Below are 57,671 nucleotides of genomic sequence, written 5' to 3'. Positions count from 1 at the left end.
CCGTCGAGGTCGCTCGGACCGATCTCCGACTTGCCGCCGACGACGTGCAGGACCTGCCAGCCGGCACCGACGATCGTCGCCGCCGAACGGTTCACCGTCCGGTTGATGCTCCGCGCCCCCGAGGACCCGCCGGTGACGAGCAGGACCGGACGATCCGGGTCGAGGCCGAACTCGGCGAGGCCCTCGGCACGACTCGCGCGGCGGTCGAGCGACTCGATCTCGCGGCGGAGCGGCATGCCCACGACCCGCCCGTGGCGCAGCCGGGTGTTCGAGAAGGTCACGCCGACGTGGTCGGTGAGGAAGGCCGCGAGCCGGTTCGCGAGGCCCGGCTTGGCGTTCTGCTCGTGCACGACGATCGGCGTGCCGGTGCGCTTCGCGGCGATGTAGGCCGGCGCGGCCGCGTACCCGCCGACACCGAGGACGACCTCGATCTCGTGCTCGCGGATGAGCTGCTCGGTGCGCTTGACGGCGCGCCAGAAGGCACCAGGGAACCGGAGCGCGGCCGCGTTCGGCTTGCGCGGGAAGGGCAGGCGAGGGATGGTCAGCAGCTCGTAGCCGCGCATCGGGACGAGCCGCGACTCCAGGCCCTCCGCGGTGCCGAGGACGAGGACCTGGGCGTCGGGTTCGCGCTCGGTCAGCCGGTCGGCGACCGCGAGCAGGGGGTTGACGTGGCCGGCGGTGCCGCCGCCGGCGAAGAGGTACGTGCTCACCGGAGTGTTCCGTTCAGGGTGGTGCGGCCGGTCAGGCCGTCCTTGCCGGGCAGTTCCCGCGCGAAGGAGAGCACGACGCCGATCGCGACGAGGGTCATGATGAGCGCGGAGCCACCGGCCGAGATCAGTGGGAGGGGGACGCCGAGGACCGGCAGGAGGCCGAGGACCACGGCGATGTTGACGAGCGCCTGACCGATGATCCAGGCGAGGACGCCGCCGGTGACGGTCTTCACGAAGGGGTCGTTCGACTGCCGGATGATCTTGATCATCCCGACGGCGAGCACCACGAAGAGGGCGAGCACGACGACGGCGCCCACGAGACCGAGCTCCTCGCCGATGATCGCGAAGATGTAGTCGTTGTCGGCCTCGGGCAGCCAGGACCACTTCGCCTTCGAGTTCCCGAGCCCGACGCCGAACACCCCGCCCGACGCCAGCGCCCACATGCCGTGGACGGGCTGCCAGCAGAGGTCCTGGTACTGGCTGGTGTCCGTGCAGCCGGACAGCCAGGCACTGATGCGGGACGAGCGGGAGCTCGACGACGCCGTGACGATGGGCACGATGACCAGCAGCGCGAGCAGTCCGACGCCGAGGTGACGGAGCCGAGCGCCGCCGACGAACAGCGCACCGAGCGTCAGCAGGATCATGATGAGCGCGGTGCCGAGGTCCTTGCCGACGAGCACGAGCCCGATCGAGCCGCCGGCCGCGATGCCGACGGGGACGAAGACCTCTTTCCAGTCGTCGAGCTTGTCGCGCTTGACGTACATGATCGCGCCGATGCCGAGCACGAGCGCGAGCTTGAGGATCTCGGACGGCTGCGCGGTGAAGGACCCGATGCGGATCCAGTTCCGGTTGCCCTGGATCGAGTAGCCGAGCGGGGTCAGGACGACGAGCGCCTGCACGACGAGGCCGACGCCCACGATCCACATCGCCCACTTGCGCCAGAATCGGGCGGGCAGGCGGGACGCGATGAGCATCAGCGGGACGCCGAGCACGGCGTAGAGACCCTGGCGGGACGCGGCCCCGAAGAAGTCGTGGGTCGCGGCGTACTGCTCGACGCTCGACGACGACAGCACCATCACGACGCCGAAGACGACGAGGAAGAGGGTGACGCCGAGGATCGTGTAGAAGGTGCTCGACTCGGCGACGAAGACGTTCTTGACCGCGACGACCGCGCCGTTCGGTCGACGGCCGGTGCGGGTGCCGCTGCTGGCGCCCTGCTGCCGCGCGGGCGCCGAACCGCCGCTACGGCTGTTCGTCGGGAAGTCCGTCGGTGTCGCCATCGGCGTTGCCTCCCAGGTGCTCGTGGACCGCCGCCGCGAATCGACGCCCCCGGTCCGCGTAGGAGCCGAACTGGTCGAACGACGCCGCGGCCGGGGCGAGGAGGACCGTGTCGCCCGGCCTCGCGACCGATGCGGCATGCCGGACCGCCTCGGGCATGACCAGATCAGTGTCCGCTGCTTCGACCTGCAGGACGGGCACCCCGGGCGCGTGTCGCGCGAATGCCTCGAGCACGGGGCCGCGATCGGTGCCGATCACCACGACCCCGCGGACGTCCGGGCCGAAGCGCTCGACGAGTCCGTCGATGTCGACGCCCTTGAACAGGCCCCCGACGATCCACACGACCTTGTCGAACGACGCCAGGGACGCCGTCGCCGCGTGCGGGTTCGTCGCCTTGGAGTCGTCGACCCAGGTGATGCCCTCGGCGGTGGCGACGAGCTCGGTGCGGTGGTGGTCCGCGCGGAACCCCTGCACGGCGGAGCGGATCGCGCTCGGCTGCACCGACGCAGCTCGGGCGAGGGCCGCGGCGGCGAGGACGTTCATCGTCATGTGCGGGCTGGCGAGACCGGCCGCCTCGAGGTCGGCGACGGTCGCGAGCTCGAGCGCACTGTTCCGCCGGTCGTCGGTGAAGGCGCGGTCGCAGAGGACGTCCTCGACGACGCCGACGTCACCGGGTGCCGGGACGCCGGGCGTGAACCCGACCGCGCGGCAGCCCTCGACGACGTCCGCTTCCTCGACCATGCGCCGGGTCACGTCGTCCGTCGTGTTGTAGACGCACGCCATCACGGTGCGCTCGTACACCTTGGCCTTCGCCGCGCGGTACGCCTCGGCGGAGCCGTGCCACTCGAGGTGGTCGTCGGCGATGTTGAGGCACGCGCTGGCGAGCGGCACCACGGCACCGTCGCCGGTCGTCGGCATGTAGTGCAGCTGGTGGCTGGAGAGCTCGACGACGAGCACGTCGAAGCCGTCCGGGTCGCGCACGACGTCGAGCACGGGGACACCGATGTTGCCGCAGGCCACAGCGCGCAGGCCGCCGGCCTCGAACATCGCGGTGGTGAGCTGCGTCGTCGTGGTCTTGCCGTTCGTGCCGGTGATGGTCACCCACGGGGCGGCGATCGGTCCGCGCACGACCTTGTCGCGCACGCGCCAGGCGAGCTCGATGTCCCCCCAGACGGCGCTGTGCTCGACCGACCACGCGACGGTCGCGTTGTGCGGCGGCAGGCCGGGCGACACGATCACGACGTCGGGCGCCTGGTCGACCAGAGCCGAGGGCACCGCGTCGAGGGGGGTCTGCACGAACCGGGCGCCGATGACGTCGAGCAGCTCGACGCTGTCGGACGGGGCGTCGGTCGAGTAGACCGTCACCGCGCTGCCGAGCTCGACGAGCGTGTCCGCGACCGAGAACCCGGTGGCCCCCAGGCCGAGGACGGCGACGTTCAGGCCCTTCCAGCCTTCCGAGTACCAGCTGTCCAGACCTGCGAGCCGGTCCGCAGCCGAGGGGGCGTCAGCCGACACGCGCGATCCATTCCAGGTAGAAGAGTCCGACACCGGCGGCGACGCAGAGTCCCGCGATGATCCAGAACCGGACGACGACGGTCACCTCGGCCCACCCCTTCAGCTCGAAGTGGTGGTGCAGCGGACTCATCCGGAAGATGCGCTTGCCGTGCGTGATCTTGAAGTACGCCCGCTGCAGGATGACCGAGCCGGTGACGATGAAGAACAGGCCGCCGATGAGGACGAGCAGCAGCTCGGTGCGGCTGAGGATCGCGAGACCGGCCAGGGCACCGCCGAGGCCGAGCGAACCGGTGTCGCCGAGGAAGATCTGCGCCGGCGAGGTGTTGTACCAGAGGAAGCCGATCAGGCCGCCGCAGACCGCGGCCGCGACGACCGCGAGGTCGAGTGGGTTCGTCACCGTGTAGCAGGCGTGCTCGGTGCTGGCGTCGAGCCGGGCGCTCCCGCACAGCTGGTTCGACTGCCAGAACCCGATGATCACGTACGAGCCGATCGCGAGGACGCTCGACCCCGTGGCGAGGCCGTCGAGCCCGTCCGCCACGTTCACGCCGTTCGACGTCGACACCGTCAGCAGGACGATCCACGCCAGGAACAGGATCGTGCCGATCACGGTGCCGAGCGCCATGAAGTCGAGCCACGGGATGTCCCGGATCGCCGAGACCATGGTCGACGCCGGCGGCTTGCCGTTCGCGGTCGGGACGACGAGCGCCACGGTCGCGAAGATCACACCGACGATGACCTGCCCGAGGACCTTCGCCCAACCGCCGAGCCCGAGGCTGCGCTGGCGCCGGACCTTGAGGAAGTCGTCGATGAACCCGACGAACCCGAGTCCGACCATGAGGAACAGCACGAGCAGGCCGGACAGCGTGATCGAGTCACGGCCGACGAGGTGCCCGACGAAGTAGCCGAGCACCGCGCCGATGATGAGGACGATGCCGCCCATCGTCGCCGTGCCGCGCTTGGTGTGGTGCGACTGCGGACCGTCGTCACGGATGAACTGACCCCAGCCGAGGCGGTGGAACAGCTTGATGAACAGCGGCGTGAGCAGCAGTGTGAACACCAGCGACACGGCGCCGGCGATCAGGAGGGCGATCATTCGGTGACACCTCCGAGGCGGTCGCCGAGGAATCGCAGTTCGGCGGACTTCGAGGACTTGACGAGGACCACGTCGCCGGGGCGGAGCATGTCCTGCAGGGAGTGGACGGCGTCGTCGACGTCCTCGATGAACACTGACTCGCCGTCCCACGATCCCTCGAGGGTGGCGGCCTGGTGGATCGGCAGGGCGCCGCGGCCGACGACCACGAGCTGCCCGATGCCGAGACGGACGACGAGCCGGCCGATGCGGTCGTGCTCCTCCGTCGAGAACTCCCCGAGCTCGGCCATCTCGCCGAGCACGGCGACGGTCCGCTCCCCCGGACGCACGATCTGCGCCAGGGTCCGCAGCGCGGCCGCGGTGGAGTCGGGGGACGCGTTGTACGCGTCGTTGATCACGGTGACGCCCTCCGGGCCGCCCTGGAGGAGCTCCATGCGCCAGCGCTCGGCCCGCGTCATCGACGCGAGCGCCTCGGCGCCGGCGGCGAGCGGGACGCCCCACAGGTGGGCCACCGTGAGCGCGGCGGACGCGTTCATGGCGTGGTGCTCGCCCAGGATCGCGAGGCGGACGTCGACGGTCTCGGGGAGGTGATCCGTGCCTCCAGGCTGGCTGTCGCCACCACGGACGGGAGGCGCGGTGAGGGTGAAGCGGGTGCCGCTGCGGTCCGTCTCGATCCCGGTGATGCGGTAGTCGGCGTCCGCCGACGTCCCGAAGCCGACCACGTGGGCCGCCGTCAGCTCGCGCATGGACGCGACGCGGTCGTCGTCGACGTTGAGGAGCGCCGTCGCGGTGGCCGGGAGGTCGGTGACCATCTCCGACTTGGCGCGCTGTGTCGCCTCGATGCCGCCGAACTCGCCGGCGTGCGCGAGGCCGACCTTGAGGACGACGCCGACGTCCGGCTCGGCGATCGAGACGAGCTTGGCGATGTGACCGACGCCGCTCGCGCCCATCTCGACGACCAGGTACCGCGTGTCGTGGGTGATCCGCAGCATCGAGATCGGTGCGCCGACGTGGTTGTTGAACGATCCCTGGGGCGCGACGGTCTCGCCGTGCTGCTCGAGGATCGTCCGGAGCATGTTCTTCGTGCTCGTCTTGCCGTTCGAGCCGGTGATGCCGACGACCCGGAGCGGCGCCGGGCGGCCCGCGGCGTCGACGCGGTCGGCGCTCGACGTCCGGACGCGCGCGACGACCTCGTGGGCGAGCGCGGCGAGGGCCTCGTAGCCGTCCTGGACGACGATCTGCGGCGCGGTGGTCTCGACCCGCTCGGGTGTGATGACGAGCGCTGCTCCGGCCTCGGTCGCGGCACCCACGAAGCGTCGGCCGTCGGTGACCTCGCCCGGGAGCGCGAAGAAGACGCTGCCGGGGCGGACCAGGCGGGAGTCCGTCTCGACGGAGCCGTCGACGACCTCGGTGCCATCCGTCGCCTGCGCACCGGCGATCAGCTCGCCGCTGACCGCGGTGGCGATCTCGGCGAGGGTCAGGGCGATCATCGGGTTTCCTCGGCGGGACCCGAGTTCGGTTCCCAACCGGCCTCGCGCAGGGCCTGGCGGGCCTCGTCGCGTGCCGAGTACGGGGTGCGGACGCCCTGGATGTCGCGGTAGTCCTGGTGCCCGGGACCGGCCCAGAGGATCGAGTCGCCGTCGCCGAGCAGGCTCACGGCCTTGCGGATCGCGGCCTCGGGCGGGCTGACCTCGTAGAGCTCGTGCTCGGGGAACGCCTCGCGCGCAGCGTCGACCAGGGTCTTCCGGATCGATGCGGCGTCCTCGAAGCGGGGGTGGTGGTCGGTGATCACGAGGATGTCCGAGCCCGCAGCGGCCACGCGCGCCATGTCGCCGCGCTTGGTCTTGTCGCGGTCGCCGTCGGCGCCGAAGAGCATCAGGACCTTGCCGGGGGTGAACTGCCGGACGGCGGCGAGGGTGTTCTCGAACGCATCGGCACTGTGGCCGAAGTCGACGTAGACGCTCGGGCCGCGGTCGCCCGAGACGCGCTCGGTGCGGCCGGGCAGGTAGCACTCGATGGCGGACACGCGCTGCGTCTCCCCGTCGTGCTCGTGCTCGTCGGCGTAGTCGCGGTGGTTGCTCTCGAGCGCGTGCGCGATCGCGCCGAGCTCGAACCCGCCCTCGACGAGCATGACGATCGCGAGCGCGGCGTTCGCGGCCATGTGCCAGCCGATGAGGGGCACACGGGTGGTGAGCTCGCGACCCTCGGGCCCGCTCAGGCGGAACTCGGTGTACGCGGCGTGCGCCTCGACGATGTCGACGTGCCACTCGGCCTCGACGTCCGGGTGCACCGTGATGGTCGTCACCGGGATGCGGGAGTCCTGCACGACGCGGTGGCCCCAGTCCGTGTCCAACGAGACGACACCACGGCGGGCGTGCTCGGGCTCGAACAGCGGGAGCTTCGCGTGGTAGTACTCCTCCATGTCGGCGTAGTCGTCGAGGTGGTCGTGCGACAGGTTCGTGAAGCCCGCGACGTCGAAGACGATGCCGTCGACCCGGTGGCGGCTGAGGGCCTGCGCGCTCACCTCCACGGCGACCGCGCGCACCTCGCTCTCGCGCATCCGGGCGAGGAGGGCGTGCATCTCGCTCGCCTCGGGCGTGGTGAGCCGACTCGTGACGCTGAGCGCGCCGATGTGCCGCTCGGCGGTGGAGCTGAGCCCCGTGACGAGGCCGAGCTGCTTGAGGATCCCCTCGAGGATGTACGACGTGCTCGTCTTGCCGTTCGTGCCGGTGACGGCGAACAGCTGCGGCAGGTCGGTGGCCTCGTCCGGGTGGGTGCGGTACACCCACGCCGAGACGTCGCCCAGGGCGGCACGGGGGTCGTCCACGACGAGCACCGGCAGCCCGGAGGCGCTGGCGGTCTCCGCACCGGCGTCGTCGGTCAGGACGGCGACGGCTCCGCGCTCGGCGGCCTCGGCCGAGAACTCCGCGCCGTGCCGGTTCGCACCGTGCACGCCGACGAAGAGGTCACCCGGCTGTACCTCGGCGGCGCTCAGCGTGACGCCGGTCGTCTCGACGGCGTCGACCGAGCCGACGACGCGCAGACCGAACGCGTTCGCGAGTTCGGCCACGGCCCTCGGGGTCGGGTGTTCGGGTCGGAGGACCGGGGGGATCCGTGCGGACAAGTGCTCCTTCTTCCTCACCACGTGGACGGGTAGGTCTTCGCCTGCGTCGTGGAGGGGGCTACTCGGTACTTCTCGAGCACCTGGGACATGAGAGTGCGGAACGCCGGAGCCGCTCCACTGGACCACTTGTTGGCCTGCGGCTTCGTGAACGTCACCGTGACAACATACTGGGGGTCCTCGGCGGGTGCCATTCCGGCCACCGACGTGATGCGCTGCGAGCCGTAGCCCTTCGAGCCCTCGGCCACCTCGGCCGTTCCGGTCTTCGCGGCGATGTTGTAGCCGGAGATCGGCTTCATGCCGACCAGCGTGCCACCCGTGACCACGCTCTGCAGCATGTCGGTGACCTGCGTCGCGGCGCTCGCGGACACGACCCGCGTCCCCTGCACGTCGGGCGCGTCGATCGTCTTGCCGTCGGCCGTCTCGCACCCCTTGACGAAGTGCAGCGGGATCCGGACACCGTCGTTCGCAAGGGTCTGGTAGATGCTCGCGATCTGGATCGCGGTCGTCGAGATGCCCTGGCCGAACATCGAGTTGATGTTCGTCTGCTGGTCCCAGTTCGGGCTCGAGCCGTAGTCCATCGACGGCTGACCCGGGTAGTCGATCGCCGACTCGGGCTCGAACAGACCGAACTTCTGCATGTAGTCGTACCGCTGCTGCGCGGTCAGCCGGGAGCCGAGCTCCGTGATGCCGACGTTCGACGAGTCGCGGAGGATGCCGGTCAGCGTGAGGTTCTCGGTGTCGTGGAACTCCGAGTCGTGGATCGTGCCGCCCCAGGGGAAGCTCCGCGAGTACGGCACGACCGCCTGGTCGGTGGGGCTCGACTTCCCCTGGTCGATCAGGGCGGCGGCGATCGCTGCCTTGATCGTCGACCCGGGCTCGTACGTGGCGGTCAGCGCCCGGGACCCGAAGGCGCCCTTGTCCGTGGTCGCGTCGACGTCGTTCGGGTCCACGGTCGGGTAGTCAGCCACGGCGAGGAGCTCGCCCGTCTTGACGCTCGTGACCGTCGCGGTCGCCGACTCGGCCTGCAGGTCCTTCGCGGCCGACGCGAGCGTCTGCTGCGCCATGTACTGGAGGTCGCTGTCGATCGTGGTCTCGAGCGTCCCGCCGTCCTTGGCTTCCTTCGTCGTCACGGTGCTGCCGGGGAGTTGCACCCCGTCGGACCCGCGTTCGTACGTCTCGGACCCGTTGGAGCCCGCCAGGCACTTGTCGTAGGCGTACTCCAGGCCGGCCTGCGCGCCGTCCGTGCCCATGAACCCGGTGATGTTCCCCGTGGTCGCGCCGGTCGGGTACACGCGCGACGCCTGCTGCTCCTTGTAGATCCACGGGATGCCGAGCGCCGCCACCGCCTCGTAGTGCTTCACGTCGAGCCCCTTCACCAGGTAGGCGAAGTCGGACTTCGGGTTCGCCGCGATGCTCTTCTTCATCGTCGCGACGTCTCCGCCGGAGGCCTTCGCCAGTGCCGTCAGCGCCTGGTCGACCGTGACGTCCTTCACGCGCGTCCCGCCGAGCTTGCCCTCGAACTCCTTGACGAGGCGCGGGGCCGTCGTGATGTTGTACCGGTTCACGCTGTCGGCGAGCTCGGTCCCGTTGCGGTCCACGATCGACCCGCGCGTCCCGTAGATCGTCACCGGGATGCTGCGCTTCTCCTTCGACAGCTCGTTGAGCGAGGCGGCCTGCACGACCTGGATGTCGACGAGGCGGATCACGAACACCGCCACGAGGGCGATCACGGCGATCATCACGACGCTGTAGCGCAGTCGTCGGTTGCGGATCGTCTTCGTCACGCGGTGCGGTCCTTCCCGGGTGGTGCGTCAGGGGTGTCCCGACCCGCAGGTCACCGGGTGGAGGGGGCCTGGAGCTGGTTCGGGTCGGACTCTACGTCGGCCTTCGAGGAAGCCCCGTCCGACGCGCTGGCGCCTGTGGTCTTCCCAGCGTCGGTCTTCGCGTCGGTCTTCGCGTCGGTCTTCGCGTCGCTTCCCGTCGTCGACCCGCTCTCCTTGCTGGTCGAGGTGTCCCCCTGCTTCGCGGCGAGCGGCACGTCGTCCAGCAGCGAGTTCGGCACCTGGTTCTCGGTGCTCGCGGTGGCCTGGTCAGCCACCGCCGGGGTCGGCGTGCCGTACACGCGACCGGTCTTCGGGTCGAGGTACACCGGCGTGGAGTTCGCGATCATCCCGAGCGCCTGGGCGTTGCGCGCCAGGTTCTGCGGCGAGTCGAGCACCCGGAGGTCCTCGGACAGCGACTGCTGGGTCCGGGCAAGGTTCGTCTGCTCCGCGCTCAGCGAGTTCAGCGTGTAGGCCCCCTGGCTCAGCACCATGCTGATGCCGAGCTGCGCGAGGAGCAGGATGCCGAGCGCCGCCACCGCGACCACCGCGTAGGCGATGCGGGGGCGTGCACGGCGCTGCGCCCTGGACGGCGTGACCTCGACGAGTTCCGGTCGGTCGCGCCGGGCCGGGCGCGGAGCACGGGACGGGACGACGGCAGGGTCGACGAGTGCGAGGTTCGTGCTCATGTCACTTCCGGATCCGCTCGGCCGCGCGCAGGCGCACGGGGGTTGCTCGTGGGTTGGCGGCGCGTTCGGCCTCGTCGGCCAGTTCCGCGCCCTTGACGATCAGGGAGAAGGTGGGGGCGTGCTCCGGCAGCTCCACCGGGAGGCCGGCGGGGGCGCTCGACTTCGTCCGCGCGGTCAGCGCCCGCTTGACGATGCGGTCCTCGAGCGACTGGTACGACTCGACGACGATCCGGCCGCCGACCGCGATCGCGTCGAGTGCCGCCGGGATCGCCCGTTCCAGGACGCTCAGCTCGGCGTTCACCTCGATGCGGAGCGCCTGGAACACCCGCTTGGCGGGGTGTCCCTGCCGCTGGATCGCGACCGGGGTGGCGTCGTGCAGCACCTGGACGAGGTCGCCGGACATCTCGAACGGGGCCGTGGCGCGGCGCTCGACGATCGCTCGGGCGTAGCGGCCCGCGAGCCGCTCCTCGCCGTAGCGCTGGAAGATGCGGCGCAGTTCGCCCTCGTCGTACGTGGCGAGGACGTCGGCGGCGGTCTGTCCCTCGGTCCGGTCCATGCGCATGTCGAGCGGGGCGTCCTGGCTGTACGCGAAGCCGCGCTCGGCGCGGTCGAGCTGCAGCGAGCTCACACCGAGGTCGAACAGCACGCCGTCGACGGTCTCGAAGCCCTCGCCCTCGATCGCCTCGGCGATGCCGTCGTACACGGTGTGGACGAGTCGGACGCGGTCGCCGAAGCGTGCCAGCCGCTCCCCCGCGATGCCGAGCGCGTCGGTGTCGCGGTCGAGGCCGATGAGGGTCAGCTCCGGGAATCGCTCGAGCAGGCCCTCGGAGTGGCCGCCCATGCCGAGCGTCGCGTCGACGACGACCTTGCCGGGGCCCTCGAGCGTCGGCGTGAAGAGGTCGACGATGCGCTCGAGCATCACCGGTGTGTGCGGGAACTTCGGAGTCTCGTCCTCGGCCATGTGCAGCCCCTCGTCTCCTGGGCCGCGGGTCCGGATCCCCATCCATGCGACCTGACACCGGGGAAGGTGTGTCAGGGCGGACGGCTGGGAGTCCCGATCCACGGATCAGAAGATCCCCGGGATCACCTCCTCGTCGTTGTCGGCGAAGCCCTCTTCGACCTCGGCGTAGTAGGCCTCCCACGCGGGGGTCGACCAGATCTCGGCACGGTCACCGCTGCCGATGACCGTCAGGTCCCGCTCGAGCCCCGCGTACTCGCGGAGGTTCTGCGGGATCGTGACGCGGTTCTGCTTGTCGGGCTGCTCCGCGCTCGCTCCGGAGAGGAACAGGCGCATGTAGTCACGGGTGCGCTTCGAGGTCATCGGAGCGGTGCGGATGCGCTCGTGCAACTGCTCGAACGTGTCCGCGCTGAAGACGACCACGCAGCGCTCCTGGCCGCGGGTCATCACGAGTCCCCCGGACAGTTCGTCCCGGAACTTGGCGGGGAGGATCACGCGACCCTTCTCGTCGAGCTTCGGGGCATGGGTACCGAGCAGCACGTCGGGCCTCCCCTCCGCTCCACCGGACCGTTGTGTGCACCACTTTACTCCACTCCCCTCCCCCCGCCCAGGAAATCGCTCCCCGAATCACCCTCGTGACCCGTTTTGGGGCCGAGGTGTACTCAAGAACGCCCGTTGAACGCCCGCAGATCCGCGCAACGACGGGCCCGTGGAGGGAAATGGAGAACGTGGAGGAAAGTGGAGGACTTCCACAGCCCCGCGCCGCCCGTGGTGCGCCGAGTGGGCGGAATCTGTCGCCCGGCGGCGCCGAACGGGACAGTTCGTGGCCACTCGCCGATCAGCTCGCGGCGTGTTGCACCCACTCGGGGCCGCGGGCGCACGAAAACGGGGCCGGTCCCGAAGGACCGACCCCGTGGAGGAGTGTGGAGAGCCGCTTAGCTCTGGTCGTTCCGCTTGTCCCAGCGGTCGTTCATGCGGTCCATGAAGGACCCGCCGCCCGTGCTGGGCCGTGCCGCTCCGCCGGTCGACGACTTACCGGCCCGAGGCGCCTTCGCCCTGGGCGCTCGCATGCCGGGACGCAGCGCGAAGAGGACCCCACCGAGCATCACGACGAAACCGAGGATCCCGATCACGGGCGCCTTGAACACCAACCCGAGGATCACGACAGCGACGCCGACGAGGGCGATGAGCACCCCGAGCGTGATCGCCGTGTACGTCGGACGGCCCTGGCGGCGTGTGACGCGCGCCACGAAGTCGGAGTCGTTCTGGTAGAGGCTCCGCTCCATCTCTTCGAGGAGGCGCTGCTCTTGCTCCGAGAGTGGCATCTTTGTTCCCTCTGTTCCTGGGATCGACGCGTGGTTGAGGTGCACCGAGTCTACGACTCGACGGCTCCACTAGGGTAGGGAGTGTGGCTGAGAGTACGCGATTAGTGGACCTCGTGTCCGCGCGCATCGATCGAGCGCTGGACGACCAACGTGAACGGCTCGCCGCGATCAGTGCCGACCTGGCTCCCTTCGACGCGTACGCCCGCGACCTGCTGTCCGGCGGGAAGCGCTTCCGGGCGCTGTTCTGCTACTGGGGATGGCAGTCCGTGGCGGGTCGCTCGGGCTCGTTCGACCCGCTGGCCGAAGGGTCCCGGCAGACCACTGCGGAAGCCGTCGTCACGGTCGCTGCGGCACTCGAGATCTTCCACGCCGCGGCCCTCGTGCACGACGACATCATGGACCGCTCCGACACCCGTCGCGGGCGTCCGGCAGCGCACCGCCGCTTCGAGTCACTCCACGAGCAGTCCGGGTGGGTCGGCGACCGTGCGCTCTACGGCACGAACTCCGCGCTGCTGCTCGGCGACCTCCTGCTCTCCCTGAGCGACGCCGTGTTCGACGAGGGCCTCGCGCTCCTCGACCCCGCCCGCGGCCGGGTCGTCCGTCAGGAGTTCCACACCATGCGCCTCGACGTCACGGCGGGGCAGTACCTCGACGTGCACGAGGAGACCGCCTGGCCGTCGATCGACGAGGCCGAGCACCTCGTCCGCGCCCAGCGCGTCATCGTCTTCAAGTCGGCGAAGTACTCGATCGAGGCCCCCCTCGTCATCGGGGCCCTCGTGGCGGGCGCCTCGGACGCTCAGCTTGAGGGGCTCCGTTCGTTCGGGCTCCCCCTCGGCGTGGCGTACCAGCTCCGCGACGACCTGCTCGGCGTGTTCGGCGACCCCGAGGTCACCGGCAAGCCCGCGGGCGACGACCTCCGCGAGGGCAAGCGCACCGTCCTCATCGCCTCGGCGCGCAAGGCACTCCCGAGCGGCCCCCGGCAGCTCCTCGACGAGCTCCTCGGCGACCCGGACCTCGACGAGGCGCAGGTGCAGATGCTCCGCGCCACCCTCACCGAGTCCGGGGCGGTCGCCGCGGTGGAGCGGTCGATCGACCGGCACGTGCAGCGCGCGAAGGCGGCGCTCGAGGCGGCGCCGCTGACGCCGTCGGCGCGCGAGCAGCTCGTGTCGCTGGCCGACACGGTCAGCCGTCGCGTCGCGTAGACGCGACCCCCTGACGGACTGGGCCCACGCCGCCGGTTCCGGACCGACGCGCCAGCGGCGGGCCGGCCGTGCCGGTGGGGAGAGGCGCGGTGCCGGCTGGCACCGCGCCTCCAGTCCGTCAGGCGGGGGCGTCTAGAGCAGCGATTGGGCGATGCGACGCACCTCGGCCTTGCGGCCGGCGCGCAGCGCGGCGATCGGCGTCGTGCCGATGGCGTCGTCGACGGAGAGCATCCAGCGCACTGCCTCGTCGTCGGAGAAGCCGTTGTCGGAGAGGACGATGAGGGTCCCGCGCAGCTCCGGCAGCGGCTCGGTGCCGTCGAGGAACTCGCTCGGCACACGGAGGACACCGCCGACGCGTGCGGGAAGCAGCGTCTTCTGCTCGAACAGGCGGTGGATGCGGCCAGGGGTCACCCCGAACAGGTCCACGAGGTCGGGGACGGTCAGCCATCGCTCGGAAAGGGTCGTGTCGTCGATGGGTGCAGCACTCACAGGCCCCATGTTGCCAGAGTGACGGACGGCCTCACACCGACTCGTTCGTCACATCGGTCACACACGCAACATCTGACTCTCTGGTTGACTTGGGAATCGCGCCATGCCAGCGTGGACGCACCTGTGAGTGCGCACGCACGCGCACGGCTCACCGCAAGGACAGGAGAAACCCGTGGACAACGCTGCAGACGAAGTCGCCCGGCGCGCACGATCCGCCAGGTTCGCCACCATGCCCATCGTCCTCGCGGGGACGATCGCGGTGACCGCCGGACTCACCGGACCGGTCGCCCACGCCGAACCGCGCCACGAGGACGACAACGCGAACAAGCGGCACGTCGACCAGGACCGCAACGTCGGGGACCGCCCGGTCTTCGGCACCGCGGTCGCCCGTCCGTCGCAGACCACCGTCACCACGGTCGCCGCCACCACGACGGCCCCCACCACCTACACCGTGCGCCAGGGCGACACCGTGTCGGGCATCGCCGCCCGCTACGGCCTCTCCGCGCAGGAGGTCCTCGTCCGCAACGGCCTCGGCTGGAACACGATCATCCACCCCGGGCAGACCCTGCACCTCGCGTCCACGCCGGCCGTCACCGCCGCGTCGATCACCTCCACCGGGTCGTCGAGCACGGGCAGCTACCACGTGAAGCAGGGCGACACCGTCTCGGGCATCGCGTCCCGCGTGGGCGTGTCGACCACGGCACTCCTCAGCGCCAACAAGCTGTCCCAGCGCTCCGTGATCTACCCCGGGCAGACGCTGCGCGTGCCGTCGGCGGGGTCCACCGCGGCGCCGGTCGCCGTCGTCTCGTCGGGCGCCTCGGCGTCGTCTTCCGGCGCGTCGTCCGGTTCCTCCGCGCGCGCCGGCAGCGTGAAGATCGGGACGGGCGACACCATCGCCTCCATCGCCGCCGCCCACGGGGTGTCGGTGTCCGCGCTCCTGTCGGCGAACGGGCTCACCTACACGAGCACGATCTACGCGGGCAAGACGCTCGTCCTGCCCGCCTCCGGGCCGTCGCTCTCCGCGGAACAGCGTGGCAACGCCGCGACGATCGTGGCCGTCGGTCGCTCCCTCGGGGTGTCCGACCACGGCATCGTCATCGCCCTCGCCGCGGCCATGCAGGAGTCCAGCCTGCGCAACCTGTCGCACGGCGACCGCGACTCCGTCGGGCTGTTCCAGCAGCGGCCGAGCCAGGGCTGGGGTTCCCCGGCAGCGCTGCAGGACCCGGCGACGGCAGCGAAGCTGTTCTTCACGGGCAACCCCGGACACACGCGGGGGCTGCTGGACATCCCCGGCTGGTCGTCCATGAACGTCACCACAGCGGCGCAGGCGGTGCAGGTGTCGGCGTACCCGAAGGCGTACGCGCAGTGGGAGAAGACCGCACAGAGCCTGCTGGCGTCGCTCTGAACCTGGCCGCTCGGCGGAACCGAGTCATCCGCAAGATCGAGATTCGGTCACGACCGGTGCGTCAGTGCGGGTCCGTGCAGTCCCGATTCGTAGAATGCCGCCGATGACCACGAACGCCGCCACGGACCCGATGATCGGTCGCATGATCGATCACCGGTACCGCGTACGCTCGCGCATCGCGCGCGGGGGCATGGCGACCGTGTACCTCGCGACCGACGTGCGTCTCGAGCGACGCGTCGCGATCAAGATCATGCACGGACACCTGGCCGACGACCAGGCGTTCCGGGAGCGCTTCATCCAAGAGGCCCGTTCCGCCGCCCGGCTCTCCCACCCGAACCTCGTCGGCGTCTACGACCAGGGTGCCGAGGACGACACCGCGTACATCGTCATGGAGTACATCCCGGGCATCACCCTCCGGGACCTCCTGCAGGAGCACCACGCGCTGACGGCGGAACAGGCGACGGACATCCTCCGCGCCGTGCTCGCCGGCCTCGCCTCGGCCCACCGCGCCGGCATCGTGCACCGCGACCTCAAGCCCGAGAACGTCCTGCTCGCGGACGACGGTCGCATCAAGCTCGGCGACTTCGGCCTGGCACGAGCGACGACGGCGAACACCGCCACCGGGGCGGCACTGCTCGGTACCATCGCGTACCTCTCCCCCGAGCTCGTCACCCGCGGTGCCGCCGACTCCCGCAGTGACATCTACGCGCTCGGCATCATGCTCTACGAGATGCTCACCGGCGAGCAGCCCTACAAGGGCGAGCAGCCGATGCAGATCGCCTACCAGCACGCGAACGACACCGTGCCCGCGCCGAGCGCCGCGGTGGCCGGGGTCCCGCCGGAACTCGACGACCTCGTCGCCTGGGCCACCGCACGCAACCCGGACGACCGTCCGCGCGATGCCCGCGAGATGCTCGACCACATGGCGGGCAACCAGCAGCGTGCCACCGGCCAGTACCGCACGGCCGTGTTGCGACCCGAGAACGCGACCGCGATCCTCCCGGCCGGCGGGACCTCGCCGACCTCCGCGGACTCCGGTGACGCCACCACCATCCTCGAACCCGCCGGACAGCAGTCGTCCCGGCAGCAGCCCGCCGGCCGCGGGAGCCGGAACGCCCCGGGGCCACGACGGACGGGCGCGCAGCCCGGAGCGCTCTCCCCCGCCGGACAACGCCTGGCGGACAAGTCGGCGAAGCGCCGGAAGCGCGGGTGGATCGTCCTCGTCGTCGTCCTCGTCCTGATGGCCATCGGTGGGAGCATCGGCTGGGCGCTCGGGCCCGGGCCATGGGGCAACGTCCGCATCCCCGAGGTCGCCGGCAAGTCCGTCTCGCAGGCGCGTCAGCTGATCGAGGCCCAGGGGCTCCACACGGCCTCGTCGACCGCGAGCCGCTTCGACGCCGTCATCGCGAAGGGTCAGGTCTCCGCCACGAAGCCCGCCGCGAAGCACGAGGTCCGCAAGGGCACCTCGGTGCAGATCGTCGTGTCGAACGGTCCGAAGATGATCGCCCTGCCCGCCATCGTCGGCCAGCCGATCTCCACCGTGACCGCCGCACTCGACGACGACTTCGAGCTGCAGGACGACCAGTACCAGTTCTCCGCCGACGCCGCGAAGGACACCGTCATCGCCGCCACGGGCCTCGGCACCGACGGCAAGTCCGTCGACCTCACCACCGTGAAGACCTACGGCGAACGCGGCCCGGTGACCCTCACGGTGTCGCTCGGCCCGGTGCCCGACGTCGTCGGCAAGACCGTGGACGAGGCGAAGGCGACCTACGACGGTGTCGGTCTGACGATCGGCGCGCAGGACGGGCAGTTCAGCGACGACGTCCCCGAGGGGCAGATCATCTCCGCCGATCCGCAGGACGACCCCGTGGTCAAGGGCACCGCGATCGACCTCGTGGTGTCGAAGGGCCCGGCGCCGATCACGCTGCCGGACGTCCACGGCAAGACGATCAACGAGGCGACCTCGACCCTCGAGGCACTCGGGCTCAAGGTCTCCGTCCCGGACTGCACGAACATCCTGTGCGGCTTCTACGACTGGAAGTCCTCGCTCCCCGTGTCCGCGACGGACCCGGCGGCGGGCAGCACGGTGCACCGCGGCGACACCGTGACGCTGGCCTACAAGCAGTAGGGCGCCTGCGGCGGCGCACGGCCGCGGGTGCCGACCCGTGCGCGAAAGCGACAGTCACCTGCCACCCGCGCGGGTCCCTCCCGCGAGAGCGACACTCTGACGCTGGTATGCGGCGGCAGACTGTCGCTTTCGCGAGTGGGCGGGGGCGACGCGCGCCACGGCGGACGGGAGGCGCGGGACGGCGGTGATGCGCGCCTCCAGGCCGGCGCTGGGTCGCGTCCGGTGCGCCGAAGCGACAGATCTCCGGCGCTCGGCGCCGTCCCTCCCGCGAAAGCGACAGAATCCCGCGGGACATCCGCGGGATTCTGTCGCTTTGGCGAAGGGGGCGCTACGCGCGCACGTGCGGGTGCGCGCTCAGCTCCTCGGCGACCAGGAACGCCAGTTCGAGCGACTGCATGTGGTTCAGCCGCGGGTCGCACAGGGACTCGTAGCGGGTCGCGAGGGTCGCCTCGTCGATCTGCTCCGAACCGCCCAGGCACTCCGTGACGTCATCGCCGGTGAGCTCGACGTGCATGCCGCCCGGGTAGGTCCCGACCTCACGGTGGGCCTCGAAGAAGCCGAGGACCTCGTCCACGACGTCGTCGAACCGGCGCGTCTTGTAGCCGGTCGGGGTGGTCAGGCCGTTGCCGTGCATGGGGTCGGTCACCCACAGCGGGTTGGCGTCCATGCCCTTGATCGCCTCGAGCAGCTTGGGGAGCTCGTCGCGGATCTTGCCGGCGCCCATGCGGGTGATGAACGTCAGGCGGCCGGGCTCGCGGTCCGGGTCGAGCTTGTCGACCAGGGCCTTCATGTCGTCGACCGAGGTCGTCGGGCCGAGCTTGACGCCGATCGGGTTGCGGACGCGGGACAGGAAGTCGACGTGGGCGCCGTCGATGTCACGGGTGCGCTCACCGATCCAGATGAAGTGCCCGGAGGTGTCGTACGCCAGTCCGGAGCGCGAGTCGATGCGGGTCATCGGGCGCTCGTAGTCCATCAGCAGGCCCTCGTGCGAGGCGTAGAACTCGACGTGCTTCAGCTCGTCGAAGTCCGCTCCGCAGGCGTCCATGAACCGGATGGCGCGGTCGATCTCCTTCGCGAGGTGCTCGTACCGGGCGTTCGCCGGGTTCGACGCGAAGCCCTTGTTCCACGAGTGCACCTGACGCAGGTCGGCGAAGCCACCCTGCGTGAAGGCGCGGACGAGGTTCAGGGTCGAAGCAGCGGTGTGGTACCCCTGCACCAGGCGACGAGGGTCGGCCTGGCGGCTCTCCGGCGTGAAGTCGTAGCCGTTCACGATGTCGCCGCGGTAGGCCGGCAGCGTGACGTCGCCGCGGGTCTCGAAGTCGCTCGAGCGCGGCTTGGCGAACTGCCCCGCCATCCGACCCATCTTGATGACGGGCATCGACGCGCCGTAGGTCAGGACGACGGCCATCTGCAGGATGGTCTTCACGCGGTCGCGGATCGAGTCCGCGGTGGCACCGGCGAAGGTCTCGGCGCAGTCGCCGCCCTGGAGCAGGAACGCCTTGCCCTGGGCCGCGCTCGCGAGTCGTTCGCGCAGCTTGTCGACCTCGCCCGCGAAGACGAGCGGCGGCAGCGTGGCGATCTCGGCTGAGGCCGACTCGGCCGCGGCGGCGTCCGGCCACGTGGGCTGCTGCTTGATCGGGAGCGTCCGCCAATAGTCGAGCCCCTCGATCACGTCCGGATCCTGCAGGGCGACGAAGTCGGTCGACTCGAACAAGGTTGGTACCTCTCGAAGGGGTGGCCGTCCCGGGCGGTTGCCCGAACCATCGAATCCTAACGTGCCGAGGTGCCCCGCCCGTTCCGCGTGACCTTGCCGCGGAGGACCTGCTCGCGCGCCGTCGTCGCACGCTCCTTGACACTCGTCGCGTACACGTCGACGTACTCCTGGCGGCTCAGCCCGGCGAGCTCGTGCATGACCTCGTCGGTCACGCTGCGCAGGATGAAGCGGTCGGTCTCGAAGCCCTCGAAGCGCGAGAAGTCGAGCGGCTTGCCGAAGACGACCCCGACGCGCTTGAACTTCGGGATGCGCTGCCCGATCTGCTGCACCTCGCGCGTGCCGACCATCGCCACGGGGACGACGGTGACGCGGCCCTCGAGGATCATCCGGGCGATGCCGGTGCGACCGCGGTAGAGCTTGCCGTCCGGGCTGCGCGTGCCCTCGGGGTAGATGCCGAGCTGCTCGCCGCGCGCCAGCACCTGCAGGCCGGCACGGAGCGACGCCTCGGACGCCTTGCCGCCGGAGCGGTCGATCGGCAACTGGCCGATGGCGTTGAAGAACGTCTTCGTCGCCCAGCCCTTGAGACCGCGGCCGGTGAAGTAGTCGCTCTTCGCCAGGAACGACACCCGGCGGTCGAGCACCGCCGGCAGGATCACGGAGTCGATGAACGAGATGTGGTTCGACGCGAAGATCACCGGCCCCTTGGCGGGCACGTGCTCGCGCCCGACCACCCACGGCCGGAAGAGCGTGAGGATGAGCGGGCCGAGCAGGAAGTTCTTCAGCAGCCAGTAGGTCATCGACGACTCCGAGACGGTGGGTGCCCGACCCTACGCCGTGCGGGCGTGGATCCGAGCCAGGTCGGCAGCGCCGACGACGCCGGCGTCGTTGACGAGTTCGGCGATCACGAAGTCGGGCTCCGGGTGGTACCCGCGGGCCGGCAGGTTGTTGAGATACGCCTGCTTGATCGGGTCGAGCAACCGGTCCCCCGCACTCGCCACGCCGCCACCGAAGACGAACAGCTGCGGGTCGAGCACGGCCGACAGGGAGGCGCACGCCTCACCGAGGTGCCGCCCGAGCCGCCGCAGGGCCGCGAGCGCGCCCGGGTCGTCGGCGAGGATGAGGTCGCCGACGATGTGGCCGTCCAGCTCGCCGCCGTTCGCCTCACGCGCGTCCGCGAGGGCCTGGCCGATGCCGCCGGCGTCCGCGACGTCGTTCGCCATGCGCTGCAGGGCACGGCCGGATCCGTACTGCTCGATGCAGCCACGGGCGCCGCACCCGCAGGGCAGGCCGTTCGGGACGATGCGGAGGTGGCCGATCTCGCCGCCGGTGCCGAAGCCCCCGCGGAAGAGGCGGTCCTCGGTGACGATCGCGCCGCCGACACCGGTGCCGATCGTGAGCATGGTCATGTCGGACACGAGCCGGCCGGCGCCGAAGCGGAACTCCGCCCAGCCCGCCGCGTTGGCGTCGTTGTCGACCGTGATGTGCAGGTCGCCGATGCGCTGCTGCAGCTTCTGGCGCAGCGGCTCGTTCCGCCAGCGGATGTTCGGCGTGTAGTAGACGATCGACTGCGAGGCGTCGATGAAGCCGGGCGCGGCCACCCCGACGGCGCTGACCTCGTTCGAGGCGCGCAGTCGCGCGACCATCGCGACGACGTCGTCGAGCATGGCGTCCGGGTCCGCAGCGTTGGTGGCCACCCGGTCCTCGGCGACGATCTCGCCCAGTTCCGTGACGACCGCACCCGCGATCTTGGTGCCCCCGATGTCGATTCCGATGGCGTGCACGAGGAACGAGCCTACCGGCTCGACGCGTCACCACGGAACGCGGACGCGCTCCGGCTCGACGCGTGACCACGGAACGCGGACGCGCTCCGGCTCGGATCTCACGGAACGCTCGGCGATCCGTCCTATGCTGACGGTGCCGCCTCGACGATGAGGCGCACTCGAATCGAACCGGCCGACAAGGGAGTCACCGTGAACGATCAGCGGCACCCAACCCCGATCACCGCACCCGACCACGGCTCAGCCGCGCGCCTGCTCTCCGAGCGGGCCCGGAAGACGCCCGACCGCCCGATCCTGGCCGAGCGCCACGGCGACACCTGGACGCCGATCACCGCCTCCGAGACGCTGGCCCGGGTCCGCGGCATCGCGAAGGGCTTCGTCGCCGCCGGCCTCGCACCCGGGGCGCACGTGGCGATCCTGTCCCGCACCCGCCTCGAGTGGACGCTCGTGGACTTCGCGGTGTGGACCGCCGGGCTCGTGTCGATCCCCGTCTACGAGACGAGCTCGCCCGACCAGGTGCGCTGGATCCTGTCGGACTCCGAGGCGGTCGCGATCGTGGTCGAGCAGGAGGAGCACGCGCGGCGCGTCGCCTCCATCGCGCCGGACCTGCCGCACCTCGGCCAGCACTGGACCATCGACGGCGGCGGGCTCGACGACCTCACCCGGCTCGGCGAGGACGTCACCGACGCCGAGCTCGACGCGCGCACCGCCGACGTGCACGGACACGACGACGCGACGATCATCTACACCTCGGGCACCACCGGTCGGCCGAAGGGCTGCGTGCTCCGGCACGACAACTTCACCGCCACGGTCGAGGGCGCCTCCGAGGCCATGCCCGAGGTCGTGGCCGACGACGCCTCCACGCTGCTGTTCATCCCGCTGGCCCACGTGTTCGCCCGCTTCATCGCCGCGATGAGCATCTCCGCCGGTGTCCTCGTCGGCCACGAGCCGGACACGAAGGACCTCATGCACGCGGTGTCGACGTTCAAGCCGTCGTTCCTGCTCGCGGTCCCCCGGGTGTTCGAGAAGATCTACAACTCGGCCGAGCAGAAGGCGGAGCTCGGCGGCCGCGGGAAGGTCTTCCGCGCGGCCGCCCGCACCGCCGTCGCCCACTCCGAGGCGCTCGCGGCGGGCAAGGTCCCGCTCGGGCTCGCGCTGCGCTTCAAGCTCTTCGACCGGCTCGTCTACGCCAAGCTCCGCGACGCCATGGGCGGGCGCGTCCGCTACGCCGTCAGCGGCTCCGCGCCGCTGTCACCGCGCCTGTCGCACTTCTTCCGGTCCGTCGGGGTGCTCATCCTCGAGGGCTACGGCCTCACCGAGACCACCGCGCCGGCGACGGTGAACCGCGCCGCGGAGCTCCGCATCGGCAGCGTCGGCCGGGCGCTCCCCGGCGTGGAGATCCGCATCGCGGACGACGACGAGATCCTCATCCGCGGAGTCGACGTCTTCGACCGCTACTGGCGGAACGACGAGGCGACCGCCGCGGCGAAGCCCGACGGCTGGTTCCACACCGGCGACCTCGGACGGCTCGACCCCGACGGCATCCTCACCGTGACCGGTCGCGCGAAGGAGCTGATCGTCACCGCGAGCGGCAAGAACGTCGCGCCGGCACCGCTCGAGGACGGCATCCGCGAGCACCCGCTCGTCGGGCAGGTCGTCGTCGTGGGCGAGGGCAAGCCGTTCGTCGCCGCCCTCGTCACACTCGACCGCGAGATGCTCGGCGGCTGGTGCGAGACCCGCGGGATCACGCCGGCGCTGTCCGCGCACGAGGCGGCCTACGACGAGCGCGTCCACCAGGCGGTCCAGGAGGCCATCGACGCCGCCAACCAGCGCGTCTCCCGCGCGGAGTCGGTGCGGTCGTTCACGATCCTCGACACCGAGCTCACGGAGGCGTCGGGACACCTCACGCCGAAGCTGACGATCAAGCGGCCGGTGATCCTCAAGGACTTCGCCGCCGACGTGGAGCACATCTACTCCGGGTCGAAGGTGCAGACGACCGCGACGCCGGTCGTCGAGCCGGAGCGACGGAAGAACCGCGCCTCCAGTCGGTTGCGGCTGCGCGCGGGGCGCGACCCGCTGTCGGGTCAGTCCTCCTGCGTCTGCTGCGCGTCCGACGCGTCGAGGACAGCGGTCGAAGCGGTCGTGGCGGGGACGTCGGGACGGAAGTTGGTGCGGGTGCGGTGCGAGCTGAGCTCGTCGTTCTGAGGGGTCATGCTGGGTGTCCTGGGAGTGTGGGAAACGGTGCCGGTTGGGTGACCGACGCCGATACGGTACCTCTTCGTCAGGACAAAGCGACAATCCCGCGTTGGGGTGTCATCCGAACCGGGCCCTCAGTGGAACCAGTCCTGCGAGCGGATGTCCCGGAGCGCCTGTCGCCGGACCTCCGGGTCGAGCGTCATGACGTACACGGTGCCGCCGAGGTGGTCCACCTCGTGCTGCAGCGCCTCGGCCATGAGCCCGGTGCCCTCGAGGACGACCTCGGCGCCGTCGACGTCGACGCCGCGGACCTTCGCGTACGGGTACCGCCTGGTCGGGTACGAGAGCCCCGGGACCGAGAGGCAGCCCTCGTCCATGAGCTCCGGCTCCCCCGAGACCTCGACGATCTCGGGGTTGAGGACGTACCCGACCTCACCGTCGACGTTGTACGAGAAGGCGCGCAGCCCGACGCCGATCTGCGGCGCGGCCACACCGGCACGGCCCGGCTCCTTCACGGTGTCGACGAGGTCCTGCACGAGGTCGCGGATGCCGGGGCTCCCGAGCGCATCGGGACGGACGGGATCGGCCGGCGAACGGAGCACGGGGTCGCCGAACAGGCGGATGGGACGGACGGTCACGTTACTGCAGCACCACCAGGAGGTCGCCGGCGTCCACCTGCTGGGTCGCCGGGATCGCGAGACGGCCGACGGTGCCCGCGACGGGCGCCGTGATGGCCGCTTCCATCTTCATCGCCTCGATGCTCGCCACGGCCTGCCCGGCCTCGACGACGTCACCGACGGCGACCTTGAGCGTCACGACGCCGGAGAACGGCGCCGCGACGTGCTTCGGGTCGGACTTGTCCGCCTTCTCGGCGGCCTTCGTCTCCACCTCGATCGAGCGGTCGCGGACGTAGACCGGGCGGAGCTGCCCGTTCATCGTCGCCATGACCGTGCGGATGCCGCGCTCGTCGGCCTCGCCGATCGCCTCGAGCCCGACGAACAGGTTGACGCCCTTCCCGAGCGGCACGATGTGCTCCTGCCCGGGGCGCAGGCCGTAGAGGTAGTCGACGGTCGGCACGACGGACAGGTCGCCGTACTGCTCGCGGACGCTCTCGAACTGTCGCGTCGGCTGCGCGAACAGCAGCCGGTTCAGCGCGTTCCGCCGCTCGGGACCGTTCTTGGTCAGGTGCTCGCGCTCGGCTTCGGGCACGGGCGTGATCGTCGGCGTGACGTCACGGCCCGCGAGCACCTTCGACCGGAAGGGTTCCGGCCAGCCGCCGGGCAGGTCGCCGAGCTCGCCCGCCATGAAGCCGACGACGGAGTCCGGGATGTCGTACTTCTGCGGGTTCTGCTCGAAGTCGACGGGGTCGGCGTCGACCGCTGCGAGCTGCAGGGCGAGGTCGCCGACGACCTTCGAGGACGGCGTGACCTTCGTCGGGCGGCCGAGGATCCGGTTCGCCTCGGCGTACCAGTCCTCCACCTGCTCGAACCGGTCGCCGAGGCCGAGCGCGATGGCCTGCTGGCGGAGGTTCGACAGCTGCCCGCCCGGGATCTCGTGCTTGTACACGCGACCTGTCGGCCCCGGCAGCCCGGACTCGAACGGCGCGTACGCACGTCGGACGGCCTCCCAGTAGGGCTCGAGGTCGCCGACGGCGCTCAGCGAGAGGCCGGTGTCGCGCTCGGTGTGCGCCAGGGCGGCGACGAGCGCGGACATGCTCGGCTGGCTCGTCGTGCCGGCCATCGGTGCCGCCGCGACGTCGACCGCGTCCGCGCCGGCCCGGGCCGCCGCGAGGAGCGTCGCGAGCTGACCGCCGGCGGTGTCGTGGGTGTGCACGTGCACGGGCTGGTCGAAGCGCTCCCGCAGCGCGGTCACGAGCTTCTCGGCCGCTCCGGCGCGGAGGAGCCCGGCCATGTCCTTGATGCCGATGACGTGCGCGCCGGCCTCGACCATCTGCTCCGCGAGGCGGAGGTAGTAGTCCAGCGTGTAGAGGTCCTCCGACGGATCGAGGAGGTCGGCCGTGTAGCAGAGCGCCGCCTCGGCGACGGCCGTGTCGGTCGCGAGCACCGCCTCCAGGGCCGGACGCAGCTGGCTGACGTCGTTGAGCGCGTCGAACACGCGGAAGACGTCGACGCCCGTGGCGGCGGCCTCGGCGACGAACGCGTCCGTCACCTCGGTCGGGTACGGCGTGTAGCCGACCGTGTTGCGGCCGCGCAGCAGCATCTGGATCGGGATGTTCGGCATCGCCTCGCGCAGCGACGCCAGGCGCTCCCACGGGTCCTCGCCGAGGAACCGGAGCGCGACGTCGTACGTGGCACCGCCCCAGGCCTCCATGCTGAGCAGCTGCGGGGTGAGCCGGGCGACGTGCGGAGCGACGGCGACGAGGTCCTTCGTGCGGACGCGGGTGGCGAGCAGCGACTGGTGGGCGTCGCGCATCGTCGTCTCGGTGACGGCGAGCTCGGTCTGCTCACGGAGGGCCTTCGCCCACTCGGCCGGACCGATCTCGCGCAGCCGGTCGCGCTGACCGAACGGCAGCGGGCCGCTGAGGTCGACCGCCGGGAGCTTGTCGCTCGGCTCGACCGTCTGCGGCCGCCGCTCGCCGTTCGGCTTGTTCACCGTGACGTCGGCGAGCCAGTTGAGCACCTTCGTGCCGCGGTCCTTCGAGACGTGGCCGCCGAACAGCTGCGGACGCTCCTCGATGAACTTCGTCGAGATGTCGCCGCGGTCGAAGTCCGGGTCCTCGAGCACCGCCTGCAGGAACGGGATGTTCGTGCTCACACCGCGGATGCGGAACTCCGCGAGAGCGCGCTTGGCACGGGCGACCGCTGCCGGGAAGTCCCGCCCGCGGCAGGTCATCTTCGCGAGCATCGAGTCGAAGTGCGGGCTGATCTGCGCGCCCGTGGCCACGGTGCCGCCGTCGAGGCGCACGCCCGCGCCACCGGGGCTGCGGTAGGTCGTGATGCGGCCGGTGTCCGGACGGAAGCCCTGCGTCGGGTCCTCGGTCGTGATGCGGGTCTGCAGTGCGGCGCCGTGGACGCTCACGGTGTCCTGCGTCAGCCCGAGGTCGCCGAGGGTCTGCCCGGCGGCGATGCGCATCTGCGACTGGACGAGGTCGACGTCCGTGACCTCTTCGGTGACCGTGTGCTCGACCTGGATGCGCGGGTTCATCTCGATGAAGACGTGCTGGCCCTTGCGCTCCCCCTCGGTGTCGAGCAGGAACTCCACCGTGCCGGCGTTCACGTACCCGATCGAACGGGCGAAGGCCACGGCGTCCCGGTGGAGCGCCGCCGCGATGGCCGGGTCGAGGTTCGGCGCCGGGGCGATCTCGACGACCTTCTGGTTCCGTCGCTGCACCGAGCAGTCGCGCTCGAACAGGTGGATCGTTCCCTCATCCGTGCCCGTGGCGTCGGCGAGGATCTGCACCTCGATGTGCCGCGGACGGATGACCGCCTGCTCGAGGAACATCGTCGGGTCCCCGAAGGCGCTGTCGGCCTCACGCATCGCCTCTTCGAGGGCGGCGCGCAGCTCGGGCTTCGTCTCCACCCGGCGCATGCCACGACCGCCACCACCGGCGACGGCCTTCGCGAACACCGGGAAGCCGATCGCGTCGGCGCCGGCGAGGAGTTCCTCGATGTCCCGGCTCGCCGGGGTGCTCGCGAGGACCGGGACACCGGCCGCGATCGCGTGCTCCTTCGCGGTGACCTTGTTGCCCGCCATCTCCAGCACGTGCTCGCCGGGGCCGATGAAGGTGATCCCGGCAGCGGCGGCAGCGGCGGCCAGCTCCGGGTTCTCGGACAGGAAGCCGTACCCCGGGTAGATCGCGTCCGCGCCGGACTCCTGCGCCACGCGGACGATCTCCGACACGTCGAGGTACGCGCGGACCGGGTGCCCGCGTTCCCCGATCAGGTAGGCCTCGTCCGCTTTCAGACGGTGCAGGGAGTTGCGGTCCTCGTACGGGTAGACGGCGACGGTCTTCGCCCCCAGCTCGTACGCAGCACGGAATGCACGGATGGCGATCTCGCCACGATTGGCGACCAGGATCTTGCTGAACACGAGGTCCCTTTCAGCCCGGGTTGAGGTGAGACAACCCTACTGGCGGTAACGTTGCTCACCGTGCATGTACTCAGCGTGAGCTCCCTCAAGGGTGGTGTCGGCAAGACGACGGTGACGCTCGGCCTGACTTCGGCCGCGTTCGCCAAGGGACTGCGCACGCTGGTGGTGGATCTCGACCCGCAGTCCGACGTGTCGACCGGGCTCGACATCAACATCTCCGGACACCTCAACGTCGCCGACGTGCTCGAGAACCCGAAGGAGAAGATCGTCCGCCAGGCGATCGCCCCGTCCGGCTGGACGAAGGGCTCGCAGGGCAAGATCGACGTCATGGTCGGCTCGCCCTCGGCCATCAACTTCGACGGGCCGCACCCGTCCATCCGCGACATCTGGAAGCTCGAAGAGGCCCTGGCCAACGTCGAGCAGGACTACGAGCTCGTCCTGATCGACTGCGCTCCGTCGCTCAACGCCCTCACCCGCACCGCCTGGGCCGCGTCCGACCGGGTGACCGTCGTCACCGAGCCGGGGCTGTTCTCCGTGGCCGCCGCCGACCGTGCCCTCCGTGCGATCGAGGAGATCCGCCGAGGCCTCTCCCCCCGTCTGCAGCCGCTCGGCATCATCGTGAACCGGGCTCGCGTGCAGTCGCTGGAGCACCAGTTCCGCATCAAGGAGCTCCGGGACATGTTCGGCCCGCTCGTGCTGTCCCCGCAGCTGCCCGAGCGCACGTCGCTGCAGCAGGCGCAGGGTGCCGCGAAGCCCCTGCACGTGTGGCCCGGGGAGTCGGCGCAGGAGATGGCGCGGAACTTCGACCAGCTGCTCGAGCGGATCATGCGCACGGGCAAGATCGGCCCGTACGCCGAGGGCGGCGCCGCGTAGCGCACCGGCTGGTCACGACACCCCGCTCAGGTTCGCCGAGCGGTCACGTTCGGTCGGGTCGCGGCGCTCGGGCCGACAGTTCGTGACCGCGCGGCGGCCCGCCTGCGGCATGTCCTGACCGCTCGTGAGTGGACCCACACCGGGCGCAGGTGAGCTTGACGCACCCCGGCGTGTGGCACGCCCGCCGGACGCTCGCGCCTCACGCGGACGGGAGGCGCGGCTCGACACCGCCCCGCCGGTGACCCCCGCGCCACTGGTCACGACACCCCGCTCAGGTTCGCCGGGCGGTCACGTTCGGTCGGCTCCCGGCGCTCGGGCCGACAGTTCGTGACCGGTCCGCGGCCCGCCTGCGGCATGTCGTGACCGCTCGAGGGAGCGCAGGACGCGCCGGCGACTGAGCGTGGGACGCGCCGGCGTCAGGACGCGCGGGAAGCGCGGCGCGCGGCGAGCTCGTCGGAAGGGTCGGCCGCCGGCGTCGCGTCGAGTTCGACCAGGGAGCTCTCGACCTCGCGCAGGACCTTGCCCACGGCGATGCCGAACACACCCTGCCCGCGGGAGACCAGGTCGATGACCTCGTCGTCGGAGGTGCACAGGTACACCGAGGCGCCGTCCGACATCAGCGTCGTCTGCGCCAGGTCCGACACGCCCGACTCGCGGAGCTGGTTCACGGCCGTGCGGATCTGCTGCAGGGAGATGCCCGTGTCGAGCAGTCGCTTCACGAGCTTGAGCACGAGGATGTCGCGGAACCCGTACAGCCGCTGCGACCCGGAGCCCGCGGCCCCGCGGATCGTCGGCTCGACGAGTTCGGTACGGGCCCAGTAGTCGAGCTGCCGGTAGGAGATGCCGGCCGCACGAGCGGCGACGGTGCCGCGGTACCCGTTCTGCTCGTCGTGCTCGGGCAGGCCGTCGGTGAAGAGCAACCCGAGGTCGTACCGGGTCATCTCCGACTCGGTGCCGGGGGTGTCGTTCCCACTCATCAGGCTGCCTTCCACGACGATCGAGCTCTCATCCGAACATTCAACAATGGGTTGAGAGTTGTTCCGAGGTCCACGGTAGCGACTCGAACCGCTCCGGCGCGGGACATCCGACTCGGCGCGTCCGGCGTGTCGAGGATACGCCCCACCGACCGACACGCACCAGCACTGGAGGCCGGATGAGCCAGGACGCGCGTCATGCGTCGAGACGCCCGATCGCCGTGCGGATGAGGTTCGACCGGATCACCTCGAGGTGGCCGGCGATCTCCCGCGCGAGCTCGGTCGCCTTCGCCCGGGACGTGGCGTCACCGCGCCGTGAGACCGGCATGAGCGCCGACTCGATGAGCCCGACCTCTCGCTCGGCGACGCTGCGCATGGTGCGGAGGTGCCGTGGCTCGATGCCGGTGCGCTGCAGTTCGACGAGCGCCCTGAGCACCACCACGGCGTCCTCGCCGTAGGTGTCGGCGGCCGGCAGCAACGATGCGGAGACGGCGTCGGCGAGGAGCATCGGCGTCGCTCCGGCGGCACGCACGGTCTCGTCGCGGGTGTAGCGGCGCTCGCGCCCGAGGATCGAGGGCTTCGGCGCGTCCCCACCACCGGGGAGCACCGGGTCGCGCCCGGCGTCGAGGTCGGCCAGGTAGTCCTTGATGACCTTGAGCGGCAGGTAGTGGTCGCGCTGCAGCCCGAGGATCACGCGGAGCCGCTCGACGTCCGCCGCCGAGAACTTCCGGTACCCGCTGGCGGTGCGGATCGGGGTCACGAGCTCGCGTTCCTCGAGGAAGCGCAGCTTCGAACTCGACAGGTCCGGGAAGTCGGGCTTCAGGCGTGCGAGGACCTGCCCGATCGTGAGCAGGTCCGGTACCGCGGACCCCGCCCGGGCCGCGGCGGACCGTGCGGCCACTACGCGTTCGCCAGGCGCGCCAGGTCGACCCGGGAGGCGTAGAAGGTCAGGCGGAACTTGCCGACCTGCACCTCGGACCCGTCGGTGAGGAGAGCTTCGTCGATGCGGACGCCGTCGAAGTACGTGCCGTTGAGCGACCCGTTGTCCTTCACGCTGAAGCTCGTGCCGTGGCGGAGGAACTCGGCGTGCTTGCGCGACACCGTGACGTCGTCCAGGAAGATGTCCGCGTCGGGGTGACGCCCCGCCGTGGTGACGTCGGAGTCGAGCAGGAACCGAGCACCGACGTTCGGACCGCGACGGACCACGAGCAGCGCGGAACCGGAGGGCAGGGCGTTGATCGCCTCGCGCTCTTCGGCGGACACACCGGACTCGGCCGTCAGCGCCGCACCCATGTCCATGCTGAAGGTCAGCGTGGTGTCGACCAGCCGCTGCTCAGGGGTCTTCTGACCGTCCGGCTGCGGGACCACTGGTTCTGGCATCGTGGACCTCCTCCTCTTGGCGCACCAGCGTATCGGAAACGAGTGACTCCGCGGGAGCCCCGAACGGGGCTGTGGAGAACTTGTCGGAACGCGCACAGCGAACGTACCCAAAACGCGGGGGAAACGGACCGGAGGCGCAGTGCCAGCTGGCACCGCGCCTCCAGGCAGGAACGATCGCGACTCAGGACGACGGGGTCGCGTCAGCCGTCGGCGCGTCCTTGCCGGACTCGACGTCCTCGAGGATCTGCTTGATCTCGGAGTCCTTGAGCTTCACCCAGGGCGAGCCATCCGGATCGCTGGTGGAGGCCTCCGGGCTCTCGCCGGTGTTCCACCACTTCGACTGGTACGGGATCCCGTCGAACAGGACGCGCGCGCCCGTGTCGTACTGCTTCGTGCCGGACCAGGCGTCGTAGGTCCCGGCCGGGAGCGTGACCTGCTTCACCGGCTTCTCGCCCTTCAGCACCGGTCCGACGAGCTGCCACGGCGTCTCGTACGCGCTCAGCACCGGGTCGTCGGGCAGGTCACCGGACGTCCACCACTTCGCCTCGTAGACGTTCCGGTGCCAGACGATCTTCGTGCCCTCGAGGTACGAGGCGTCCGAGCTCCACACCGGGTACGGGCTGGTCGAGGGGTCGTCCGTCGGCTGCACGGTGGCGGAGGGCTCCGCCTTCGTGACGTCCGAAGCGGCTGCGACGATCCCGCCGGTGAAGCCCTTGCCGAGCACGTCGGCGTAGAGCACGCCGTCCTGGTCCACGCCGGAGCAGGAGTTCGACACCGTCGAGAGGTTCACGTAGTTCGACCCGCACGTGGTGTCGCGGTTGAGCGACCACATCGACATCCGGCCGAGCCCGCGGTCCCGCGCCCACGCGTTGAGCTTCTTCGCGTCGGCGAGGGTGAAGACCTCGTCCTGGATGTCGTTCTGGCCGATCATCGGCGTCGCGCCGACCTTGTGCCAGAGGGTGCTGTCGCCGAGCGGCGTGCCGGCCCGCTTGTAGAGGACGCCGAGCTGGCGATGGACCTCCTGCAGGGTCTGGACGGAGGCGGAGTACATGCTCTGGCTCGCGCCCTTGCCCTGCCCGTAGTCCATCGTCATGGCGTTCACACCGGCGAGGTCGACCCCGGCCTTGAGGAACTGCGCCACCGCGGTGGTGCCGTCGCTGGTCAGTCCGGACGGGGCGGCCGGCAGCGTCAGCCACACGGCGAGCGGGTGCCCGGCGGCCCGACGCTCCTCCTGCAGCTTCGCGACGGCCTCGGCGCGGCGCTGGCCCGCCTCGTGGTTCGTCAGGTCGTCGCCCTCGACGTCGTAGTCGACCGTGCTGACGTCGTAGCGCTTCACGACCGACTCGTACGCGCTCGCCAGATCCGAGCCGTTCGTGCAGGTCGTGGCGAGCTCGTCGTTCGCGAGCCCGCCGAACGAGACGCCGACCTCGCCCTTCTGCTGCTGCAGGCGGGCGATGCGGCGATCGAGGTCGAGCGTGTCCGACGCACCCTGCAGCGAGTACGCGGAACCCCAGGTCGGGGTGCAGGCGTCGTCGTGGTCGGCGACGACGAAGGACAGCATGACGTCGCGGCCCTTGGCGGACTTCACGTCCTCGAACGCGAACGTCGGGGTGGCGGTCACGTCCGTGTAGGCGGCGAACCAGGACTTCTCGGTCTCGGCGGCCTGGGCGGACTGCCAGCGGTCGAACCCGGCGTACCCGGCGACGGCGACGGCGGCGGTCAGCACGACCGCGAGGGAGACCCGGATCGGGGACAGTCGTCTGGTGGTGGACATCAGGCGGCGCTCCGCTCGTCGGTGGTGTTCGGGTGCTGCTCGGTGTTCGTCGCGTGTTGGGAACCGCGGCCGCCGACGGCCCCGGGCGTGTTCCCGGCTCCGACGACGTCGGCGCCGTGCCGCACCGGCATCGTCTTGCCGCGGTCGCCGAAGTAGAGGACGGCACGCCAGTCCTCGGTGGCCGGCTCCGGCTCGGGCAGGAGTCCGTTGCGGGCGCGCTTGCGATCAGCGCGCGCCTGCGTCCGCGAAGCGTTGCGTGCGCTGCGTGCCGCCGGGTCGTAGTACATCCACTTCGTGGCCCAGAGCCAGACGTCGACCACCGAGTTCCAGATCCCGATGTAGGCGACGATCGCGTACATCGCGAGCAGGGCGTTGAACGCCGCGAACACGGCGTTGCCCCAGTTCTGCGCCCCGAAGTCACGGACGAAGGTGAACACCGAGAAGACGACCATCGCGTACGGCGCGAGGACGTACAGCGCCGGCGAGGCGGTGCGGTCCCGGACCTTCGGCGTGCGGGCGAACGGGATCTTCTTCGCCGTGAGTGCCTGCTGGATGCTCTTCAGCACGCCGGCGACGTTGACGGGCATCAGGATGAGGTTGAACCCGTAGATGCGGAACACGTCGGTGCGCTTGTAGCCGCAGTACTTCAGGTCGCTCGAGAGCAGCCAGAAGTAGGGCAGGGCGGCGAGGAGCACCATCGGGCTGAGGAGCCTGGAGTCGTACGGGTAGGCCAGCAGGAAGATGAGGCCGAACGACGCCCAGGCGATGGACGCCATGTAGTTGACGCGCAGGGACATCTCGACGATGCCGACCCGCTCGCCGCGGGCACGACGCTCGCGGACCTGGCGGATGTACTTCGGCAGGATGAGCAGTCCACCGTTGGCCCAGCGGCGGCGCTGGACGATGAGCGAACCGAAGTCCGGCGGCGTCGCACTGTAGGAGAGGCGCTCCGGGTAGTTCACGAGCGTCCAGCCGTGCATGCCGAGGTCGACGCTCGACTCGGTGTCCTCGATGACCGTGCGGTCCTGCACGTAGCGCTTCACCTCGAAGCCGCCGACGGTCTCGACCTCCTCGATGTCACGGAGCGCCCGGGTGCGGATGACCGCGTTCGCACCGACCCAGAAGGTGGCGTTGTGACGGGACATGCCCTGGTGGAGGATGTGCTGGATGTCGGTGGTGGCACCCGCGAGCCGCTCGATGCGGGTGGCCGCGCCGCGGAACGACGAGTACGGGGTCTGGGTCACGGCGACCCGGGCGTTCTCCGGCTGCTCGAGGAAGTAGACCAGGCGCAGGCAGTAGTCGCGCAGCAGCACCGAGTCGGCGTCGAGCGTCAGGATGTAGTCCGACGCGGAGACGACCAGATCCGCGGTCGACGGGTCGCTGACCGTGCGCAGGATCGTGCCGGACGCGGTCTCCTCGAACGCGTACGAGCCGCCCAGCAGGCCGATGTACGCGTTGAGGTTCATGGCCTTGTTCGCCTCGTCCGACAGGTTCGCGTAGCGCTTCCGCTCGAAGGTCGTGATCTCGGCCGTGAAGGTCCAGGCCAGACGGCGCTGCAGTTCGAGCGCCCGCGCCGACGTGATCTCGCTGAAGGACTCCCCCGCGTCGACGGCGTCCACGATCGCGGCCTCGAGTGCCTCGGAGGTCAGGCGGAACTCGTCCGCGAGGCCGATCAGGACCTGGTCGTGGAAGAAGTGGTCGACGTGGTCGAGGACCTCGTGCTCGCGGGCGTGGCGGCGGAGCCAGGCGTCGGCCCAGCGGTGGTGCTCGACGAGGTTGCGCAGCCCGTCGACGCTCGCGAACGGTGCGGCCTCGGCCTCGACCTCGGCGGAGAGCAGGGCCTCCTGGAACCGCTGCGACGGCGCGGCGAGCTGGTTCTGGATCGTCCTGGCGACCGCGCGGGTCCGCTCGAGCTTCTCGAGGGTCTCCGGGTCGGTCGGGAACGGGTTGTCGTCGATGAGCAGCACGACGCGCAGCGAGGGGTACTCCTGCAGCGCGGCCGACCACAGCGTGGTGGCGACGACGTCGGGCTCCTCGGCGTAGCTCGGCACGAGGACCGTCATCGGCGACTCGTGCCCCTCGGCGAAGTGCCGGTCGAGCTCGGCGCGCGGGACCCGGACGTGCGTCGCGAACCGCTCCATCGCACCCTGACGCGCCACGAGGTGCATGAGCGCGGAGAAGGTGAGGAACGTGACGACCACGAGGTACGAGACGGCCTCGGTGGTGAACCGGAAGCTCTCGGTGCCGTAGTCGAGGAACTGGCGGATCACGGTGTAGACGACGTAGGCCAGCCAGAACGCGATCGTGAGGATGATCGCGATGCGGCCGGAGACGAGCTTCCGCTCGGAGGGGCGTTCGTGCAGGGTGTCGAGCGGGCGGGTACGACGCTCGGAACCCCACTGGCGACGGCGCGCGGGAGCGCCGTCATGCAGATCGGGCATGACAGTCCTTCGTTCCGTACGGACCAGCGCTCCATCGGGTCGGTGCGCGGTTGGGGAGTCCGTGCGGTCGTCCATGACCGTATGGGGACAGAACGAGCGGTGCAGACACCTGGACGGGGGGTTTTGGGCGTGCCGTGCGGAAAACCGCAAGATGTTGCGTGGTGCACCATTGACGCGTGTCGCTGCCGGCCCCGCGGCCCCGGTCGTGCGGGTGGTCCGGGCGTTCTGCCCGTCCGCCGGTCCGCCGATCCGCCGGTCGGACTGGAGGCGCGGCTCGGCTCCGTCGTCGGGGTTCCCGAACACGCCGCTCACGTCCGCCGAGGTTCCGCTCACTGCTCGATGCGGCCCCCGAGATGCCGCGATTTCGGAACCTCGGGAAGGGCGGGGCGCGGGGCGCGGGGGGGGGTGCCGCTCAGCGGCCGCGAGCGAGCAGCCAGAGCAGGTACGGCGCGCCGATGACCCCCGTGACGACACCGACCGGCAGCGCGTTCCCCGGGAGGGCGAACTGCGCGACGAGGTCGCTCGCGAGCGTGATCGCCGCACCGACGGCCGCGGTCGGGCCGAGTGCGACGCGCCCTCCCCCGACGAGCCGACGGGCGATCGGCGCCGCCATGAGCGCGACGAACGACACCGGACCCGCGGTCGCCACGGCCGCCGCCGTCAGGCACACCGCCGTGAGCAGGAGCAGCACCTTCGCCCGGTTCGGCCGGAGCCCCAGGGCCGAGGCCACGTCGTCGCCGAGCGTCAGCACGGTGAGCCGCGGCGACTGCACGAGCGCCAGCGCCATGAGCACGACGAACGCCACCGCGAGCACCCCGACGAGGTTCCGGTCGACGGCGTTGAGGCTGCCGGACAGCCAGAGGAGCGCGGTGCCCGCCTGGGTGACGGTGCCGCTCGTGAGCATCCACCCGGTGATGCTCAGGCAGATCGCCGCGACGCCGATGCCGACGAGGACGACGCGGTTGCCGGTGATGCCCCGGCGCCACGCGAGTCCCGCGATGACGAGCGACACCACGACCGCGCCGACGAGCACGACGGCGAACAGCGTTCCGCCGCTGGCACCGAACAGCACGATGGCGGTCAGCCCGGAAGCGCTCGCCCCCGAGGTGATGCCGATGACGTCCGGACTGGCGATCGGGTTCCGGACGACGCTCTGGACGATGCCGCCGGCGACCGCCAGGGAGGCCCCGACCAGGATCGCGCCGAACACCCGCGGCCCGCGGAGCTGCCCGATGACGAAGTCCGAGACCGCGTCGCCGTGTCCGACGAGGGCACCGGCGACCTGGACGGGCGAGAGCGGGATCTCGCCGACACCGAGCCCGACGAGCACGAGCGCGACGAGCAGCACGAGGACGGCGCCGAGGACCACGAGCTCGCGGCGGACGGCGGTCAGGTGCACGCCGCTCACAGGCCCTTCACCGCCCGAGATCGCACGAGCCAGATGAACACCGGAGCGCCGATGAGCGCCGTCACGATGCCGACCTGCAACTCCCCCGGGTACGCCACCACGCGGCCGATGACGTCGGCGACGAGCAGCAGGGCGGGCGCGACGATGGCCGAGAGCAGGATCGTCCACCGGTGGTCCGGCCCGCTCAGGCGGCGGACGGCGTGCGGGACGGCGAGCCCGATGAACGCGATCGGTCCCGCAGCGGCGACGGCCGACCCGGCGAGCAGCACGGTGACGAGTCCCCCGACGGCCCGCACGAGCACCACCCGCTGCCCGAGCGAGGCGGCGAGTTCGTCGCCGAGCGCCAGGGTGTTGAGCGAGCGTCCCAGGGCGAACGCGACCACGAGTCCGGCCAGGACCGGGATCGCGATCACCCCAGCGGTGCCGAGGTCCTTGCCGGCGAGCGCCCCGACCTGCCAGAACCGCAGCTGGTCGAGGAGGCTCTGGCTGGTGACGAGCACGGCGGTGGTGATCGACGACAGCGCGGCGGCGACGACGGCTCCGGACAGGGCGAGTCCGACGGGTGAGAGCCCACGGCGGGCGACCGCCGCGATGCCGTACACGAGGAGTGCGGCGAGTGCGGCGCCGACGAAGGCGAAGGGCAGGTACGCCGCAGTGCCGCTGACGCCGAACAGGGCGATCCCGGCGACCACGGCGAGTGCGGCTCCGGAGTTGATGCCGAGCACGCTGGGGTCCGCGAGCGGGTTCCGGGTGACGCCCTGCATGACAGCGCCGGCGACGCCGAGGGCCGATCCGGCGAGGAGTCCGACGACGGTGCGGGGCACGCGGTTCCCGAGGACGATGAGCCCGATCTCGTCGTGCCGTCCGGGGTGCAGGACGGTGTCGAGCACGGTGCCGAGCGGGATCGGACGGGACCCGAAGGCGACGGAGAGGGCGACCGCGACGGCGAGGACGACCACGGCCAGCACGGTCGCGCCGACGAGGCGGGACACGGAGCTGGGTGCTGGAGGTGTGGGCGACGAGGAGCGCATGGGAAGTAAGGCAACCCTAACGGACGCGCTCGTTCGGTGACCCCCGAGCAAGCCGTGAGCGACCGCAGGGGCCGCTCATAGGTTCGTCATGGGAACGGGTCCTGTACTGGGATCCATCGACGCCCGACCGGGTCGTCGAGGGACGACCGGAGAGCACCGATGAACGAGACCCCGAACCCCGCCGCCGACGAGAACGGCACCGCCCGCACCGACGCTGCGCAGCCGCAGGGAGGGGCGACGTGGGAGGCGCCGCACGCCGACCCGTCCACGCTCCGCTCGGCGTACGCGTTCGACGGCAGCGGCCCCTACCTGTACGGCCCGGACGGCTCCGGCCCCTACGCCTACGCGCCCGACGGCCGTGGGCCGTTCCTGATCGGCAGCCCGGCGCTCCCCGGCTTCCAGCACGGCTGGGCGCACGGTGCGGCCGCGGCGAACCACGGCACGAAGCGTCCCCGGCGCCTCGGGCTGATGATCGGCTCCGGCATCGCCGCGCTCGCGATCGTCGGCGCCGCCGGCGGGACCGCGCTCGGCCTCTCCTCGCAGAGCACGACGACCACCTCGAGCCAGTCGCAGGGCAGCACGACGACGCCCGATACGGGTTCCGGGACGGACAGCGGCAGCGGCACCGGCACCGGCAGCGGCACGAACGGGTTCACGGTGCCGGGCGACGGTACGGGCTCGAGCGGCAGCAGCGGCACGAGCACCGAGTCCGCGGCGACGGCAGCGACGACCGCGCAGAAGAAGGGCGTCGTGACGATCAACACCGTGCTGAACTACGACGAGTCCTCGCAGGCCGCCGGCACCGGCATGGTCCTCAGCTCGAACGGCACCATCCTCACGAACAACCACGTCATCGAGGGCGCGACGAGCATCACCGTCACCGACGAGACCACCGGCAAGGAGTACAAGGCGGACGTCGTCGGGACGGACGCCACGGACGACGTCGCCGTGCTGAAGCTCGAGGACGCCTCCGGGCTGTCGACCGTCACGCTCGACGACGACGGCGAGCCGAGCACCGGCGACACCGTCACCGACGTCGGCAACGCGGAGGGCACGGGCAACCTCGTGGCCGCCGAGGGCACCGTCACGGCGACGGACCAGGACATCCAGGTGCAGAGCGAGTCCGGCACGGGCACCGAGTCGCTGCAGGGTCTCATCGAGATCGCGGCGGACGTCGTCTCCGGCGACTCCGGCGGTCCGGTGCTGGACAGCGAGGGCGAGGTCGTCGGCATGGCGACCGCGGCCTCCTCCGGGACGGCGGACGTCACCGGGTACGCGATCCCGATCAGCACGGCGAAGTCGATCGCGGAGAAGATCCTCGCGGGCGAGTCCTCGTCGACGATCACGATCGGGCTGCCGGCGTTCCTCGGGGTCGAGGTCAGCGGCACGGCTTCCACGGGCGGCGTCGCGGTCGCCGGCACGGTCGAGGGTTCGGGTGCGGCGACCGCGGGGCTCGCGGCGGGCGACGTCATCACGAGCATCGACGGCACGGCCGTGGCGAGCTCGGACGCGCTCACCTCGGCGATCCAGTCGCACTCGGTCGGCGACGAGGTGACCGTCGGCTACACCGACAGCACCGGTGCGGCGAAGACGGTCACGGTGACCCTGACCGCCGGCCCCGCCGCCTAGCGGGAACGCGGAGCAGCAGCCGTCAGGACAGCAGCGCCCGCACCACCGAGCGGTACACATTTGCCGGGGAGTCCGTCGTGAAGACGGTCTCCCCGGCCTCCGTGCGTCCGACGCGAGCGAAGCCGAGCCCCGCGGCGTGCACGATGACGATCGGGTTCGGCTTGCCGGGTCGGCGCAGCGACGACACCGTCCACGGCGCCGCCCAGAACCGTGCGAGCCGCGGGTCCGCCTCGGCGATCGCGGCGGGCAGGTCGGGTGCCGGGTCCCCTCCGGAGGTCCTCCGACCGAGCAGGTCCGCCCGGAGCGACCCCGTACGGAACGGGAAGGTCCATGCCGGACCGATGCCGAGCCTCCCGGCCATCGTCCGGACCACGCGCTCGACCGGCAGCCCGGCGACCACGCCGCCCGCCTCGTCCGTCCCGTCGACGACGGTCTCCGACCAGGCCTGGAGGCGCGTGGCACGCCCGTCGGGCAGCCGCTGTTCCAGCGTGACGGGCTGGGCATCGCCCTCCCAGGGTCTGAGGAGGGTCTGGGTGGAGTCGGGCAGGGTGCCGAGTCGGCCGACGAGGCCCGCCTCGATGAGTTCCCGGCCGGCGGGCGTGCGGAGCAGGGCGGGGTTCCAGCGGCGTCCGGCGAGGCTGCGGAGGGTGTTCAGGGCTTCCGCGCCGATGTGGGTGCCCTCGAGGTCGGACGCCGGGGCGGCTGCCGGCAGGGGCTCGAGGTCGCGCTGCACCCGCGACGGTGCGGGTTCGGTGGCGCGGACCGTGTCGAGCACGGCGAAGACGAGGTCGTCGGTGGCGAGCATGCGGGCGAGGGGCCGCTCGATGGTGAGGTCGACGCGGTGCCGCCCGGTGACGAAGAGCAGGTGTGCTCCCGCGACGTCGCCGTGGTCGTCGGGGCGGACGTACTCGACCAGGCGTGCCGGCGCTCCTGCGGTGGTCCACGGGTCGCAGCCGATGAGCCGGAGGCCCTCGACGGACCCGGGGAGCCGTTCGAGCAGGCTGGTGTGCTCCTCGGCGATGGTCCGGTCGCTCGGGCGGGAGCGGACGGTGAGCACGACGTCGTCGCCGGTGACGCGCAGGTCCGCCTGGGCCGAGTCCTCGCGGCGCCACGCGTCGGGGCGGCGGAGGGTCAGGCGGGCGGTGCGGTCCTCGGTGCCGAGCGGGACGGGGACGGCCATGGTCGAAAGGCTACGTCCGGGGTCCGGCGTCGGGCGTGGCGGCTCGCCGGGGTCGATCGGTTCGCATCGCTCGGGCGCGCTCGGGGCGCTCGGGCTCGCTCGGTGCGGGTCAGCGGCGGTCAGCGGGGTCAGCGGCGTGACGGCCTCGGGGACGGCGGAGGCGGTACCGGCTTCGCGGCGACAACGTCGGCGAGCGCGAGCTCGACGGGGCCTCGGCGCGTGTCGATCGTCACGGTCGCCGGTGTCCGCGCGACGAGCACCCCGAGGGCGTCCTGCGCGCCGTCGCCGTGGTGCGTCCGCACGACCAGGCGTTCCCCGACCGCCGCATCGCGCAGCACCCCGAGCGCGTGGGCACGGGCGATCGCGTCCTGCTGACCGCGCTGCTGCTCCACACCCTCAGCGTACGGGCGGCCCGTCCTAGAGTGTGGGGATGGCCAAGGCACGCGTGGACAGCTGGATCTGGGCGGTGCGGATCACGAAGACCCGATCCGCCGCGACCGCCGCGTGCAAGGCCGGCCACGTCCGGGTGAACGGCGAGCGTGCCAAGCCGGCGCAGCCGATCGGCCCCGGGGACGAGGTCCGGGTCCGGCAGAACGGGTTCGACCGGATCGTCGTCGTCACCGGGATCATCCTCAAGCGGACGAGCGCCCCCGAAGCCGCGAAGCACTTCGAGGACAAGACCCCTCCGCGCCTGCCGCGGGAGGAGGCCGGCTTCGTCCCGATCCGCGATCGCGGCGCCGGTCGCCCGAGCAAGCGGGAGCGCCGCGACCTCGAGAAGCTCCGCGGCTACTAGCGCGCCGGCCGCCGCTGCCGCTCGTCGTACGGGTCCACGACGCGGCGGTGCTCCCATCCGCCGACGAGGACGACCACGGGCTCGGGCATCAGACGAACCGGACGGTCTGCTGCAGACGGTCGCGGACCTCGAACACGTCGACGCGCCCCTCGGGCGACCACACGCCGTTCAGCACCTGGCCGAGCGCGCTCCGCCGGACGACGAGCGCGGTGGGCTTCCGGGGCGACCCGACGAGCTGCACGTCCTCGTCGACCGCGGAGTCCGGCACGACGAGCAGCCGACCGGTGAACCGCACCCGCGTCTGCTTCTGCACGGCGCGGGCGGCGCGGACGAGCTCCTTCACGGGACGCTCACCGGGCGCGAGGGTCTCCCCCACGATCTCGCCGTGCTCGATGCGCACGGGGGCGCCCCAGTCGATCGACTCCAGCGCCCACAGCCCGCTCGGGGTGAGGACGGCGTGGTCGAGCTTCCCCTCGGCGCCGGCGTCGAGGTCGTGCCACACCGTCACGCCGATGCCCATGTCCGCGACGATGGACGCGGTCGCTTCCTCCGCGAGGGCCTCGGCCAGCAGCCGCCGGATGTGCCGCGGCGCGGAGCGGATCAGCGCCGGGTCGTACGGGTCCTCGATCGGGTCTCCCAGGCCGACCCATTCGCGCTCGGCCTGCAGGAAGACCTCGCGCGATCGTCCCCCGGGGTGTCCGTGGGACCGGGCCCGGGGGCGGGAGTCGCGGCGCGCTGCCGGGGGTGCGAAGGCGTCGCGAGCCGCGCCGTTCCTCCAGGCCGACGAACCCGACGGGCCGGACGCGCTCTCGCTGCTGGAGCCGCGCGATCCGGCGTCGTAGGCGCGGCGGGCAGCGGGGGTGCCGACGCGCTCCCAGGCGATCTGCACCTGGCGGAAGCGGCGGGCGTCGCCGCCGAGGTCGGGGTGGGACTCGCGGGCGGCGCGACGGTAGGCGCGGCGGAGTTCGTCGTCGTCGGCGGTGACGGGGACGCCGAGGACCTCGTACGGGGTGGCGTCGGCCGGGCTGTCGGTCATGGCGGTGCGACACTACCCGAGGAAGCGCCGGAGTCCGCCGCGCGGGCGCTGGGTGCTGCCTGGGCCCGATGGGCTCAGGCGGAACGCGCGACGTCGAACGCCACGGGAGCGCCGAGGAACGCGCCGAAGCGGGCGGCGGCCGCCTCGAACGCTCGCACCGAGGCGGCGTCGAGGGGTTCGAACGGCGTCACCGTGACCCGGACGTCGCGGGAGCGTTCCGTCCGCGTCCACGTCCCGACGACCCGACCGCGGACCACCGCCATCGCGAGGAACATCCCGTTGCCGCCGGGCACCACCCGCTCGGCGTACGCCGGGTCGAGCTGCGCGGAGCGGTCGGCGTACCCGAGCAGGTACTCGTCGAACCCGGGGAGCAGGTGCCCGGTCGGGACCCCTCCGGTGGCCGGACGATCGGCGAGCGCGACGAGTCCGTCGCCCAGGTCCTCCACCGCGTCTCCGGCGGCTGCCCGACCCCGCCGGACGTCGCCGAGCGGGAGCTTCGTCCACGCCGCCGCGTCCGTCTCCGTCGCGGGACCACGACCGCGGAGGTACCCGACGAGCACCCGGCGCAGGGCCTCGTCGCGGTCCGGCGGGGCCGATGCGGTCGGTGCCCACTCGTCGAGGAGCACGAGCCCCTGACCGACCCGAGCGGTCGGGCCCCAGGCGACCAAGCCCTCCTGCGCCAGGCGGACCAGCACGTGGTACCCGCGGCCGGCGGTCGGGTCGATGCCGGCGTCCCGGTAGACCGCGAACAGGTCGTCCCGGACGAGGGTCCGCCCGCCGGACAGCGCTCCGACGGTTGCGTCACGGGCGCGGGCCAGCACGGGGTCGTCGATCCCGAGCTCCGCCGCGCGCCGGGCGATGCTGCGGACGGTCCGCTCGGCGGTCAGGGAGAGCAGGAGGCGCAGGTCGTCGGGGCGCATCACGTGCAGGGTGCCGCGCATCGGCCAGGAGCGGACGAGCTCGCCACGGTCGAACGCGGCGCGGACGTCGTCGCGGGTCGACCCGGGCGACCGCACACCGATCGCCCACAGCACCTGCCCGAGGTCCTGCCCCTGCACGGCCAGCATCCGGTCGACCGCCTCGGCCGGCGCGAGCCCGGGCACGGCGACGCCCTGCGCGGCGAGGCGCATCGCGCGGAGCTGCGCGCGCGTGGTCGTCATCCCACCAGCATGCCCGGCACCACCGTCACGCGGGCGCCCCGTCAGGCGACGGCTGCGGTGATCTCGTCCGCGTGCTCCTCGAGGTACGCCACGTCGGCCCGGTAGAGGTCGGCGTGCCCGTGCTCGAGGTCGCTCACGAACTTGGGGTTGCCCGCGGCGGCCTCGGTCTCGATCGTGGTGACGAGGGCGACGAGCGACGCGGTCATCGTCTCGGCGAGGAGCTCCCGCGAGCGCCCGTCGAGCTCGTAGGCGCGGCAGAACTCCGCCGCACGGTCGAGCCGCTCGTCGAGGGACGGCGCTGTCGAACCCTCGACGACTCCGGTCGTGAACGGGGCGAACCGGTAGACGGCGCTGGCGACGTCCCACACCCGGGGCCCGGGGTGTGCGGTGTCGAAGTCGATGAGCCCGACCGCGGCGATGCCGTCGTACACGCAGTTGTACGGCGCGAAGTCCCCGTGCACGATCGTCTCGACCGGCAGCCGGTCCGCCTGCGACCAGACGTCACGCGTCTCGTCGCGCGGGAAGCTCGCCGCGGCGTCGTGGTAGTGCCGCAGCAGGCGCGCGGTCGTGACGAGGGCGGCTTCGCTCGCCACGTCGGCGGTCCACGGGTACTCCCCCGCGGTGCCGGGCACGAAGGACACCGTCTCGAGGGTGTCCCCGTGCTCGATCGGTTCCGGCGCCGCGACGAACCCCTGTTCGTGCAGGTGGGCGAGCAGCCGGTGCACGGTCGGCGTCCACGGCCCTGCCGGGCGGTGCACACGATCGTCGGCCCTGGTGATCCGCTCCATCGGAACCTCCTGTTGTACGTCTCCGTTGACGTGGTGGTCCAGCGTACCGGGCCGTGCCGCCCGGTGTACCGGTCCACGTGTGAACAGCGCGTGACGCTACCGCATGCACCGTTGCATGCAAGGAGTAGGATCGTTGATCGTGACCACCCCGAGCACGAACACCACCGCCCAGGCCGCGTCCGACCGGGCGTACGAGCACGTCAAGCGCGCGATCATCCGCGGCGACCTCCCCGGCGGCACCGCGATCAGCGAGAACGCCCTCTGCCAGGAGATCGGCGTGTCCCGGACACCCGTGCACGAGGCGTTCCTGCGCCTCGCCGGCGAGGACCTGCTCACCCTCGAGTCCCGGAAGGGCGCCGTGGTCCGGCCGATGTCCCCGAACGAGGCCGCCGACGTGCTCGAGATGCGCGAGGCCATCGAGTCGACCGCGGCGACCCGCGTCGTGACGGACGGCCGGGTGGCGGACGTCACCCCGAGCCTCCAGGCCATGCTCGCGGAGCAGGAGCAGGCGGTCGCGACCGGTGACGTCGACCGCTTCGTCGAGGTCGACGCGGAGTTCCACGGCGCGGTGATCGGCGCGTCCCGGAACGCGATCGCCGTGATGTTCGCCCGCACCCTGCGGGACCGGCAGCAGCGACTGCGACACCACCTCATGCGCCTGCAGCCGTCGCAGCTGCAGGCGTCACTCGAGGACCACCGCGCCCTCGCCGCCGCACTCGAGGCCGGCGACGCCGCCCGGTACGCCGAGGTCCTCAGCGCCCACGTCGCATCACACCGAGGCGCCCTGTGAGCACGGCCGACGCCACCACCGGCAGCATCCCGACGACCGGGTCCGTCGCCGTCCCGTCCGCCCGTGTGCTCCCCTGGGTGGCCGTGTGGGGCGCGGTGTTCGTCTGCTCGTGGGGCGGCAACCAGTTCTCCCCGCTGCTGCTCATGTACGAGGAGCGCGCGCACTACTCGTCGGTGCTCGTCAACGTCTTCCTCGGCGTCTACGTGCTCGGGCTCGCGCCGGCGCTCCTCGTCGCCGGGTCGCTCTCCGACCGGCACGGGCGCCGTCCGCTCATGCTCGCCGGCATCGTGTCGGCCGTGGTCGGCAGCGGGCTGCTCGCGTTCGGGCCGCTGGGCGCCGGCTTCCTGATGGCGGGGCGGCTGTTCTCCGGCATCACCGTCGGGATCGCCATGGCGGTCGGCAACAGCTGGGTGAAGGAGCTCTCCCAGGGCCGCTTCGACCCCGCCGCCGACGCCGGGTCCGGAGCCCGTCGGGCCTCGCTCGCGTTCACCCTCGGGTCGGCGTCGGGCGCGCTCGTCGCCGGCCTCATCGCGCAGTGGGGCCCGATCCCCGAGGTGCTCCCCTTCCTCGTGCACATCTGCGTCGCGATCCCCTTCGCCGTGGTCGTCTGGCGCACGCCGGAGACGAACCGGACCGGAGGGCTGCCGGGCCCGTGGTGGAAGCAGCTCGCCGTGCCGAGCGCCGGACACCGCCGGTTCACCCGCGTGGTGCTCGTCGCCGCGCCGTGGATCTTCGGGTCGGCCGCGATCGGGTACGGGTACCTGCCGACGAAGCTCGCCGGGGCGACCGGCACGTGGGGACTCGTGTTCGCGACCGCCGCGACCGTCGTCGCCCTCGGGGTGTCGAGCGCCGTGCAACCGATCGCCGCGCGCGTCACCTCGCTGGTCTCAGCCCGGGGCCTCCTGACCGCCGTCGCGCTCATGACGGTGGGCATCGCCGTGGTCGTCGTCGCGATCCAGGCGCAGTCGGTGGCGATCGGGCTCGTGGCGAACGTGGTCATCGGCCTCGGGATCGGGCTCGCACTCGTGTCGTCGTTGCTCGAGGTCCAGCGGATCGCGGGCTCCCGCGACCTGGCCGGCCTGACCGGCGTGTTCTACGCCGCGGCGTACGCCGGGTTCCTGGCGCCCGCGGTGATCGCGGCCGTCGCGAACGTCGTCGCGGTGCCGCTCATCCTGTGGGTCGTCGTCGGGCTCGGGGTGGTGTCGTGGGCCGTGATCCTGGTGTCGTCACGGAAGCACATCCCCGCGTAGGGAGCACCCCGCAACGCTAGAACTGGTCGCGCAGCCAGGCGGGACCGCGCGACACGGCGCCGAACTCCTCGATCCGCCCGCGCAGTTCGCGGTCGGCCGTGACGACGACCACCGGCCCGTCGCCGGCGTCGACCGCGGCACGTGCGGCCTCGACGATCGCGTCGTCCCCCGACCCGGACGCGCGGGCGACCGACACCGACGCGGCACCGTGACGGGCAGCCCGGTCGCCGACGACACCGATGCCCGCACCAGTACCGTCCGCGTCCCGCGCCTCCCCCTCGAGCACCACGCTCCACCGCGGCCACCACCGGTCGAACGGCAGCTCGAGCAGGTCCGCTGCCACTCCCACCGCGGCGAGCGCACCGACGGACGACAACAGCCGCGACGCGGCCCCCGCGCGGTCCTTCCACCATCCGTCCGGCACGCTGCCGACGACGTTCGCCGCGTCCACGACGACGTGCGGCGTGGTCGCGATCCGCGCACGGAGCGCGGGCCAGGACGCGCCGAACCCCGGGTGCAGCGGCAGGTCGTCGACCTCGCCGACGGGCACCCACGCGAGTTCCAGGCTCTCGCGGTCCGTGATCACCGGTTCGAAGGGCCTGGAGGCGCGCCCCACCACTGTCGTGTACGTCCAGAACCCCAGGTCCAGCACGGAGGTGTGCCGCAGGGCGACCCCGTCGAGGGGCACGCCGGCCTCCTCCGCGGACTCGCGGAGCGCTCCGGTGACGGCGTCCTCGCCCTGGTGCCGGGCTCCGCCCGGGATGCCCCACGTGCCGCCGTGGTGGCTCCACTCGACGCGGTGCTGCAGGAGCACCCGGCCGGACCCGTCGTCGACGAGGAGCCCGGCGGCGCCGAAGATCCCCCACGCCTTCGTCCCGTCGGGTCCGACCGCCCAGGCGTCGCCGGGATCGCGAGGGCCGGGAGGTGGCCCGGGAGGCGTTGCGTCTGGCACGTCATCACCCTTTCACATGGCCCTCGTCATGTGACCGGGGAGGTCGCTGAGCGTCGTGTACGGTGTCGTCCGAGACACGGGGTGCCGCAACCGGCGGCTGAGATCACACCCGTCGAACCTGCTCGAGCTCGTACTCGCGAAGGGATCGTCCATGCACACTGCTGCGCCCGTACCCGCTGCGTCCGCCGGGGGTCCTGCCCCGGACTGGGCGGAACGCACCGCCACGCTCCTCGAGGCCGTCCGTGCCCGAGGACCCCTGGTGCACTGCATCACGAACACGGTGGTGCAGAACGTCACCGCGAACGTGCTGCTCGCCCTCGGGGCCTCGGCCGCGATGGTCGACGTCGTCACCGAGGCCGGGCCGTTCGCCCGGGTCGCCGACGCCCTGCTCGTGAACACGGGTACCCCGCACGCCGAACCGCGCGCCGCTGCGCTCGAGGCCGCCGTCGCCGCCGTGGAGGCCGGGACGCCGTGGGTCCTCGACCCGGTCGCGGTCGGGTCGCTCCCGGTCCGGACGGCGCTGGCTCGCGACCTGCTGGCGCTGCACCCGACGGTGCTGCGCGGCAACGCCTCCGAGGTGCTGGCGGTGCTCGGGGCCTCGGCCGGCGGGCGCGGAGTCGACAGCACGGTCGGCACGGACGATGCGCGTCACGCTGCGCAGGACGCGTCGGACGGGAGGCGCGTGGCCGCGGTCGCCGTGTCCGGTCCGGTCGACCTGCTGGTCGCGCCCGGCATCGGCGCGGTGCGGGTCGCGAACGGCACCGAGCTGCTGACGCGGATCACGGGCGGCGGGTGCGCGCTCGGTGCGGTCGTCGCCGCCTTCACCGCCGTGTCACCCGGGGACGCCGGAGCCGCTGCCGTCGCGGCGACCGCGGTGCACACGATCGCGGCCGAGCTCGCCGCGCGGGAAGCGGGTGGTCCGGGCACGTTCCAGCCGCTGTTCCTCGACCGGCTGGCGTCGCTGTCCCCGGAGGACGTCGTCCGCGAGGCCCGGATCACGGTCGAGGCTCCGGCGGTGGCGGCATGAGCGTCACGACGGACTTCGGCGTCTACCTGGTCACCGACGGGGCGCTCTCCGACCGGCACGGCATCGGCATGCTCGGGGTCGTGCGAGCCGCGGTGCACGGCGGGGTGCGGATCGTGCAGGTGCGCGACAAGGACGCCTCGGCACGGGATCTGCTCGCCCTCGCCGCAGCGGTGGCGGGCGCCGTGGGTGACCGGGTGACGGTGGTGGTCGACGACCGGCTCGACGTCGCGCTCGCCGCCCGCCACGCGGGACACCCGGTCGCCGGGGTGCACCTCGGGCAGTCGGACGTGCCGGTCGAGGTCGCACGGGCGCTGCTCGGCCCGGACGCGCACGTGGGGCTGACCGCGAACACGCCGGAGCACCTCGCGGCCGTCGCGCGGCTCCCTCGGGGAACGGTCGACCTGCTCGGGGTCGGCGTCGTGCACCCCACCACGACGAAGGCGGACCACCCGCCGGCGCTCGGTCACGACGGGTTCGCCCGGCTGGCCCGAGCGACGGACGTGCCCTGCGTGGCGATCGGCGGGGTGACGCTCGACGACGTCGCACCGCTGCGGGCCGCTGGTGCCGCCGGTGTCGCCGTGGTGTCCGGCATCTGCGCCGCGGCCGACCCGGGGTCCGCTGCCGCCGCGTACGTCGCGGCGTGGACCGGCGACCCGCAGGAGGTGCGCCGACCCGGTCACGGCGATCCGCACCTCCCGACCGGCCGTCTGCCGGAGCGGGACCGGCCGGACCGAGGCGATCCGCGCCTCCCGACCGTCACCGCGCACCACGGGGCGGACTCGTGACGACGGCCGGGCGCCGCATCCCCCGCGTCCTCAGCATCGCCGGGACCGACCCGACCGGCGGCGCCGGGCTGCAGGCCGACCTGAAGTCGATCGCCGCGCACGACGGCTACGGGATGGGCGTCGTGACGGCGCTCGTCGCGCAGAACACCCACGGTGTGCGGTCGGTGCACGTGCCGGACGTCGCGTTCCTGCGGGAGCAGCTCGACGCGGTGTCGGACGACGTGACCATCGACGCCGTGAAGATCGGGATGCTCGGCACGGCCGAGGTCGTCCGGACGGTGACGTCGTGGCTCCGGGAGCACCGGCCGCCCGTCGTCGTGGTGGACCCGGTGATGGTGGCGACGAGCGGGGACCGCCTGCTGGACGAGGACGCCTCGCGCGCGATGGTCTCGCTGTTCGAGCTGGCCGACCTGGTGACGCCGAACCGCACCGAGCTGGAGGTGCTCGCCGCACTGGCCGGCGGGTCGCCGTCGTCGTCCCTCGACGCGGCGCTCCTCGTCGCTCGCACCTGGGACGTGCTCGTCCTGGCGAAGGGCGGGCACGACGACGGGACCACCTCTGACGACGTGCTCGTGTCCGCGTCCGGCGTGGTCCGGACGTTCTCCGCGCCGAGGATCGCGACGACGAACACGCACGGCACCGGCTGTTCCCTGTCGAGCGCGATCACGACGCTCGCCGCCCGCGACGGGGACTGGGAGCTCGCGATCGGCGGGGCGAAGGCGTGGCTGACCGCTGCCCTGCTCGGTGCCGACGCCCTCGAGGTCGGGAGCGGCAACGGACCGATCGACCACGGGGCCGTCGTGCGTGCGGCGCTGCCCGAGCTCTCGTGGACGGACCGCTGGTGGGACGACGTCGCCGGGGTGCTGCAGGAGACGATCGACTGCGCGTTCCTCGTCGGCATGCGCGACGGCACGCTCGACTCCGACGTGTTCGCGGGCTACCTGGCGCAGGACGTGCACTACCTCCGGGCGTACGAGCGGCACCTGGCGACGCTCGGGTCCTGGTCGACCGGCGAGGAGGCGGCGTTCTGGGCCGCCGCCGCGCAGGGCTGCGCCGACGAGGCCCGCGACCTGCACCACCGACGGCTCGCCGGCACTCACGCGGACGATCCGGTGCACCCGACGTGCGCGGGGTACCTCGCGCACCTGCAGGAGGCGGCCGACTCCGGGTCGGCCGGGGTCCTCGCGGCCGCGGTGCTGCCGTGCTTCCGCGTCTACGCCTGGGTGGGGACGCGGATGGGGCGGGCGGCGCCGGAGCACCCGTTCGCGGACTGGATCGCGGCGTACGGCGACCAGGGGTTCGCGGACGCCTCGGCGGCGGCGACCGGGTGGGTCGAGCGGTCGGCTGCCGCGGCGACGCCCGCGGAGCGCGGCGCGATGTCGCGGGCGTTCCGCCGCGCCACCGAGTGGGAGCTGGCCTTCTTCCGCATGCCGATGGCGGCCGCGGCCGGGGGCGGGGGCGCGGGTCCCACGAAAGCGACAGTGTCCCGCTGAGCCGCGCCGTCCCACCCGCGAAGGCGACAGAATCCCGGCCGGTTCGCGCAGCACACAGTCGCTTTCGCGAGCGGGGCGGGCGGGAGGCGCGGGGCGGGGCGGGGCGGACGGGAGGCGCGGGGCGGGGCCGCACCGCGCCTCCAGTCCGTCAGCGGGTGAGCGGGGGCAGACGCACCAGCTCGACGGCGAGCGCGCGGCCGTCGACGGTGCCGCGCATCCACGTGTGGTCCGGCTGGCGGCGCCGGTCCGTCGGCGAACCGGGGTTGAGCAGCCGCAGACCCGACGGCGCCACGGTGTCCCACGGGATGTGCGAGTGGCCGAACACGAGGACGTCGGCGTCCGGGTACTCCGCGGACATGCGACGCTCCCGACCGGTCGCCGTCCCGGTCTCGTGGACGAGGGCGAACCGGAGCTCCTCGACCGTGAACCGCGCCACGAGCGGCAGTTGATCGTCGAACTCCGGGCCGTCGTTGTTGCCGCGGACGCCCTCGAACCGGCTCGCCCGCCCCGCGACGGCGTCGAGCGTGGCGAGGTCCACCCAGTCGCCGGCGTGCACCACGAGGTCCGCGGCGTCGATGTCGGCCCAGAGCGGCTCCGGCAGGTCCTTCGCCCGTTTCGGCAGGTGCGTGTCCGAGAGCAGGACGAACGACGTCGTCACGGGCTCGTGCGTCCCGGTAGCGGCAGCCCGGCCTCGTCCGCGGCGCCGAGCCGCTCGAGCAGGCCGGCGAGCAGGGCGATGTCGTCGTCCGACCAGCTCGCCAGCCGCTCGTCCAGTGCGTCACGGTGCAGCTGCACGGACCGTTCGAGTGCCGCACGTCCCTCGTCGGTGACCTCGAGGGGCTTCGCGTTGCCCGTCCCGCCGTCGGTCGTCCGGACGAGCCCGGCCGCCAGCAGCCCGGACAGCTGCCGGGAGATCGTGGAACGGTTGAGCCGCAGGTACCGGGCGATGTCGATGGCCATGCAGCCGGGGTGCTGCACGACGAAGTCGACGAGGGACTGGTCCACGACGCTCAGGATCGACTCCGAGCCGCGGGCGCGGATGCTGGCGCGTCGAGTGATCCGTGCGAGTTCGGTGTAGGCACGTCCGATGTCGCTGTTGCGGACATCGGGCCTCGACTCGCTCATCGGAAGACTCCAGCCTGTCTGCGCCGGCACCGGCCGGCGGTGATCGGTCCCGCAACAATACCGGCGGGTACGCTCCGCTCCGGCTCAGCGACCCGCCGCCGCGGCCTGCAGCGCCGGGATGTCGAGCTTGACCATCTGCATCATGGCCTGGAAGACGCGGGCGTTCGCCTCGGGATCGCCCGACCCGGTCATCAGTTCGCCCATCATCGACGGGGTCACCTGCCACGCCACACCCCAGCGGTCGAAGAGCCAACCGCACGCACTGGGCCGTCCGCCGTCGGCGAGCAGGCCGTCCCAGATGCGGTCGAGCTCCTCCTGCGTGTCGACGTCGACCTGGAACGACACCGCATCGGTGTGCTCGTGGCCCGGGCCGCCGTTCATCGCCCGGTACGGCTTGCCGAGCAGCGTGAACTCGACGACGAGGGTCTGCCCGTCGGGCGTCCTGCTCACGCTGTCGATGCTGCTGTCCGGGAACAGTGCGACGTAGTGCTCGGCCGCCTGCTCGGCCTGGTCGTCGTACCAGAGGAACGGGGTGATCGTCGGCATGGCGGGGCCTTCCGGTTCGGCTCAGTCCGCAGCGCCGCGGCTGAGCAGGTCTGCCTTCTCGGGGTGTTCGTCGAACCACTTGCCGACGAACCAGCACATCGGGACGATGCGCTTCGTGGTGTTCGCCTCGACGTCGGCGACGGCGAAGTCGACGAGTTCGGCGGCGTACCCGTGCCCGCGGTGCTTCGGCACCGTGTAGGTGTGTGGGAACGCGATCGCGTCGCCGTTCTCGCGGTAGTCGAGGACGCTCACGAGTTCTCCGCCGACGTACATCGCGTAGCGGTCCTGGTCTGCTTCGTCGCGGAACTCGTGGTCCATGCGGCCATCATGCACTTGCGTGACGCCGCGTGACCGGAACGGGGACGCCACGTGACCGGAACGGGAATGCCGGACGTGCTGGCGAGCGTTGGCCGGACACCATGACGACCATCGGCATCATCGGCGCAGGCAACATCGGATCCCAGCTCGCACGACTCGCGGTGCAGCACGGACACCGGGTGGTGATCGCGAACTCACGAGGTCCCGAGACCCTGACCGGGCTCGTCGACGAACTCGGCCCGGACGCCCGGGCGGCCACCCGCGACGAAGCCGCCGCGGCGGGCGAGATCGTCGTCGTGACGACCCCGCTCGCCGCGATCGACACCATCCCGGTCGAGCCGCTCGTCGGCAAGGTCGTGATCGACACGAACAACTACTACCCGCAGCGCGACGGACACATCGAGGCGCTGGACGACGAGACCACCACGACGGCCGAGCTCCTGCAGGCGCACCTGCCCGGCGCCCGGGTCGTGAAGGCGTTCAACCACATCCGTGCGGCGGACCTCACCGGCCACGCCGCACCGGTCGGCACCCCGGACCGCCGCGCGCTCGTGGTGGCCGGGGACGACGCCGAGGCGAAGCGCGTCGTGTCCGAACTCATCGACCAGTTCGGGTTCGACGTCGTCGACGCGGGACCACTCGCGGAGGGCTGGCGCATCCAGCGGGACACCCCCGGGTACGTCGCCCGGTTCACCGCGGACGAGCTGCGCGGCAAGCTCGCCGAGGCGAAGCGCTACCGCGACCAGTAGCGGCCGGGGGCCCGGCACCGCAAGACGCAACGTGGGCGGTTTCTCGCAGCGCAGTACCGCTGCGAGAAACCGCCCTGTTTGCGTTTTGCGAGAGCCGCCGCGCGCTCAGTCGCCGTCGAAGATCACCGTCATCTCGGCGATGTCGTCCTCCGACGGCGTCCACGCCGTCCCGGCCTCGGCGTTCTGGCGGATCTGCTCCGGCTTCGTCGCCCCCGCGATCACGCTCGACAGACCCGGCTGCGCCAACAACCACGCGAAGGTCGCCTGCAGCATCGTCACCCCGCGCTCGTCGCAGAACCGCTGGAACTCCTCGACGATCCCCCACGGTGCATCCTCGAGCAGCTGCGGCTTCGCCGTGGTCAGCCGCCCGTCGGAGGGCCCGCCCGACTTCGTGTACTTGCCCGTGAGCAGGCCGTTGTACAGCGGGAAGTACGGCAGGAACCCCAGAGCGTACGCACGCACCGCCGGCAGGACCTCGTCCTCGACGCCACGGGCCAGCGGGCTGTACTCGTTCTGCGCCGACACGAACGCCGTGGTCCCGGCGATCGACGCGGTCAGCTCGGCCTCGGCGATCTGCCACCCGGCGAAGTTCGAGTGGCCGATGTAGCGGATCTTCCCCTCGCGGACGAGGTCGTCGAGCACCGACAGCGTCTCCTCGATCGAGGTCACGTCGTCGGGCCGGTGCATCTGGTAGAGGTCGATCCAGTCGGTGCCGAGGCGCTTCAGTGAGGACTCGACGGCGAGCCGCACGTACCGACGGGAGCCGCGGACGCCCCAGTCCGGCCCGTTCGCACCCTGCATGTCCATGCCGAACTTCGTCGCGAGGACGATCTCGTCCCGGCGCCCCGCGATCGACTTGCCGAGCATCTCCTCCGACAGCCCGGGCCTGCCGCCGTAGATGTCCGCCGTGTCGAAGAGGGTGATGCCGGCGTCGAGGGCCGCGTGGACGACGGCGTCCGTGCCCTCCTGCGTTTCGGTCAGCGTGCCCGGCCTGCCGAAGTTGTTGCAGCCGATGCCGACGGTGGAGACGACGAGCCCTGACGGCCCGAGCGGACGGTGTTCGATTCCGGTCATGCGTCGACCGTACCGGCGACCCCGGAACTGGGGCTGCGGCAGCCGCACCGGTTGCCGTTAGAACTGACCATGGATCAGCCTACGGAGGGAGCACCGCAGTGGCATCGCATCGCATGCCGGACGAGGACCGGCCACGCCGCACGGTCCCTGCCTGGGTCACGGCGCCGCCCGAGAGCGCGGATGACGGCCTGGAGGCGCGCCCCGCCTCCGTCGCGTCGGCCCCCGCCCCGGAGACGGTCGCCCCCGTCAGCGCGCTCCCCGCACCGCAGTCCGCACCCGCGTTCGCCGAGGACGACATCGTGGTGCCCGACTACCCGCCGCAGGAGCACCTCCTCCCGCCCGCCCCGACGTCACCGGCGGTGCACACGGTCCCGTTCGCCACGGCATCGATCCCCCCGGCACCGGTCTCCCCGATCGACGCCGCTCCCCCGCCCCCCGTCACCCCCGCGGTCCCCGCCGTCCCGGTGGTGGGACAACCGCGCTTCTCGGTGCCCGGTCTCGAGCACGTCGTCGTCGAGGGCGTCGAGCCGGAACCCTCCGGACCGATCGGCTACCGGACGCCCGCGCGCTTCGCACACCAGCGTCCCCTGTCCGAGCCTCGCGCGCAGCAGCCGACGCCGACGCGCTCGTTCGACGCCGTCATCGCACCGCCGGTCTCCGCTCCGGCACCGGTCGCTGACCCGTTCCCCGCCCTTCCGTCCGCCGCCGTCCCGTCCGCCGGCCTCTCATCCGCCGCCGGCACCACGGCCGTCACGGACCGCGCCGGAACGACACAGCCGACCAAGCCCGCGACGACGACGAGGACCCGCACCCGCGCCACCGCCTCGACCACCGCACCGTCTGCCGGGGCGACCGGGTCCATGGGGGCCGAGCCGCGCCTCCAGGCCGACCAGACGACCGAGGCGGAACCCAAGCCGCTCGTCGGCGCGACCCCCGGGGCGGTCCTCGGCGCGGTCGCCGGACTGGCGACGCTCGGGCTGGCGGCCTGGTGGTTCCTCGCTCCCGCGACGGTGCACGGCGTCGGGCTGGTGCTCGGGGCGCTCGCGCTCCCGCTGTCCATCGTGACGCTGCGGAACCGCGCGGCCTCGTGGCAGCGGCCGATCGCGCTGCTCGGCGCGGTGCTCGGCGGGGTCGGCACGCTCGTCCTGCTCTGGGCCGTCGCGTCGGCGGTGCTGTCGCTCGCCGGGGTGACGCTGCCGGACCTCACCGGCAGCGGGACCGTTCCGACCCTCGCGCCGTAGCACCGGGCCGTCCCCGCACATCGCGGATCCGGCAGCACCGGTCACACCGCGCGGATCACCCCACGGGACAGGATCGCGTTCGTCAGGGCGTCGATCGGTTCCCGCTGCACCGTCGGGTTCGCGATGAGGACGTAGTCGACGGCGGGCAGGTCCGGCAGCGACAACCGCTGCGACACCTTCACGAGGTCGGCGGGGATGAGCGAGTGCGGGAAGACCGCGACCCCGATCCCCGCCCGGACCGCCGCGAGCACGCCGTTCACGTCGCGCGTGTTGCACGTGATCCGCCAGGTGCGTCCGGCGGCCTCGAGCGCGTCGATCGCCATCTGCCGGCTGATGCTCGGCGCCTGGTACGCGATCAGCGGCACGGGTTCCCCGGGCTCGAGCGCGATCCCGTCCTGCGCCATCCACACCATCTGGTCGGTGGCGACACGGGTGCCCTCGGCGGACTCCCCCGCGGTCTGCTTGATGAACACGAGGTCGAGCTGCCCGGCGCGCACCCGGCGGAGCAGCGGCGCCGACTGGTTCACCGTGAGCTCGAGGTTCACCTGGGGGTGCAGGCGCCGGAAGTCCCGGAGGATCCGCGGCAGCTGCGTGATCGCGAGGTCGTCCGCCGCCCCGAACCGGAGCCGCCCACGGGTCGCCGCGCCCGAGAAGTACGCGTCGGCGGTGGCGTGCGCCGCGAGGATCGTCCGCGCGAACCCCGCCATCGCGTCTCCGTTGTCGGTCAGTGCCACGCCGCGGGTGTCGCGCGCGACGAGGGTCCGGGACACCGCGGCCTCGAGCCGTCGCACGTGCTGGGACACCGTCGGTTGGCTGATCCCGAGGCGCGCTCCGGCTTGGGTGAAGCTCCGGGTCTCGGCGACCGCGAGGAACGTCTGCAGCAGGACCGGGTCGAGCACGAGGGCGCCTTCCGTCGGTGGCGGTCCATTCGACTTCGCAATGGAGTGATAGCCACCATAGGGGTATCGAATGGCCCGCGTCCACGTAGTTTCGATGGGGTACCACTTCCGCACCCGACGTCCGGAGATCCCACACCGTGAGCGCGTCACCGACGACCCTCCCCCCGCCCACCGAACCGCTCCCGATCCAGGCCGCCCGACCGCCGTGGCGCCACACCCTCATCGCCCTGTCGGTGCCGAACTTCCGGCTCTTCACCGCCACGAACCTCGTCGCGATGACCGCGGGGTGGATGCAGCGGATCGCGCAGGACTGGCTCGTCCTGCAGCTCACCGGGTCGGTCGCGCAGGTCGGCATCACGGTGGCGTGCCAGTTCGCGCCGATGCTCCTGTTCGGGCTGCTCGGCGGGGTGCTCGTCGACCGGTTCTCGAAGCGCGCGCTGATGATGATCACGCAGGGCTCGTTCGCGGTCCTCTCGGCGCTGCTCGCCGTGCTCACCCTGGCCGGCGTCGTGCAGGCGTGGCACATCTGGGCGATCGCGTTCCTCGTCGGCATGGTGACCGTGATCGACAACCCCGCCCGCCAGGTGTTCGTCACCGAGATCGTCGGCCACCAACACCTGCGGAACGCGATCAGCGTGAACTCGTCGGTGTTCCAGCTCGGCGGCATGATCGGACCGGCACTGTCCGGCGCGCTGCTCGTGGCCGTCGGGGCCGGCTGGTCGTTCGGCGTCAACGCGATCGCCTGCGTGGCGGTGGTCGTGACGCTCGGGTTCCTTCGCGTGTCGGAACTCCACCGGACGCCCCCGGCACCCCGCGGCAAGGGGCAGCTCGTCGAGGGACTCCGCTACGCCGTCCGGAAGCCGACCATCATCGTGCCGGTCGTCCTCGTGGCGTTCTTCTCGGTGTTCGCGCTGACGATGCCCGTGCTGCTCTCGGCCTTCGCGTCACGGGTGTACCACGTCGGCGCGGGAGGGTACGGGGTGTTCAACTCCGCCATCGCGATCGGTGCCCTCACCGGCGCCCTGCTCTCCACCAGACGCGCGGTGGTCCGGCTCCGCACGATCGTCGGCGGTGTGTTCTGGACCGGTGTGCTCCTCGTGGTCACCGGTTCGATCCCGGTCATCGCACCGTTCACCGTCGCACTCGTCGCCGTCGGGATGTCGCAGCTGCTGTTCCAGACGGCGTCGAACTCGCTCGTGCAGCTGTCCTCGAACGTGGCGATCCGCGGGCGCGTGATGTCCCTCTACGTCCTGGTGCTGCTCGGCGGGCAGGCGATCGGCGGCCCGCTCATGGGCCAGATCGTCGACCACTTCGGGGCCCACGTGGGGATGGTCGTCGCGGGAGGTGTGCCGGCCGCGGCCGCGGCCGTCGTCGGCCTGGTGCTCGCCCGCCGGGGCGGCCTGTACGTCGCGGTGCGGATGCGGCACCACATGCCGGTCCCGTCGATCGTCGGCCACCGCTGACGCGGCCGGGGCCGCGGG

General features: G+C 71.8%; 51 protein-coding genes and 1 riboswitch (1 of these 52 running past the window's edge). Of the genes, 15 read left to right on the top strand and 36 right to left on the bottom strand.

From position 1 onward, the window contains the following. From murG to HP507_RS08330, 11 genes are all read right to left on the bottom strand, one after another. A protein-coding gene (gene murG / locus HP507_RS08380) for an undecaprenyldiphospho-muramoylpentapeptide beta-N-acetylglucosaminyltransferase (protein ID WP_175351330.1) crosses the window boundary here: on the bottom strand, positions 1–710 show its 5' portion. It extends 433 nt beyond the left edge of the window; the window shows 710 of its 1,143 coding nt (coding positions 1–710); the start codon lies at positions 708–710; the stop codon falls past the left edge of the window. Next, positions 707–1,990 (bottom strand): putative lipid II flippase FtsW, encoded by a 1,284-nt coding sequence (gene ftsW, locus HP507_RS08375; protein WP_175351329.1) that lies wholly within the window; start codon positions 1,988–1,990, stop codon positions 707–709. Before ftsW ends, murG begins: the two co-directional genes overlap by 4 nt. Further along, on the bottom strand, positions 1,953–3,503 hold the full coding sequence (murD, locus tag HP507_RS08370) for a UDP-N-acetylmuramoyl-L-alanine--D-glutamate ligase (protein WP_175351328.1): 1,551 nt from the start codon (positions 3,501–3,503) through the stop codon (positions 1,953–1,955). Before murD ends, ftsW begins: the two co-directional genes overlap by 38 nt. Next, positions 3,493–4,596 carry a phospho-N-acetylmuramoyl-pentapeptide-transferase gene (gene mraY / locus HP507_RS08365; protein WP_175351327.1) on the bottom strand — a complete coding sequence of 368 codons (1,104 nt, stop codon included), beginning with the start codon at positions 4,594–4,596 and terminating at the stop codon, positions 3,493–3,495. Before mraY ends, murD begins: the two co-directional genes overlap by 11 nt. Beyond that, the gene (locus tag HP507_RS08360; RefSeq protein ID WP_175351326.1) at positions 4,593–6,083 is read right to left on the bottom strand and encodes a UDP-N-acetylmuramoyl-tripeptide--D-alanyl-D-alanine ligase; all 1,491 of its coding nucleotides are present in this window, start codon (positions 6,081–6,083) and stop codon (positions 4,593–4,595) included. The genes mraY and HP507_RS08360 overlap by 4 nt, the downstream gene beginning before the upstream one ends. Next, positions 6,080–7,717, bottom strand: coding sequence for a Mur ligase family protein (locus HP507_RS08355; protein ID WP_175351325.1), 1,638 nt, complete (start codon positions 7,715–7,717; stop codon positions 6,080–6,082). Before HP507_RS08355 ends, HP507_RS08360 begins: the two co-directional genes overlap by 4 nt. Before the next feature lie 14 nt (positions 7,718–7,731). Next, positions 7,732–9,501: a peptidoglycan D,D-transpeptidase FtsI family protein gene (locus HP507_RS08350; RefSeq protein WP_175351324.1), complete on the bottom strand. Its 1,770-nt coding sequence runs from the start codon at positions 9,499–9,501 to the stop codon at positions 7,732–7,734. Between the two features lie 50 nt (positions 9,502–9,551). Beyond that, positions 9,552–10,226 carry a cell division protein FtsL gene (ftsL, locus tag HP507_RS08345; protein WP_175351323.1) on the bottom strand — a complete coding sequence of 225 codons (675 nt, stop codon included), beginning with the start codon at positions 10,224–10,226 and terminating at the stop codon, positions 9,552–9,554. A gap of 1 nt (position 10,227) precedes the next feature. Further along, positions 10,228–11,187, bottom strand: a complete 960-nt coding sequence (gene rsmH / locus HP507_RS08340) for a 16S rRNA (cytosine(1402)-N(4))-methyltransferase RsmH (RefSeq protein ID WP_175351322.1) — start codon at positions 11,185–11,187, stop codon at positions 10,228–10,230. Positions 11,188–11,292: 105 nt separating this feature from the next. After that, the gene (gene mraZ / locus HP507_RS08335; protein ID WP_022906684.1) at positions 11,293–11,724 is read right to left on the bottom strand and encodes a division/cell wall cluster transcriptional repressor MraZ; all 432 of its coding nucleotides are present in this window, start codon (positions 11,722–11,724) and stop codon (positions 11,293–11,295) included. A 395-nt stretch (positions 11,725–12,119) separates the two neighbouring features. Next, on the bottom strand, positions 12,120–12,509 hold the full coding sequence (locus HP507_RS08330; RefSeq protein ID WP_175351321.1) for a DUF3040 domain-containing protein: 390 nt from the start codon (positions 12,507–12,509) through the stop codon (positions 12,120–12,122). 83 nt (positions 12,510–12,592) lie between these two features. Between HP507_RS08330 and HP507_RS08325 the strand changes: the two genes are divergently transcribed. Beyond that, positions 12,593–13,711 (top strand): polyprenyl synthetase family protein, encoded by a 1,119-nt coding sequence (locus HP507_RS08325; protein WP_175351320.1) that lies wholly within the window; start codon positions 12,593–12,595, stop codon positions 13,709–13,711. A gap of 132 nt (positions 13,712–13,843) precedes the next feature. Here the strand turns inward: HP507_RS08325 and HP507_RS08320 are convergent, their stop codons facing one another. Continuing rightward, positions 13,844–14,209, bottom strand: a complete 366-nt coding sequence (locus HP507_RS08320) for an Rv2175c family DNA-binding protein (RefSeq protein ID WP_175351319.1) — start codon at positions 14,207–14,209, stop codon at positions 13,844–13,846. A gap of 220 nt (positions 14,210–14,429) precedes the next feature. On the opposite strand from HP507_RS08320, the gene HP507_RS08315 reads away from it, so the two are divergent. Further along, positions 14,430–15,605 carry a LysM peptidoglycan-binding domain-containing protein gene (locus HP507_RS08315; protein WP_175351318.1) on the top strand — a complete coding sequence of 392 codons (1,176 nt, stop codon included), beginning with the start codon at positions 14,430–14,432 and terminating at the stop codon, positions 15,603–15,605. Between the two features lie 103 nt (positions 15,606–15,708). Then, complete coding sequence (pknB, locus tag HP507_RS08310) at positions 15,709–17,736, top strand: Stk1 family PASTA domain-containing Ser/Thr kinase (RefSeq protein WP_217508615.1); 2,028 nt, start codon at positions 15,709–15,711, stop codon at positions 17,734–17,736. Positions 17,737–18,064: 328 nt separating this feature from the next. Here pknB and HP507_RS08305 read toward each other — a convergent pair whose 3' ends face one another. From HP507_RS08305 to HP507_RS08295, 3 genes are all read right to left on the bottom strand, one after another. After that, complete coding sequence (locus HP507_RS08305; RefSeq protein WP_175351355.1) at positions 18,065–19,408, bottom strand: class II 3-deoxy-7-phosphoheptulonate synthase; 1,344 nt, start codon at positions 19,406–19,408, stop codon at positions 18,065–18,067. Positions 19,409–19,506: 98 nt separating this feature from the next. After that, complete coding sequence (locus tag HP507_RS08300; RefSeq protein ID WP_175351317.1) at positions 19,507–20,247, bottom strand: lysophospholipid acyltransferase family protein; 741 nt, start codon at positions 20,245–20,247, stop codon at positions 19,507–19,509. A gap of 30 nt (positions 20,248–20,277) precedes the next feature. Beyond that, positions 20,278–21,231: an ROK family glucokinase gene (locus tag HP507_RS08295; protein ID WP_175351316.1), complete on the bottom strand. Its 954-nt coding sequence runs from the start codon at positions 21,229–21,231 to the stop codon at positions 20,278–20,280. A gap of 147 nt (positions 21,232–21,378) precedes the next feature. Between HP507_RS08295 and HP507_RS08290 the strand changes: the two genes are divergently transcribed. Continuing rightward, a complete protein-coding gene (locus HP507_RS08290; protein WP_175351315.1) occupies positions 21,379–23,433 on the top strand; it encodes an AMP-dependent synthetase/ligase in 2,055 nt (684 codons plus the stop codon). Positions 23,434–23,558: 125 nt separating this feature from the next. Here HP507_RS08290 and HP507_RS08285 read toward each other — a convergent pair whose 3' ends face one another. Continuing rightward, positions 23,559–24,062, bottom strand: a complete 504-nt coding sequence (locus HP507_RS08285; RefSeq protein WP_175351314.1) for a peptide deformylase — start codon at positions 24,060–24,062, stop codon at positions 23,559–23,561. Between the two features lies 1 nt (position 24,063). Continuing rightward, positions 24,064–27,474 (bottom strand): pyruvate carboxylase, encoded by a 3,411-nt coding sequence (locus HP507_RS08280; RefSeq protein WP_175351313.1) that lies wholly within the window; start codon positions 27,472–27,474, stop codon positions 24,064–24,066. Between the two features lie 60 nt (positions 27,475–27,534). Between HP507_RS08280 and HP507_RS08275 the strand changes: the two genes are divergently transcribed. After that, positions 27,535–28,347 (top strand): ParA family protein, encoded by an 813-nt coding sequence (locus tag HP507_RS08275; protein WP_031262009.1) that lies wholly within the window; start codon positions 27,535–27,537, stop codon positions 28,345–28,347. A gap of 416 nt (positions 28,348–28,763) precedes the next feature. Here the strand turns inward: HP507_RS08275 and HP507_RS08270 are convergent, their stop codons facing one another. The 7 genes from HP507_RS08270 to HP507_RS08240 form a co-directional block, all read right to left on the bottom strand. Continuing rightward, entirely contained in the window at positions 28,764–29,324 is a 561-nt protein-coding gene (locus HP507_RS08270; protein ID WP_175351311.1) for a MerR family transcriptional regulator, read from the bottom strand. 193 nt (positions 29,325–29,517) lie between these two features. Next, entirely contained in the window at positions 29,518–30,222 is a 705-nt protein-coding gene (gene ftsR / locus HP507_RS08265) for a transcriptional regulator FtsR (RefSeq protein WP_175351310.1), read from the bottom strand. Then, positions 30,222–30,701 carry an FHA domain-containing protein gene (locus tag HP507_RS08260; protein WP_175351309.1) on the bottom strand — a complete coding sequence of 160 codons (480 nt, stop codon included), beginning with the start codon at positions 30,699–30,701 and terminating at the stop codon, positions 30,222–30,224. Before HP507_RS08260 ends, ftsR begins: the two co-directional genes overlap by 1 nt. Positions 30,702–30,882: 181 nt before the next feature. After that, positions 30,883–32,475, bottom strand: coding sequence for a chitinase (locus HP507_RS08255; protein WP_175351308.1), 1,593 nt, complete (start codon positions 32,473–32,475; stop codon positions 30,883–30,885). Then, positions 32,475–34,916: a glycosyltransferase family 2 protein gene (locus tag HP507_RS08250; protein ID WP_175351307.1), complete on the bottom strand. Its 2,442-nt coding sequence runs from the start codon at positions 34,914–34,916 to the stop codon at positions 32,475–32,477. Before HP507_RS08250 ends, HP507_RS08255 begins: the two co-directional genes overlap by 1 nt. A gap of 412 nt (positions 34,917–35,328) precedes the next feature. Further along, the gene (locus HP507_RS08245) at positions 35,329–36,324 is read right to left on the bottom strand and encodes a FecCD family ABC transporter permease (protein ID WP_175351306.1); all 996 of its coding nucleotides are present in this window, start codon (positions 36,322–36,324) and stop codon (positions 35,329–35,331) included. Continuing rightward, complete coding sequence (locus HP507_RS08240; RefSeq protein ID WP_175351305.1) at positions 36,321–37,355, bottom strand: FecCD family ABC transporter permease; 1,035 nt, start codon at positions 37,353–37,355, stop codon at positions 36,321–36,323. Before HP507_RS08240 ends, HP507_RS08245 begins: the two co-directional genes overlap by 4 nt. A gap of 159 nt (positions 37,356–37,514) precedes the next feature. Between HP507_RS08240 and HP507_RS08235 the strand changes: the two genes are divergently transcribed. Beyond that, a complete protein-coding gene (locus tag HP507_RS08235) occupies positions 37,515–38,984 on the top strand; it encodes a S1C family serine protease (RefSeq protein ID WP_254701013.1) in 1,470 nt (489 codons plus the stop codon). Between the two features lie 22 nt (positions 38,985–39,006). Here HP507_RS08235 and HP507_RS08230 read toward each other — a convergent pair whose 3' ends face one another. Both HP507_RS08230 and HP507_RS08225 read right to left on the bottom strand, forming a co-directional pair. After that, entirely contained in the window at positions 39,007–40,164 is a 1,158-nt protein-coding gene (locus tag HP507_RS08230) for a hypothetical protein (protein WP_175351304.1), read from the bottom strand. Between the two features lie 128 nt (positions 40,165–40,292). Beyond that, positions 40,293–40,556: a hypothetical protein gene (locus tag HP507_RS08225; protein WP_271207055.1), complete on the bottom strand. Its 264-nt coding sequence runs from the start codon at positions 40,554–40,556 to the stop codon at positions 40,293–40,295. Positions 40,557–40,594: 38 nt separating this feature from the next. On the opposite strand from HP507_RS08225, the gene HP507_RS08220 reads away from it, so the two are divergent. Further along, positions 40,595–40,957 carry an RNA-binding S4 domain-containing protein gene (locus HP507_RS08220; protein ID WP_175351303.1) on the top strand — a complete coding sequence of 121 codons (363 nt, stop codon included), beginning with the start codon at positions 40,595–40,597 and terminating at the stop codon, positions 40,955–40,957. 88 nt (positions 40,958–41,045) lie between these two features. On the opposite strand, the gene HP507_RS08215 is transcribed toward HP507_RS08220, so the two are convergent. The 3 genes from HP507_RS08215 to HP507_RS08205 all read right to left on the bottom strand — a co-directional run bounded on the left by HP507_RS08215 (position 41,046) and on the right by HP507_RS08205 (position 43,941). Beyond that, positions 41,046–41,993, bottom strand: a complete 948-nt coding sequence (locus HP507_RS08215) for a J domain-containing protein (RefSeq protein WP_175351302.1) — start codon at positions 41,991–41,993, stop codon at positions 41,046–41,048. Positions 41,994–42,067: 74 nt separating this feature from the next. Further along, complete coding sequence (locus tag HP507_RS08210; RefSeq protein ID WP_175351301.1) at positions 42,068–43,153, bottom strand: winged helix DNA-binding domain-containing protein; 1,086 nt, start codon at positions 43,151–43,153, stop codon at positions 42,068–42,070. Between the two features lie 41 nt (positions 43,154–43,194). Beyond that, positions 43,195–43,941 (bottom strand): phosphotransferase enzyme family protein, encoded by a 747-nt coding sequence (locus HP507_RS08205; protein ID WP_175351300.1) that lies wholly within the window; start codon positions 43,939–43,941, stop codon positions 43,195–43,197. Positions 43,942–44,080: 139 nt separating this feature from the next. Between HP507_RS08205 and HP507_RS08200 the strand changes: the two genes are divergently transcribed. Then, positions 44,081–44,731 (top strand): GntR family transcriptional regulator, encoded by a 651-nt coding sequence (locus tag HP507_RS08200; protein WP_217508613.1) that lies wholly within the window; start codon positions 44,081–44,083, stop codon positions 44,729–44,731. After that, positions 44,728–45,981: an MFS transporter gene (locus HP507_RS08195; protein ID WP_217508612.1), complete on the top strand. Its 1,254-nt coding sequence runs from the start codon at positions 44,728–44,730 to the stop codon at positions 45,979–45,981. The genes HP507_RS08200 and HP507_RS08195 overlap by 4 nt, the downstream gene beginning before the upstream one ends. A 16-nt stretch (positions 45,982–45,997) precedes the next feature. On the opposite strand, the gene HP507_RS08190 is transcribed toward HP507_RS08195, so the two are convergent. Continuing rightward, a complete protein-coding gene (locus HP507_RS08190; RefSeq protein WP_175351298.1) occupies positions 45,998–46,933 on the bottom strand; it encodes an NUDIX hydrolase in 936 nt (311 codons plus the stop codon). Positions 46,934–47,000: 67 nt separating this feature from the next. Next, positions 47,001–47,096: riboswitch (TPP riboswitch) on the top strand. Here HP507_RS08190 and thiM point away from each other — a divergent pair. From thiM to thiD, 3 genes are all read left to right on the top strand, one after another. Continuing rightward, a complete protein-coding gene (thiM, locus tag HP507_RS08185; protein WP_175351297.1) occupies positions 47,085–47,960 on the top strand; it encodes a hydroxyethylthiazole kinase in 876 nt (291 codons plus the stop codon). It overlaps the preceding riboswitch by 12 nt. Then, on the top strand, positions 47,957–48,745 hold the full coding sequence (gene thiE / locus HP507_RS08180) for a thiamine phosphate synthase (RefSeq protein WP_254701012.1): 789 nt from the start codon (positions 47,957–47,959) through the stop codon (positions 48,743–48,745). Before thiM ends, thiE begins: the two co-directional genes overlap by 4 nt. Further along, positions 48,742–50,238, top strand: a complete 1,497-nt coding sequence (gene thiD / locus HP507_RS08175) for a bifunctional hydroxymethylpyrimidine kinase/phosphomethylpyrimidine kinase (protein ID WP_175351296.1) — start codon at positions 48,742–48,744, stop codon at positions 50,236–50,238. The genes thiE and thiD overlap by 4 nt, the downstream gene beginning before the upstream one ends. A gap of 148 nt (positions 50,239–50,386) precedes the next feature. On the opposite strand, the gene HP507_RS08170 is transcribed toward thiD, so the two are convergent. The 4 genes from HP507_RS08170 to HP507_RS08155 all read right to left on the bottom strand — a co-directional run bounded on the left by HP507_RS08170 (position 50,387) and on the right by HP507_RS08155 (position 52,227). Next, on the bottom strand, positions 50,387–50,896 hold the full coding sequence (locus HP507_RS08170) for a metallophosphoesterase family protein (protein ID WP_175351295.1): 510 nt from the start codon (positions 50,894–50,896) through the stop codon (positions 50,387–50,389). Next, positions 50,893–51,363: a MarR family winged helix-turn-helix transcriptional regulator gene (locus HP507_RS08165; RefSeq protein ID WP_175351294.1), complete on the bottom strand. Its 471-nt coding sequence runs from the start codon at positions 51,361–51,363 to the stop codon at positions 50,893–50,895. Before HP507_RS08165 ends, HP507_RS08170 begins: the two co-directional genes overlap by 4 nt. 84 nt (positions 51,364–51,447) lie before the next feature. Next, positions 51,448–51,909: a VOC family protein gene (locus HP507_RS08160; RefSeq protein ID WP_175351293.1), complete on the bottom strand. Its 462-nt coding sequence runs from the start codon at positions 51,907–51,909 to the stop codon at positions 51,448–51,450. 21 nt (positions 51,910–51,930) lie between these two features. Beyond that, positions 51,931–52,227 carry a GNAT family N-acetyltransferase gene (locus tag HP507_RS08155; RefSeq protein WP_175351292.1) on the bottom strand — a complete coding sequence of 99 codons (297 nt, stop codon included), beginning with the start codon at positions 52,225–52,227 and terminating at the stop codon, positions 51,931–51,933. A 101-nt stretch (positions 52,228–52,328) separates the two neighbouring features. On the opposite strand from HP507_RS08155, the gene HP507_RS08150 reads away from it, so the two are divergent. After that, a complete protein-coding gene (locus HP507_RS08150; RefSeq protein ID WP_175351291.1) occupies positions 52,329–52,976 on the top strand; it encodes an NADPH-dependent F420 reductase in 648 nt (215 codons plus the stop codon). Positions 52,977–53,081: 105 nt separating this feature from the next. Here the strand turns inward: HP507_RS08150 and HP507_RS08145 are convergent, their stop codons facing one another. After that, positions 53,082–54,050, bottom strand: coding sequence for an aldo/keto reductase (locus HP507_RS08145; RefSeq protein WP_175351290.1), 969 nt, complete (start codon positions 54,048–54,050; stop codon positions 53,082–53,084). Positions 54,051–54,148: 98 nt separating this feature from the next. On the opposite strand from HP507_RS08145, the gene HP507_RS08140 reads away from it, so the two are divergent. Then, on the top strand, positions 54,149–55,291 hold the full coding sequence (locus tag HP507_RS08140) for a hypothetical protein (RefSeq protein ID WP_175351289.1): 1,143 nt from the start codon (positions 54,149–54,151) through the stop codon (positions 55,289–55,291). A 41-nt stretch (positions 55,292–55,332) separates the two neighbouring features. On the opposite strand, the gene HP507_RS08135 is transcribed toward HP507_RS08140, so the two are convergent. Beyond that, the gene (locus HP507_RS08135) at positions 55,333–56,190 is read right to left on the bottom strand and encodes a LysR substrate-binding domain-containing protein (protein ID WP_175351288.1); all 858 of its coding nucleotides are present in this window, start codon (positions 56,188–56,190) and stop codon (positions 55,333–55,335) included. Positions 56,191–56,327: 137 nt separating this feature from the next. Between HP507_RS08135 and HP507_RS08130 the strand changes: the two genes are divergently transcribed. Next, complete coding sequence (locus HP507_RS08130) at positions 56,328–57,653, top strand: MFS transporter (RefSeq protein WP_175351287.1); 1,326 nt, start codon at positions 56,328–56,330, stop codon at positions 57,651–57,653. Positions 57,654–57,671: the final 18 nt, after the last annotated feature.

The organism is Curtobacterium pusillum (genome assembly GCF_013359865.1).
Lineage (GTDB): Bacteria > Actinomycetota > Actinomycetes > Actinomycetales > Microbacteriaceae > Curtobacterium > Curtobacterium pusillum.
This window is presented reverse-complemented; position numbering and strand designations above follow the sequence as displayed.

Coding starts and splice junctions, on each gene's coding strand:
- HP507_RS08330 (WP_175351321.1), bottom strand. CDS start 12,509: ATGCCACTCTCGGAGCAAGAGCAGCGCCTCCTCGAAGAGATGGAGCGG.
- HP507_RS08215 (WP_175351302.1), bottom strand. CDS start 41,993: ATGACCGACAGCCCGGCCGACGCCACCCCGTACGAGGTCCTCGGCGTC.
- HP507_RS08260 (WP_175351309.1), bottom strand. CDS start 30,701: ATGCCAGAACCAGTGGTCCCGCAGCCGGACGGTCAGAAGACCCCTGAG.
- HP507_RS08315 (WP_175351318.1), top strand. CDS start 14,430: ATGCCCATCGTCCTCGCGGGGACGATCGCGGTGACCGCCGGACTCACC.
- HP507_RS08240 (WP_175351305.1), bottom strand. CDS start 37,355: ATGCGCTCCTCGTCGCCCACACCTCCAGCACCCAGCTCCGTGTCCCGC.
- HP507_RS08150 (WP_175351291.1), top strand. CDS start 52,329: ATGACGACCATCGGCATCATCGGCGCAGGCAACATCGGATCCCAGCTC.
- HP507_RS08270 (WP_175351311.1), bottom strand. CDS start 29,324: ATGAGTGGGAACGACACCCCCGGCACCGAGTCGGAGATGACCCGGTAC.
- HP507_RS08210 (WP_175351301.1), bottom strand. CDS start 43,153: ATGACGACCACGCGCGCGCAGCTCCGCGCGATGCGCCTCGCCGCGCAG.
- HP507_RS08320 (WP_175351319.1), bottom strand. CDS start 14,209: ATGGGGCCTGTGAGTGCTGCACCCATCGACGACACGACCCTTTCCGAG.
- HP507_RS08230 (WP_175351304.1), bottom strand. CDS start 40,164: ATGGCCGTCCCCGTCCCGCTCGGCACCGAGGACCGCACCGCCCGCCTG.
- thiM (WP_175351297.1), top strand. CDS start 47,085: ATGCACACTGCTGCGCCCGTACCCGCTGCGTCCGCCGGGGGTCCTGCC.
- HP507_RS08220 (WP_175351303.1), top strand. CDS start 40,595: ATGGCCAAGGCACGCGTGGACAGCTGGATCTGGGCGGTGCGGATCACG.
- HP507_RS08300 (WP_175351317.1), bottom strand. CDS start 20,247: ATGACCTACTGGCTGCTGAAGAACTTCCTGCTCGGCCCGCTCATCCTC.
- HP507_RS08205 (WP_175351300.1), bottom strand. CDS start 43,941: ATGGAGCGGATCACCAGGGCCGACGATCGTGTGCACCGCCCGGCAGGG.
- ftsW (WP_175351329.1), bottom strand. CDS start 1,990: ATGGCGACACCGACGGACTTCCCGACGAACAGCCGTAGCGGCGGTTCG.
- HP507_RS08155 (WP_175351292.1), bottom strand. CDS start 52,227: ATGGACCACGAGTTCCGCGACGAAGCAGACCAGGACCGCTACGCGATG.
- HP507_RS08235 (WP_254701013.1), top strand. CDS start 37,515: ATGAACGAGACCCCGAACCCCGCCGCCGACGAGAACGGCACCGCCCGC.
- ftsL (WP_175351323.1), bottom strand. CDS start 10,226: ATGAGCACGAACCTCGCACTCGTCGACCCTGCCGTCGTCCCGTCCCGT.
- HP507_RS08250 (WP_175351307.1), bottom strand. CDS start 34,916: ATGCCCGATCTGCATGACGGCGCTCCCGCGCGCCGTCGCCAGTGGGGT.
- HP507_RS08255 (WP_175351308.1), bottom strand. CDS start 32,475: ATGTCCACCACCAGACGACTGTCCCCGATCCGGGTCTCCCTCGCGGTC.
- HP507_RS08360 (WP_175351326.1), bottom strand. CDS start 6,083: ATGATCGCCCTGACCCTCGCCGAGATCGCCACCGCGGTCAGCGGCGAG.
- thiE (WP_254701012.1), top strand. CDS start 47,957: ATGAGCGTCACGACGGACTTCGGCGTCTACCTGGTCACCGACGGGGCG.
- pknB (WP_217508615.1), top strand. CDS start 15,709: ATGACCACGAACGCCGCCACGGACCCGATGATCGGTCGCATGATCGAT.
- HP507_RS08145 (WP_175351290.1), bottom strand. CDS start 54,050: ATGACCGGAATCGAACACCGTCCGCTCGGGCCGTCAGGGCTCGTCGTC.
- rsmH (WP_175351322.1), bottom strand. CDS start 11,187: ATGGCCGAGGACGAGACTCCGAAGTTCCCGCACACACCGGTGATGCTC.
- HP507_RS08290 (WP_175351315.1), top strand. CDS start 21,379: ATGAGGCGCACTCGAATCGAACCGGCCGACAAGGGAGTCACCGTGAAC.
- HP507_RS08165 (WP_175351294.1), bottom strand. CDS start 51,363: ATGAGCGAGTCGAGGCCCGATGTCCGCAACAGCGACATCGGACGTGCC.
- HP507_RS08160 (WP_175351293.1), bottom strand. CDS start 51,909: ATGCCGACGATCACCCCGTTCCTCTGGTACGACGACCAGGCCGAGCAG.
- mraY (WP_175351327.1), bottom strand. CDS start 4,596: ATGATCGCCCTCCTGATCGCCGGCGCCGTGTCGCTGGTGTTCACACTG.